The organism is Paraburkholderia sp. NMBU_R16, assembly GCF_013282575.1.
Lineage (GTDB): Bacteria > Pseudomonadota > Gammaproteobacteria > Burkholderiales > Burkholderiaceae > Trinickia.
Window position 1 is genome coordinate 1 of record NZ_JAAAYE010000010.1, and the last position, 57,671, is coordinate 57,671.

Consider the following 57,671-nt stretch of genomic DNA (forward strand, 5'->3'; position numbering starts at 1 on the left):
GAGACAGCTCTCATCCTGATTGACGCGCTGCTCTCATCTTGTTTGACGCGCGGCAACCATCGCTTTATCCCGTTCGAAAGCTCTCACTGGCATAGCCATTGCAGAGCTAACGCCCGCTGCACTTCAAATCGACAACAAACGCGGGTGACATCATGCGTAATCCAAAAAGCGACGGGGCATTCAGGACCATATTGGCCGCGAGTGTGGCAAGCGCGCTACTTTCTCTTACCGCTTGCGGGGGATCGGGGACCCTGAGTCAGGGACTCGGATCGAAAGGCGGCAGCAACTCGCTCGCCGGCGCGGACAGCGGGGCTTCGGGCGGCGGCAGCGACTCGTCTGCGGGCGGGACCACCGGCACGGGCGGGACGACCGGAACCAGCGGTTCGGGCTCCGACTCGGGAAGTACCGCCAGCGCCAACGCGATCGGCAAAGTTGCGGCCGACGGCGGCGGTACCGTCAGCGCGATCGGCTCGACGCTCTCGTCGATCGGCTCCTCGGCCGGCTCGCAGAGCATCCCGGGCGTCAGCTCGCAGACCGTACAAGACGCCGGTGCCGTCGTGCAGAACCTGGGAGGGGCGGTGTCCACCTTCGGCAACGGCATTTCGCAAGGTCTCGGCCAACTCGGCAGCACTGCAAATCCTGTCGGCACGACGCTCGCCAGTGCGGGCCCTGCACTCGGCCAAGTCGACTTCGCGATCACGAATGCGGGAAATCTCGTGACCAGTCTCGGCAGCGGGCCGCTGGCACCGCTGTCACCGCTCACCTCGGCGGTCGGCGGCGGCGTCGCCACGCTTGGCACCTCGATCGGCAATGCGGGTTCGACGCTTGGCGGCGCGCTGTCGAGCGGCCCTGTCGAGCAGGTGACGCAACAGCTCAGCACTGCGATCACACCGATCACGGCATCGCTCGCTTCGACGACGCAAAGCGTCGGCACGATAACCGGTGTCGGGCAGCCGCTTGCCACTCTCTTGACGACAGCGGGGGGTGCGCTCGGCAAGACAGGCGCAATCGTCGCATCTACGGGCGGCAATCCCGTGACCGGCGGTCTTGGCAACGTGCTCGCTTCGACGGGCGCTACGGTTGCGGGTGCCGGCGGCCTCATCACGGGGGGCAGTGGCGCAAGTTCGCTGGGCGGCTCGCCATTGGCTCCCCTCGTTGGGGCGGTCTCGGGCCTGACAGGCGCACTCGGCGGAGCGGGAGCAGCAGGCGCGAACCCCTTGGGCGGTACTCCGTTGGGCAGTACCGCCCTCGCACCGGTTGCGGGAACCGTCTCGGCTATCGCTGGCACGGCAGCCACCGGTACTGGCACGACCGGCGGCCCGCTGGCGCCTCTCACCAGCTTGCTGAACTCGGCCACTGGGGCTTTGACGAGCGCGGCCGGCTCATCGAGCGCTGGCCAGTCGAGCCCGCTCTCGGGACTGGGCGCATTGACCGGCGCGCTCACGGGCGGGCTCTCCAGGAAATGAAATCCACGATAACCCGCTGCCCCAGCCCGGCTTGCGCGTCGCGCGGTGGGGCAGCGCAAGCGGCCATCGGCGAGCGCTGCCGCGCTTGCCATTCACGAGCGTGCGAACCGCAAGACGCAATGCACGCGACAGCAGACCACGAGGAGCAGACCATGTCCGATCGACGTCGAGTTTCGATTCATTTCATTCCCGCGCCTTCGGTGCGACTGCGTGCGCCAATCGCCGCCATCGTTGCGGCGTGCGCCCTTGCCGCCTGCGGCAGCGACGGCGTCTCGGTCCCCACCGGCCTGAGCGGCAACAACAACGGCGGCAATGTCACCCCGACCGATCCGCCCTCGCCGCCCACGGCCAACACGACGGGCGCGATCACGACCGTCGGCAAGGTGGCCACCGATCTCGGCGGCACGATCTCGTCGCTGCCGGTGCCGGGCGTCAGCCCCGGTGTCACCGGCGGCGTAGGCAGCACCGTCGGCGCGCTGGGCCCTGTGATCGACGGCACAGCGGATGCGCTGAGCGACGGACTCGGCCAGATAGGCACCACGGCCAATCCCGTCGGCACGACGGTGGCCAAGCTCGGCACGCCGGTCAGCGCGACGAGCGGCGTCGTCGCAGGGGTCGCGAAGACGGTCGACGCGCTCGGCACCGGCCCGCTCTCGCCGCTGGCGCCCGTCACGACGCCTGTGGCCGGCGCGCTCTATACGGCAGCGAATGGTGTGCAGGCGGGCGGGATGATACTGGGCAATACGCTCGCATCGTCGCCCGTTCAGCAAGTCACGCAACCCGTCAGCAACGCGATCACGCCGCTCGTCATCGCGCTCGGGCAGACGACGCAAACCGTTGGCACCACGAGTGGCCTCGGTCAACCGGTATCCGGCGTACTCGCCCAGGTCGGCAACGCGCTCCAAGGCGCGGGCACGACTATCGGCTCGAGCGCGAAGGAACCGCTCGTGGGCGACGTCGGGCAACTGGTATCCGCCCTCGGCAACACGGTCACGAATGCGGGCGGCCTCGTCGATCCGAACGGACCGAACGGGGCGGCACCGATCCCCGGGCTGATCACGAGCCTTGCCGGAAGTACGAACACGTCCGTCGCTGCGGGCAGTGCCGGCAGCGGCGGAGCCGGCAGCCCGCTCGCGAGCCTCACCGGACCGTTGAGTGGGGTGACATCCGGCGCGAGCGGCGGCACGAATCCGCTCTCGGCCCTGACGGGGGCGCTGACGAGCGTCACCGGCGCACTATCGAGTACCCCTGCCGCCGGTGCCGGTTCGGGTGCCGCGGGCGTAGGTTCGCTGCTCGGCAACGGCCTGCCCGTTCTCGGGAAACTGCAGTAGCGTCATCGCGCGCGATCGAGCGGCGCCCCGCTTGTCGGGTGCCGCCATCGGTCCGCGCACGCAAACGGCCCGAAAACGAAAACGGGCGAAGGTACCGAGTCGGCGCCGGCCTCAGAGCCGGCCCGGCGGTACCCATAAAAAGGCCAGACGAGGAACGAATGATGAGGACTACTGAATTCCTGGTAGGGGTCGGACTCGCGCTCGGCGCAGCGGGCGTGGCAACAGTGACGCAAGCGCAAACACGCGCCGCCGCCAGCGGGAACCCGCTTCAGGCGCTGCCGCAAACCCATGCCCCAAGCAACGCACCTAGCATCACGGTCCAGGTCGAACGGCCGAGGCCACAGTTGCAGCAACTGCTGGCATCGCATCTCACCCCAACGAAGATCCAGGTGGAAGGCGTCAAGGCCATCCCCTTTGCGGAGGTTGCAGGGCACTTCACGCCGCTCGTCGGCAAAGACATCACGATCGGGCAGTTGATCGAGACCGCGAACGAGATCACCCGGCTTTATCAGTCGCTCGGATACGCGCTATCGTTCGCGTTCGTTCCCGCTCAGACATTCGAAAACGGCGTAGTGCGCGTAACCGTTGTGGAGGGATACGTCGCGCAGATCGACATCAAGGGCAATCCGGGCTCGACCGAACGCAAGATTCGCCAGATTGCCGAGCACATCCGCAAGGAACGGCCGCTGCGCCGCGCGACCTTCGAGCGCAGTGTGAATGCGCTTGGATTGCTGCCTGGCCTGACCGTGACGGCCACGGTACCGGCACCGAAAACGACAGACGGCGCGACGCCTCTAGAGCTCGACGTCACGCGCAAGCCATTGAACTTCAGCGCGGGCATCGACCTGCATCACCCGGGTGTGCAAGGCCTTTTCACTGTGACGGAAAACGGACTGGCGTCGCTCGGAGAGCAGCTCAGCGTGTCGGCTCTCGCTCCCAAGGGCCGCGACGACACCACCTATTACTCGGCCAACGGCGCAATGCCTGTCGGTAGCGATGGGCTCGTCGCTCACATCGATGCATCGCACTATCGGGGGCACCCGACCGACAACCCCGGCTTGCCTTCGTACGTCGAACGAACAGTGGTCAACGACAAGCTCGCGCTTTCGGCCGCCTACCCGTTCCTTCTGCGCGATGCGCACAAGCTGATCGGCACCGTGACCGCTACGCGTCGCATGACGAAAACCGTTACCGCAATACGATCAACGGCGCGCAAATCGGATTGCGCTCGCAAGCGCGCGTGCTGCAGGCGCAACTCGATTACACGGGTGTCGAGCCGGGCCAGGTGCGCCGCGCGAGCCTCAACGTGGCGCATGCTTTCAATGTTCTGGGCGCATCGAAGACAGCCGATTCGAACGTGCCGGGTGCAGTTCCGACGAATCCGGTATCGCTCACGTTCGTGCGAACGGGCGCGAGTTTTTCTCAATCGAACGAATGGCCTTTCAAAATCGGTACGACAGTTGCGGCTACGGCGCAGTTCAGTCCCGACAACCTGCCGACTTCGGAGCAGATCGCATTCGGCGCTCAACGATTCGCTTCAGGTTATCAGCCGGGAGAGGCATCGGGCGATTCGGGATGGGCCGTATCGTTCGAAGTCAACCGTGCTTTCGCGGTGGGGATGCACTACCTGCAGACCATCACTCCGTATGTATCGTTCGATATGGCACGCGTGTATCTCCACTCCGGACCGACATCGCCCAATAAGCTGTCTTCGGTCGCGCTAGGCTTGCGGATCACCGACACGAAGCATTACAGCCTCGATCTCTCGATCGCCAAGGCCGTTGCCGACGCGCCGATCGAAAGCCCATCGCGCAGCCCGCGAATCAACGCCACGTTTTCGTATCAAATGTTTTGATGTCGAATGAAATGCTGCGGGAATGAACTGGAACAAGGTGTATGCCCGCTCTATCCTGATTAGAGGTTCCACTATCAAACCTCAGTCATTTTTTCGTGGGTATGCTGACCTGATTCCAACAAGCGCGGCGCGACAGACCTATCCGCCACCGCGCGAAAGAAACGACGGCCGATTCACCCCATCAGGAGGACGACATCATGCACTTCCCGCACGACACCCGCTCGATCGCCTTGCATGCCGTTAAGCGCATGGCAGCAGCCGGCTTGTTACTGGCCAGCGCCACGATAACCTTCGCGCAAGGCACCGATTCCCCGGTCGGCGTATGGCAAACAATCGACGACCATACGCATCAACCGAAAGCGCTCGTACAGATTTCGCAGAACGCGGATGGAACACTAAGTGGGAAAGTCATCAAAGGGCTGAACCCCGCGGACTCGCCCGATCGCCGTTGCACCGAATGTACGGACGAACGCAAGGATCAGAAAATTCTCGGTATGACGATCATCCGCGATATGAAGCAGAACGGCGATCATTGGGATGGCGGCAACATCCTCGATCCCGAAAACGGCAAGGTCTATCGATGCAAAATGACGCTCGCCGAGGGAGGTCATCAGCTCGTCGTACGCGGCTATATCGGCGTCTCACTGCTAGGCCGGTCGCAAACGTGGAATCGGCAAGCCGATTCGGCTTCGGACCAGGCAAAGAACTGAACGGGCTCAGGACAAGCCGTTGCGCGAGCGGTCCTGACCATACGGCAGGCTCGCTCGCAGAAGAGCCGAGTGGCTCAGGCGGCGCGACGCAGTGAGGCCAGATAGGACAACATGGGCGCATCGATCGTCGAGAAAGCCGGCGCCACCTTTGCCGGATTCAACTTCGCGCGCATACGCGCCCTGACCGACTCGCACAGCCCTTCGGCCGCATCGCCATACAGTTCGCCCAGCACGTGCCTGAACACGCCCGCGTCGTACCACGTCTTGAAACGACGGTGGCAGGTTTGATAGGAGGGGTACCGGCGCGGCATCGAAGACCACGCTGCGCCGCTATAAATCACCCACAACACGCCATTGAGCACCGCGCGTGTATCGGTGAGGGGGCGGCCACGCGCAGGCGCGCGCGCCCGCAATTCAGGAAACAGCGTGACCACACGGTGCCATTGCTCGTCGGTTATCTCGCGGTAAGGGGTCATCTGTGCCTCCTTCGTTTGAATAGAGAGCACAATAGGCCTCGTCCCGGCCGGCGAATATCAGAATAATCCGAATCTGTCCTGCGCCCTGCTCTCGCGCAGCCAAAACGTTCAGCCAGCGACCGTCAAGTCAACGAGGTATCGACGAGCCTGCGCGGCGCTTCCAGATATTCCTTCGACTGCATTTCGACGAGACGCGAGACCGTCCGGCCAAACTCATTGGCCATCGGCCCTTCGGGATAGAGCGCTTCGGGCGCCACCGCGGCCGACATCAGCAGCTTCACCTTGTGATCGTAGAAAACGTCGACGAGCCAGGTGAAACGGCGTGCTTCCGACGCCATGCGAGGCGTCATTTGCGGCACGCCGGAAAGCACCACCGTATGAAATCGCGAGGCCAGCTCGAGATAGTCGTTTTGCGAGCGCGGTCCGCCGCACAGCGTCGCGAAATCGAACCAGACAACGCCGTCGGCGCGCCGCAACGCTTTCAATTCGCGCTTCTCGATATGGAGCAGCGGGCTTTCGTCGGGCACGGCCGCGAGCTGCGAAAACGCAGCTCTCAGCGCACGGTCGGCTTCGGCGCCCAGCGGCGTGTGATAGACGCTGACCTGTGCGAGCGTGCGCCGACGATAGTCGGTACCGCCATCCACATTCATCACATCGAGCCGCTCCTTCACGAGCTCGATGGCGGGCAGCACGCGGTCACGGTGCAAGCCGTCGGGATAAAGCGTATCGGGATCGTAGTTCGACGTCATCACGAACTGCACGCCGTTATCGAAGAGCCCGGTGAGGAGTCGATGAAGAATCATTGCGTCGGCAATGTCGGAGACATGGAACTCGTCGAAGCAAATGAGCCGATAGCGCTTGGCGACACGGCGCGCCAGCTCGTCGAGCGGATCGGCCTGCCCTTTGAGCTCCTCGAGTTGCCGATGGACTTCGCGCATGAATTCGTGGAAATGCAGCCGCGTCTTGCGCTGCACTGGAACCACCGCGTAAAAGCTATCCATCAGGAAGCTTTTGCCGCGCCCGACGCCGCCCCACATATAGACGCCGCGCGGCAGCTCGGGATGCACGAGCAGCTTGCGCAGCGCATTCGAGCGCCGGCTCTTGTAGGCGACCCACTCCGCATAGCATTGCTGCAAGCGATTCACCGCCGCGAGCTGCGCGTCGTCGGCGAGATAGCCACGCGCTTGCAGCTCGTGTTCGTAATATTCGAGGACATTCATCGTGAAGGAACCGCTCGGCAAGCGTCCGGAGCGGGCGCTGTGCGGGGGACCGGGCGCGCCCGCGCACCGGTCCGAACCGGCCGAAGAGGCGCCAGGGACTTCGCCCCGGCCGCTCCTTGGGCCGTTACTGCTTCAGAGGACTGACTACCGGAACTTGCTGCCAGCAGTGACTACCGCGACTTACTTGTTGAGCGAACGCTTGTCGACGGCCAGCGCGGCTTCGCGCATCACTTCGGAAAGCGACGGGTGCGGATGGCAGATGCGTCCGATGTCCTCCGATGCTGCCTTGAACTCCATCGCGACGACCGCTTCGGCGATGAGATCCGATGCGTTCGCCGAAATGATATGCACGCCGAGCAGCTCGTCGGTCTTCGCGTCCGCGATCATCTTCACGAATCCCTCGGGCTTCGCGATACCCAGCGCACGACCGTTGATCGAGAACGGAAACTGCCCCGTCTTGATCTCGCGGCCCTCGGCCTTCAACTGCTGCTCGGTCTTGCCGACCCAGGCGATCTCCGGCTCCGTATAGATGACCCACGGAATGCAGTTGTAGTCGATATGCGGCTTCTGACCGTCGATGATCTCCGCCACGAGCACGCCCTCGTCTTCCGCCTTGTGCGCGAGCATCGGCCCACGGACGACGTCGCCGATCGCATAGACGTTCGGCACCGCCGTACGACAGTGATCGTCGACATCGATGAACCCGCGCTCGTTCGCCTTCAGGCCGATCGACTCGAGACCGAGGTTATCGGTATTCGGCACGCGGCCCACCGATACGATCAGACGATCGGCCTCGAGCGTTTGCGCGTTGCCGTCCTTGTCGGTGTAGGCGATCGTGACGCCCTTGGCGTTCGCCTTCACCTCGCCGATGCTGACGCCGAGGTGAATATCGAGGCCCTGCTTCTTGAAAAGCTTCGCGGCTTCCTTCGCGAGCGCCTCGTCGGCCGCGCCGAGAAACTGCGGCAGCGCCTCGAGCACGGTGACCTGGGAGCCCAAACGGCGCCAGACCGAACCGAGCTCGAGCCCGATCACACCGGCGCCGATGACGGCGAGCTTCGCTGGGACCGCATCGAACGCGAGCGCGCCTTCGTTATCGGCAACGATCTTGTTGTCGACGGGCACGTTCGGCAGATGACGTGCCTTCGAACCCGTCGCGATGATGACGTTCTTCGCCGTAACGACCTCGGCCTCGCCTTCGCCGCTCACCTCGATTTCCACGCCCGCATCGCTTTTGCGGACGAACTTGCCATGGCCCTTGAGCCACGTGATCTTGTTCTTCTTGAACAGAAACTCGATACCGCTCGTCATTTTTTCGACGATGCCGTCCTTGCGTGCCTGCATCTTTGCGACGTCCATCTTGACGTCGGACACGGCGATGCCGTGTTCGGCCAGATGATGCGAGGCATTCTCGAACTCCTCCGACGACGCAAGCAGCGCCTTCGACGGGATGCAGCCGACATTCAGGCAGGTGCCGCCGAGCTTCAGCGCGCCGGCCGGATTCTTCCATTTTTCGATACAGGCGACGCTCTTGCCGAGCTGCGCGGCCCGGATCGCGGCGATATACCCGCCGGGACCCGCGCCGATCACGACGACGTCAAATTGTTGGGACATGACGATCCTTTCGATGACGCGACGGCGCGGCGTGAGCCGCGCTTCGTCGCGATTTTCAACCAAGCTTTGCTGCGCCCGGACAGCGGGCGCGGGGAATTACAGATCGAGGAGCAAACGCGCCGGGTCTTCGAGTGCGTCTTTCATCGCGACGAGCGAGAGCACGGCTTCGCGCCCGTCGATGATGCGGTGGTCGTACGACAGCGCGAGATAGTTCATCGGGCGGATGACGATCTGGCCGTTTTCGACGACCGCCCGCTCCTTCGTCGCGTGTACACCGAGAATCGCCGACTGCGGCGGGTTGATGATCGGCGTCGACAGCATCGAGCCAAACACGCCGCCGTTCGAAATCGAGAACGTGCCGCCCGTCATTTCCTCGATCGACAGTTTGCCGTCCTTGGCCTTCTGACCGAATTCGGCGATCTTCTTCTCGATCTCGGCAAGGCTCATTTGATCGGCGTTGCGCAAAATGGGGACGACCAGACCGCGCGGCGAGCCCACGGCGATACCGATATCGAAGTAACCGTGATAGACGATGTCCGTGCCGTCGATCGACGCATTCACGAGCGGGAATTTTTTCAGCGCGTGCACGGCTGCCTTCACGAAGAACGACATGAAGCCAAGCTTCACGCCATGCTCCTTCTCGAACTTGTCCTTGTACTTGTTGCGCAGATCCATCACGGGCGCCATGTTCACTTCGTTGAACGTCGTGAGGATGGCATTCGTTTGCTGCGACTCGAGCAAACGCTCGGCGATACGCTGGCGCAGGCGCGACATCGGCACGCGCTGTTCCGGGCGGCTGCTGAGCCACGTGTCGGCCGAGGCCGGCGCCTTGACGTCCGGCAGCGCGGGCTTCGACGCACGCGCAGCCGGCGCGGCAGGCGCCGCGGCCGGTGCCTTCGCGCTCGTGCCGAGCACGTCGCCCTTCGTGATGCGGCCGTCGCGGCCGGTTCCCGCGACCTGGTCGGCCGACAGGTTCTTCTCTGCCATCAGTTTGTTGGCGGCCGGCGATGCAGCGGCACCGGCCGTCGCCGTGGCGGTGGCCGCTGCGGGAGCGGCAACCGGTGCGGCAGCGGCGGGAGCGGCGGCAGCAGCGGCAGCGGGTGCCGCGGCACTGGCCTTGCCTTCCGTATCGATCTTCGCGATCAGTTGCTCGGAGCTCACGACTTCACCGTCGCCGACCACGATGTCCGCGAGCACGCCCGATGCGGGCGCCGGCACTTCGAGGACGACCTTGTCGGTCTCGATCTCGATGAGCGTTTCGTCTTGCGTGACGGCCTCGCCGGGCTTTTTCTTCCACGCAATCATGGTGCCTTCCGAAACCGACTCGGAAAACTGAGGAACCTTGACTTCTACAATAGCCATTTGATTTTCCTGAACTCGTATCTGGTGTGGAGCGCGAACGCTCGCCCGTCCTGCCCGCGCGCTTCGATTGTCTGGGCGGCATACGGCGCGGGAAAGCGCGCGGCGCTTTCCCGGTTCGCTGTCGTTTAGTTATTTGGCAATCGATGCGCTCTTCAAGCGGCCGAAAGCACCTTCGATCAACGCTTTTTGCTGCTCGTAGTGCTTCGCGTAATAGCCGACCGCGGGCGATGCCGATGCCGGACGGCCGCTATAGGCGAGCTTCTGCCCATCGCGCATGCCTTCCTTCAGGTGATGCTCGATGTAGAACCACGGACCTTGGTTTTGCGGCTCGTCCTGGACCCATACGACCTCGGTGGCATGGTCGTATTTCTTCATCTCCGTTTCGAATTGCTTGTGAGCGAACGGATAGAGCTGCTCCACACGCATGATCGCCACGTCGTTCGCCTTCGCTTCGCGACGATGCGCGATCAGGTCGTAGTAGACCCGGCCCGAGCACATCACCACGCGCTTGACCTTCTTCGCTTCGATAGCGGGGTCGACTTCGCCGATCACAGGCTGGAATACGCCGCTTGCGAGTTCCGACAGGTCCGAAATCGCTTCCTTGTGGCGCAGCAGCGACTTCGGCGTGAAGACGATCAGCGGTTTGCGGAACAAACGGATCATCTGACGGCGCAGCAAATGGAAGATCTGCGCGGGGGTGGTCGGTTGCACGACCTGCATGTTGTGCTCGGCGCACAGCTGCAAATAGCGCTCGATACGCGCCGACGAGTGCTCGGGACCCTGCCCTTCGTAGCCGTGCGGCAGCAACATCGTGAGACCCGAAACACGCCCCCACTTGACTTCACCCGACGAGATGAACTGGTCGATCACGACCTGCGCGCCGTTGGCGAAATCGCCGAACTGCGCCTCCCACGCGACGAGCGTATTCGGCTCGGCCGTCGAATAGCCGTATTCGAAGCCGAGCACCGCTTCCTCGGAGAGCACCGAATCGATGACCGTGAACTTCGCCTGACCGTCCGCCACGTTTTGCAGCGGAATGTAGGTACCGTCGTTCCAGCGCTCGCGGTTCTGATCGTGCAGCACCGCGTGACGGTGCGTGAACGTGCCGCGGCCCGAGTCCTGGCCCGTGAGGCGTACCGCGTAGCCCGATGCGACGAGCGACGCGTAGGCGAGATGCTCGCCCATGCCCCAATCGAGCGGTGCATCGCCGCGCGCCATGGCGCGGCGGTCGTTGATGACACGCTCGACGAGCGGGTGCAGTTTGAAGCTTTCGGGAATCGTCGTGATGCGTTCGCCGAGGCGCTTGAGCTCGGCGAGCGGCACGGCCGTATCGGCCGCATCCGTCCACTTGCGGTTCAGGAACGGCACCCAGTCGACAGCGTACTTGCTCTTGTAGTTCGAGAGGACCGGATCGACGGTGTGCTGGCCCGCATCCATCGCCTGGCGATAGGCCTTGACGAAGGCATCGGCGTCTTCGGGGCCGATCACGCCCTGCTGCACGAGCTTTTCCGCATAGAGCGCGCGCGTACCCGGGTGCTGGGCGATCTTCTTGTACATCAGCGGCTGCGTGACCGCCGGCGTGTCCTGCTCGTTGTGGCCGAGCTTGCGGAAGCAGACGATGTCGATCACGACATCCTTGTGGAACTGCATCCGGAAGTCGATCGCAAGCTGCGTGGCAAGTACGACCGCTTCGGGATCGTCGCCGTTCACGTGCAACACCGGCGCCTCGATCATCTTCACCACGTCCGAGCAGTAAAGCGTCGAGCGCGCGTCGCGCGGATCCGACGTCGTGAAACCGATCTGATTGTTGATGACGATATGCAGCGTGCCGTGCGTGCCGTAGCCGCGCGTTTGCGCGAGATTCAGCGTTTCCATGACGACGCCCTGGCCTGCGAAGGCCGCGTCACCGTGGATCTGCACCGGCAGGACTTGCACGCCGCTGTCGTCGCCGCGACGATCCATACGCGCCTTCGCCGAACCTTCCACCACGGGGTTGACGATTTCGAGGTGCGACGGGTTGAACGCGAGTGACAAGTGCACCGGACCGCCTTCGGTGGAAACGTCCGACGAGAAACCCTTGTGATACTTCACGTCGCCTGCAGGCAGATCGTCGACGTGCTTGCCCTCGAATTCGGCGAACAGATCCGACGGCATCTTGCCGAGCGTGTTCACGAGCACGTTCAGACGGCCGCGGTGAGCCATACCGATGACGATTTCCTGCACACCCTTCGCACCGCCGTGGCGCACGACCTCGTCCATCGCGGCGATGAAGCTCTCCCCGCCTTCGAGCGAGAAGCGCTTCTGGCCGACATAGCGCGTATGCAGATAGCGTTCGAGACCTTCGGCGGCCGTCAGCCGGTTCAGGATGTGCTTCTTCTTTTCAGGCGAGAAATTCGGCGTGGCCCGGATCGATTCGAGGCGCTCCTGCCACCAGCGCTTCTGCTCGGGATCGCTGACGTACTGGAATTCGGCGCCGATCGTACCGCAGTACGTATCGCGCAGCGCTTTGACGATATCGCGCAGCGATGCCTGCTCGAAGCCGAAATACAGGTTGCCCGCGCTGAACGTCTGGTCCATGTCGGCTTCAGTGAAGTCGTAGAACGCAGGCTCGAGCTCGGGAATGGAGGGACGTTCGCGGCGCTTCAGCGGGTCGAGGTTGGCCCATTGCGAACCGAGAAAGCGGTAGGCGCTGATGAGAGACTGAACGTGGACTTGCTTGCGCGCCGTGCCCAGATTCTCGCCGGCTTCGCGCGGAATGAAAGCATTGGCTTTCGCGCGCTGCGCAAACGACTCGACGATCGGACCATGCGCGACGTCGTTCGCGTTCGAGCCATCCGACGCGGGCACGTTTTGCAGGGCGTCGAAATACTCGCGCCAATTGTCGGGGACCGACGCCGGATTATCGAGATATTGCTCGTACAGCTCTTCGACGTACGGAGCGTTGCCGCCGAACAGGTACGAGTTCAGCTGGAATTGCTTCATCATGTTTACGCTCACCTTTTCTTCGAGTTTCTCGAGAAATAGCGGGTTACTCAACCTTCCGCGACACGGCCTGACCGTTTAGCGGATTGCGCGAATCAAGTCTTGCTTGGAAGGACCTAAAACTAGCACCGGGAGGATATCACACAACCGACATTCGAGATGGACATACGCGCCATTCGATACCGGCATGCGTTCCCTGCTTCAATGAAAAAGCCGCTCGTTTTTTGCGAGCGGCTTTTTCCGAACGGATGCCATCGATACCTGGATCTCGATCAATCGATCGAGGCTTCGCGGCTCGCACGGCGGCGCTCGTGTTCCTTCAAATGGCGCTTGCGCAGGCGGATGGACTGCGGCGTCACCTCCACGAGCTCGTCGTCGTCGATGAATTCGACCGCATACTCGAGCGAGAGCTGAATCGGCGGAACGAGCCGAACCGCTTCATCGGTACCGGATGCCCGCACGTTCGTGAGCTGCTTGCCCTTGATCGGATTGACCACGAGATCGTTGTCGCGGCTGTGAATACCGATGATCATGCCCTCGTACAGTGCATCGCCGGGCTTCACGAACATACGGCCCCGGTCCTGCAGCTTCCACAGCGCGTAAGCCACGGCGGCACCATCGTCTTGCGAGATCAGCACACCGTTGCGGCGCTCGCCGAGCGAGCCTTCCTTGACGGGTGCATATTCGTCGAACACATGGCTCATGAGGCCCGTGCCGCGCGTGAGCGTCATGAACTCGCCCTGGAAGCCGATCAATCCTCGCGCCGGAATCCGGTATTCGAGACGCGTGCGGCCGCGCGCGTCGGATGCCATATCGAGCAGCTCGCCCTTGCGCCGGCCAAGCTCTTCCATCACCCCGCCCTGGTGCGAATCCTCCACGTCGACCGTCAACAGCTCGTACGGCTCGTGCTTCACGCCATCCACCTCATGCAGGACGACGCGCGGACGCGATACGGCGAGCTCGTAGCCCTCGCGGCGCATGTTCTCGACGAGGATCGTCAAATGCAGCTCTCCCCGGCCCGACACTTCGAAGACCGTTTCGTCGCCCGTGTCGCGCACGCGCAACGCTACGTTATGGTTGAGCTCGCGCATCAGTCGATCGCGAATCTGCCGGCTCGTGACGAATTTGCCTTCCTTGCCCGCCAGCGGCGACGAATTCACGAGGAAGTTCATCGTGAGCGTCGGCTCGTCGACGGTGATCATCGGCAGCGCTTCGGGCGCCTCGGGCGAGCAGATCGTCGCGCCGATGCCGATGTCCTCGATGCCGTTGATGAGCACGATGTCGCCGGCCTCGGCCTCTTCCACCTGAACGCGTTCGAGCCCATGGAACGACAGGACCTGGTTGATCTTGCGGTTCAGGACCTCCCCTTCGGGGCCGAATCGCACGACGACCGGCTGCCCAGGCTTCACACGCCCGCGCGCGACCCGCCCCACACCGATCCGGCCCACGTAGGTGGAATAGTCGAGCGAGGTGATCTGCAACTGCAGCGGCGCGTCCGGATCAGCCGGCCGCACGGGCACGTGCGCAAGAATCGCCTCGAAAAGCGGCCGCATGTCGCCTTCGCGCGCCGCCGGATCGAGCGAAGCGTATCCGTTCAGACCCGACGCATAGACGATCGGGAAGTCGAGCTGCTCTTCGGTCGCGCCCAGCTTGTCGAACAGATCGAACGTTTGATTGATGACCCAATCGATACGCGCACCGGGCCGGTCGATCTTGTTGACGACGACGATGGGCTTCAACCCGAGCGCCAGCGCCTTTTTCGTCACAAAACGCGTTTGCGGCATCGGGCCTTCCACCGCATCCACGAGCAACAGCACGGAATCGACCATCGACAACACGCGTTCGACCTCGCCGCCGAAGTCGGCGTGCCCGGGGGTATCGACGATGTTGATGTGCGTCCCTTCGTATTCGACGGCGCAGTTCTTTGCCAGGATCGTGATGCCGCGTTCGCGCTCGATATCGTTCGAGTCCATGACGCGCTCCGCGATCTGCTGATTTTCACGGAAGGTGCCCGACTGACGAAGCAGTTGATCGACGAGCGTGGTCTTGCCGTGGTCGACGTGGGCAATGATGGCGATGTTGCGTAGGGCGCGAGTCATAAGGAATCTGAACGGTTTGGGGCGTCGGCTTCATGCCCGAGGTAATCAAAAATTATAGCACGTCGGTGTGACGCAAGCCTCACCGACGGCCGGGGCCAGAGAGCGCCCGTCCGTCGGCCGCAAAAAAGGTTGCATAGGCAGCTTTTGGCAACTAGAATCATGCCTAGTCAACTATTGCATGCTCACAAGATCATGGCCCAGCCACCCGACCAGCTTCTTGCAGAACTGCGCGAATTCGAACTCGACGATATGGTCGGGTATTTGCTCGCCCGGGCGAAGTCGAGCATTTCGAACCTGGTCTCGCAGCGCACGATGAAAGAACTGGGCATCACGAGCACGCAAGGCAGCATCCTTTTCATGATCGGCTCGGGGCGCTGCCAGCTCGCGGCGGAGCTCGCGCGGCACTATGGGATCGACGCAAGCGCCGTCACGCGGCTCGTCGACCGCCTCGAAAAGCGCAAGCTGCTCCAGCGGGTGCGCAGCAGCGAGGACAGGCGGGCCGTGCGACTCGAGCTGACGGCTGAGGGCTACGAAATGGCCGCCCGCATTCCGGGCATGTTCTGCGACGTAGTCGACCGGGCGCTCAACGGTTTTACGCCCGAAGAAGTCGGCTTCCTCAAAAGTATGTTGAGGCGCATTCTGGCGAATACCTGCGAATCGGTGGACGAGACGTCGCGTTAGCCGAGCCGCGCGAAGTTCGGATTTCACAGGAATCGTTCGCATCCGCGAGCACTGCTTTACCGGTGTGATGGCAAGTAGTCTCCATCCGGAACCCATAACAACAAGTTGCGATGCCCATCATTTCATTCGAGTCGAAAGGCGATGCAATGAACTCTCCAAACGTGCCGTCCCATGTTTTCGCGCCCGCGAGCGCCATTGCCGCGGCATTGACCGCGCTCGTCCTCGCCGGTTGCGCCAACTATGCCGGCATCAAGAGCGACAAGACACCTGCCAGCGCCGCCAGCTTCGAGACCGCGCAAAGTCTGCCGGCTCAAAGCGGCCAGTGGCCCTCGCTCGATTGGGCCAATCGATTCGGCGATGCTCAATTGCCGAAGCTCATCGACGAAGCGCTCGACGGCAATCCGACGATCGCACAGGCGCAGGCGCGCCTCGCCAAGGCCCAGTCCTACATCGAGACCTCGCGCGCGGGTCTGATGCCGAAAGTCGAAGGCAGCTATTCGATCACGCGCGAGCGATTCACCGAAAACGGTCTCTATCCCCCGCCGTTGGCGGGCAACTGGGTGACCGAGCACAATGCGCTCGCGAGCGCCTCATGGGACCTCGATCTCTGGGGCAAGAACCGCGCGCGTCTCGCATCGGCGCTTTCGCAGCAAAAGGCCGCGCAGGCCGACATCCAGCTCGCGCGCATCACGCTCGCCTCTTCGGTTGCACGTACCTACAACCAGCTCGCGCAGCTTTACGCGATACGTGACATCACGGCACGCGAAATCGCCAATCGCCAGGAAGTGAGCGCGATCACGAACGGGCGCGTGGTGGCCGGCCTCGATACGAGTGTCGAAAAGCAGACCGCACTCGGCAACATTGCCGCCACGCAGACGACGCTGTCCGATCTCGACGGGCAAATCACCGCTGTCCGGTACCAGCTCGCCGCGCTGCTCGGCAAGGGGCCCGACCGCGGGCTGCAGATCGATCAACCGGTGCTGTCGGCCGGTGGCGCCGTGACACTGCCCGATAACCTGCCGGCCGATCTCGTTTCGCGCCGCCCGGATCTCGTCGCGGCACGCTGGCAGATCGACGCGGCCCTGCACGATGTGAAGGAGGCCAAGGCCGAATTCTTTCCGGACATCAATCTGGTAGCGGCAGCCGGTCTGGACTCTTTCGGCTGGAGCCGCTTCCTGACGGCAGGCAGCCGCCAACTGCAGGCCGGGCCCGCGATTCACCTGCCGATCTTCGATGCCGGCGCACTGCGCGCCCAATTGAAGGGGCGGTACGCCGATTTCGACCTCGACGTCGCGAACTACAACCAGACGCTGATCAACGCGCTGTCCGACGTGGCCACGCAGGTGTCGTCGATTCGCGCGATCGATCGTCAGATGAATGACGCGCAACGGGCGCTGGACGCATCGAGCGAAGCTTATCGGCTGGCGGTGATCCGCTACAAGGCGGGACTCTCGCCGCAATTGCAGGTGCTCACGGCCGACATCAACCGGCTCAATGCCGAGCAAACGGTGACCAATCTCAAGATGCGCCGGCGGGATTTGCAATTTGCGCTCATCAAGGCGCTGGGCGGCGGCTTCGACGCGAACACCGTCGGGCTCGGCGAGCCGGCGGCGCAAGGGCCGGGACAGGCACGAGGCACGGCAGCGCCGTCGAGCTGATGAAGGCATGATTCCATCACGGCACCGCTCGATGCGCCCAGAGCCGACCAACATTCGAAGACAGAAAATCGAGAACCGGAGAGCATTTCCATGAGCGAGACTCAACAATCCGCCGCGAACGTTCAGACGCCGGCGAACGGAAAGCGCAAGCGGCTGATGGCGCTGCTTGCCGGCGTGATCCTCATCGCGGCCATCGCGTACGGCGTCTACTATTTCCTCGTCGCACGTTTTCACGAGGAAACGGACGATGCCTATGTCAACGGCAACGTCGTGCAGATCACCCCGCAGGTGACGGGCACCGTCATTGCGGTGAACGCTGACGACACGCAAACGGTCAAAGCGGGCGACCCGCTGGTCGTACTCGACGGTGCCGACGCCCGCGTCACGCTCGCGCAGGCCGAGGCGAATCTCGCGCAAACGGTGCGTCAGGTTCGCGGTCTTTTCGTGAACAACGATCAGTACCAGGCGCAAATCGCACAACGCCAGTCCGATCTGTCGCGTGCGCAAGACGATCTGCGGCGACGCATGGCCGTCGCGCAAACAGGTGCGGTCTCACAGGAGGAAATCTCGCATGCGCGTGACGCCGTGAAAAGCGCGCAAGCAAGCCTCGATGCCGCAGAACAGCAACTCGCGTCGAACCGCGCGCTGACCTCTAATACCACCATTGCAACGCATCCGAACGTGCTCGCCGCAGCCGCGCGAGTGCGCGATGCCTATCTGAACAATGCACGCAACACCCTGCCGGCACCTGTCACCGGCTACGTGGCGAAGCGTTCGGTGCAAGTCGGGCAGCGCGTCTCGCCCGGCACGCCGCTCATGGCGATCGTGCCGCTCGAAGCCGTCTGGGTCGACGCAAACTTCAAGGAAGTGCAACTCAAGCATATGCGCATCGGCCAGCCGGTCGAACTGACCGCGGACGTCTACGGTTCGTCGGTCGTCTACCACGGCAAGGTCGTGGGCTTCTCCGCGGGTACCGGTTCCGCCTTTTCGCTGCTGCCCGCACAGAATGCCACGGGCAACTGGATCAAGGTCGTACAGCGGCTGCCCGTTCGGATCGAACTCGATCCGAAGGAACTGCACGCGCATCCGCTTCGCATCGGCCTGTCCATGCAAGTCGACGTCGACATCAAGAACGACAACGGCGGCCAGTTGGGCAACGCCCAAAACACCGTCTATCAGACGAACGTATTCGACAAGTACGGCGCCGATGCGGACGCGGAAATCGCTCGCATCATCGCGCAGAACGCGGGCTCGGAGGCAACGGCGGGCGTCGCCCGGCAAAAGCCGCCGGCATCCCGCGGGACGCGCGGTGCCCAAGTCGCGAGTGGCGCGGCAAAGCTGATGTAAACAAGCAGCCTAACGTTTCCCGATTCGAGACATTTACGCAATGGCCCAATCCGCAGCCGCTCCGCATCCGCCGCTCACCGGCGCGAAGCTCGTCATCGGCACGATCGCCGTGTCGCTCGCGGTGTTCATGAACGTGCTCGACAGCTCGATCGCGAACGTGTCGATCCCGACGATCTCGGGCGATCTTGGCGTCTCATCCGACCAGGGGACCTGGGTCATCACCTCGTTCGCCGTCGCCAATGCCATCTCGGTACCGCTGACGGGCTGGCTGACCGACCGCATCGGCCAGGTTCGCCTCTTTCTCGCATCGATCGTGCTGTTCGTGCTGTCTTCCTGGATGTGCGGCCTGTCTCCGACGCTGCCGTTGCTGCTCGTCTCGCGGGTCATCCAGGGCGCGGTCGCCGGGCCGATGATTCCGCTCTCGCAGACGCTGCTGCTGGCGAGCTATCCTCGTTCCAAAGCTCCGCTCGCGCTTGCCATGTGGGCGATGACCACCTTGATTGCGCCTGTGGCGGGTCCGATTCTCGGCGGGTGGATTTCGGACAATATCTCGTGGCCGTGGATCTTTTACGTCAACATCCCGGTCGGCATCGTCGCGGCAGTGGCAACGTGGGCGATCTTCCGCACGCGCGACTCGGCGATCCGAAAGGCACCGATCGACACCGTCGGCCTCAGCCTGCTCGTGATCTGGGTCGGCTCGCTGCAAGTCATGCTCGACCAGGGCAAGGATCTGGACTGGTTCTCGTCGACGACGATCGTGATACTCGCGCTCATCGCCTTGATCGGCTTCGCGTTCTTCGTGGTCTGGGAGTTGACCGCCGAGCATCCGGTCGTCGATCTATCGCTGTTCAAGAAGCGCAACTTCACGGGCGGTACCGTCGCACTGTCGGTCGGCTATGGGCTTTATTTCGGGAACCTGGTCCTTCTGCCGCTCTGGCTGCAAACGGATATCGGCTACACCGCGACCGATGCGGGTCTCGTCATGGCGCCCGTCGGGGTCTTCGCGATTCTGCTCTCGCCGTTGACCGGCAAGTTCTTGCCACGAACCGATCCCCGCATGATCGCCACGGCCTCGTTTCTCGTGTTCGCGCTCTGTTTTTGGATGCGCTCGCGCTATACGACCGGTGTCGACACCTGGTCGCTCATGCTGCCGACACTCGTGCAAGGCATCGGTATGGCGGGCTTCTTCATCCCGCTCGTGTCGATCACGCTGTCCGGCCTGCCCGGCAATCGCATCGCGGCCGCATCGGGCCTGTCCAATTTCGTGCGGATCATGTGCGGCGGTATCGGCACCTCGATCTTCACGACGGCCTGGGATCATCGCACGACGTTCCACCATGCGCAGTTGACCGAGCGCGCGAGCGCGTTCGATCCCACGTTCACGCAGGCGATGTCACAGATGGGCTCGGCGACCGGCCTCGACGCGACGCAACGTTATGGGCTCTTCGATCGCATGGTGACGCAGCAGGCCGCCCAGCTCGGCGTCAACGACCTGTTCTATATCTCGGCGGTGATCTTCGTGGTATTGATCGGGCTCATCTGGATCACGCGCCCCGAACGATCGGGTGGCGGCGACTCGAGCGCAGCGGCATCGGCCGCGCATTGACGAAGCGCGCCGCCAGTGTAGTGCCCGGTGCCATAAGTGCCGATTAGCGCCGAATACTGCACTAGGTCCGGGCGCCGCGTGCGAGTGCGTTACGCAGGACCGCCGCGGTGCGCCGACGAATCCACTCCGCATAGGCTTCGTCCTCGATGCGATATTCGCCCACGCGCAGACGGGTTACCACGTTGGCGTCCTGCAGGCGACGAAGCGCGTGCCCCGCTGTATTGCGCGTCGCGGGCCGGCCGGTGAGCGCCGTGAGGCGCTCCATTCCCAACACCGAATGAAGATCCGAGTCGCCGCTGGCGAGCAGCGTCAGCACCGCCTGGTCCGCGGGATTGGCCGCGCTCCACTGCTTCAGGAAGTGCGCATCGGAAAACACCGATTCCTTCGTGCGCTCGATGGCGGCGTCGACGCCCTCTGTCTGAAATAGCATGAACCGCTCGACGAAGCGCTTGAAAAACTCGGGTGTGCAGTGCAGTTCCTCGAATGCGCGCATACCCTGGGCGAGCGTCAGCGTATGCCGCGCCATGCTGTTCAACCGGTCGATGGTGAACGCCACGAACTCCTCGCCGAGCAGCGGAAACGGCTCCAGCGGTGCCCAGTTGTAAAACGGCTCGGACGACCGGGCGAACATGTCGCGCAACGTCGTCTCGGAGCTGCCCGCGAACACGACCTTGATGCGCTCCTTGCGGATGTCGAGCGCAGCGCGCAGTGCATGGGCAAATGTACTGTGCTCGTGCTTGGCAAGTACCTGCGCTTCGTCGATGACGAGCAGCAGCGGCTTTTTCTGCCGATCGAGCTGCCGCAGCACTTCCCGCATCGTCGCGGAACTGTCGGGGCGGAGCTGCGCCAGCTCGGCCTCGATGGACCCTTCGACACCGCCAGGCATCGTTGCGCTCGCCTTGATTTTTCGGACCGGCTTTCCAAGCGCGGTGAACACAGCGCCCAGCCCGCGCGGCTCCAGCGCTTCGGCCAGTGCGGAAACCAACGCGATATCCGGGGTCGAGGTATCCCAGAGATTCGTATAAGCCACCAGAATCCCCTGCTCGACGGCCGCCGGCATCAAATCCTTGCACAGGAACTCGGTCTTACCCATGCGCCGGCGCGCGAAAAGGCCTCGCGCGGACGTCAGACCCAGACCGAATGCGTCGAGATAGGCGTTGGCCAACTCCGGACGCGGGTAGTGCCAAGGATCGACCGAGCCTTTCTCATCCTTTCTCATAGAGATTGAGAATTCTCAAAGTACGTGAGAAAGCATGATACAAAAGCATGGAGCGCCTTGTAAATGGAGAAAGGATCTTCCTGGCACCCCCGCTCCAACGCTGAAGCAAACCATTGACGCGGTCGCGCCCTAACCGCCGACGACGAGCCGTTCCGGCGCAAGTACGCCGTCCCCAACACGTGCAACGCCAAGCAAAGCTCCATCGCTTTCACGGTATACCCGCACGCGCACGCCGCCCTCGCTACTTTCCTGCGCCGTCGGCGCGCTCAGTTCCGCGAGGCGGATTCGCTGCCCTTGCTGAAACCTGCGCGCGAGGTCTTGCGTAAGCTGCACGCGTGCAAACGTCGAGAGCAATGCGTCGACGGGCTGCAGCATCGCATCGCGCGCCGGCATGTCCATTTCGGAAAGTGCGTCGAGCGTAACCGCATGCTCGAGCGTCAAAGCGCCCACGCCCGTACGCCGCAACGCCACGAGGTGCGCGCCGCAACCCAGCGCGGTGCCGATGTCCTCGGCCACCGTCCGGACGTAAGTACCCTTGCTGCAGGCGATGCGAAATGTCACGTCGGGCAGTGCGCAGCCGATCACGTCGAGACTGCGGATCGTTACCGCGCGGCCCTCGCGCTCCACCGTCTGCCCAGCTCGCGCGTAGGCATAAAGCGGTTTTCCATCGCGCTTGAGTGCCGAGTACATCGGCGGTATCTGGACGATTTCGCCGACGAAGCGCCGGCATGCTGTCTCCACCTCCGCGCGCCCGACCTGCACTGCCGCCGTCTCCAATACTTCGCCCTCGGCATCGCCGGTGGATGTGCGAATGCCGAGCCGCATCGTCGCCTCGTAGGTCTTGTCGGCATCGAGCAGGTCCTGCGAAAACTTCGTTGCCTCACCGAAGCACAGCGGTAAAAGCCCTGAAGCGAGCGGATCGAGCGTCCCCGTGTGACCTGCCTTCTTCGCGAGATAGAGGCGCTTGGCGCTCATCAGTGCGTCGTTACTCGACAGGCCGAGCGGCTTGTCGAGCAGCAAGACGCCATCGAGCGCGCGGCGCGGCACCCGGGGCCTTTGATTCTGATTCATCGGACAGTTGCAAAAAGAGAGCAGGCGCTGCGCCGGGACTCAATCGTCCTTGGCGCGGCTGGCGTTGGCCTCGTCGATCAGGCGCGACATCTCGACGGCGCGCTCAATGGTCTTGTCATAGTGAAAGTGCAGCGTGGGCACCGTATGGATGTGCAGCCGCTTGAACAGCAGATTGTGCAGATGCCCCGCCGCGTGGTTCAGTGCGCGTTGCGTTACCTCCGCGTCGCCCGTCAGTGTCGTGAAATAGACCTTCGCATGCGCGTAGTCGGGCGTGAGCTCGACGCTTTGAATCGTCACGAGCCCGATGCGCGGATCCTTCACCTCGCGCATGATGAGTTCCGACAGATCTCGTTGGATCTGATCGGCAATCTGCACGTTGCGGTTAGGAGAACTACGTTTCTTCGACATGGCGAAAATTCCTGATGCAAACTTTGCGGGCCGAAAGGCCACGCAACCGTTCTTGCGGCCATCGTTCGAACAAAGGGCCGCCCAAAAAGCAACGGGCGGGACAGGCTCGTCGCCCGCCCCGCCCCGAGCCGCGCACGTGGCGCTTACAGCGTACGCGCGACTTCGGTGACCTCGAACACTTCGAACTGATCGCCTTCGACGATATCGTTGAAGTTCTTGATCGACATACCGCACTCGAAGCCCTGCTTCACTTCCTTGACGTCGTCCTTGAAGCGCTTCAGGGAATCGAGTTCGCCGGTGTGGATGACCACGTTGTTGCGCAGTACGCGCACCGACGACGACCGCTTCACGACACCGTCCGTCACCATACAGCCGGCCACCGCGCCGACCTTCGGCACGCGGAACACCTGCCGTACTTCGACCATGCCGGTGATGACCTCGCGCTTCTCCGGCGACAACATGCCCGACATCGCAGCCTTCACCTCATCCACAGCGTCGTAGATGATGTTGTAGTAGCGAATATCGATGCCGTTGGTCTCCGCCAGCTTGCGGGCCTGGGCATCGGCCCGCGTGTTGAAGCCGATGATGACCGCTTTCGACGCCGTGGCCAGATTGACATCCGACTCGCTGATGCCGCCCACCGCGCCGTGCACGATCTGCACGCGCACTTCGTCGGTGGAGAGCTTTTGCAGCGCTTGCACGAGCGCTTCTTGCGAACCCTGCACGTCGGCCTTGACGATGAGCGGCAGGTTCTTGACCTCGCCCTCGCCCATTTGCTCGAGCATGCTTTCGAGCTTCGCTGCCTGCTGCTTGGCCAGCTTCACATCGCGGAACTTGCCCTGACGGAACAGCGCGATTTCACGTGCCTTGCGTTCGTCCTGAAGCACCATGACTTCTTCGCCAGCGGCAGGCACTTCCGACAAGCCCTGGATCTCGACCGGGATCGACGGGCCGGCCGATTTCGTCGCCTTGCTCGTTTCGTCGAGCATCGCGCGAACGCGGCCATAGGCGCTGCCCGCAAGCACGACATCGCCGCGCGAGAGCGTACCCGATTGCACGAGCACGGTCGCAACCGGGCCCTTGCCTTTGTCGAGCTTCGCTTCGATCACGAGCCCCTTCGCAGGCGCATCCACCGGTGCGGTCAATTCGAGCACCTCGGCCTGTAGCAGCACGTTCTCGAGCAGATCGTCGATACCCGCGCCCGTCTTGGCCGACACCGGCACGAACGGCGAATCGCCACCGTATTCTTCCGGTACGACGCCTTCAGCCACGAGTTCTTGCTTCACGCGCTCGGGGTTGGCTTCCGGCTTGTCGATCTTGTTGATCGCGACGACGATCGGCACACCGCCCGCCTTCGCGTGCGCAATGGCTTCCTTCGTCTGCGGCATCACGCCGTCGTCGGCAGCCACGACGAGAATCACGATATCCGTGGCTTTCGCGCCACGTGCCCGCATGGCCGTGAACGCTTCGTGACCCGGCGTATCGAGGAACGTGATGACGCCGCGCGGCGTTTCGACGTGATAAGCGCCGATGTGCTGCGTGATGCCGCCCGCCTCGCCCGCCGCCACCTTGGCGCGCCGGATATAGTCGAGCAACGACGTCTTGCCGTGGTCGACGTGGCCCATGACCGTGACGACCGGCGGACGCGGCAGTTGCTCCGCGTCGTTCGCTTCTCCTTCGACGAGCAATGCCTCGGGATCGTCGAGCTTCGCTGCCACGGCGCGATGCCCGAGCTCTTCGACGACGATCATCGCCGTTTCCTGATCGAGCATCTGGTTGATCGTGACCATCTGGCCCAGCTTCATCATGACCTTGATGACTTCCGATGCCTTGACGGACATCTTGTGCGCGAGGTCGGCAACGGTGATCGTCTCCGGCACGTGCACTTCGCGCACGATCGGCTCCGTCGGTGCCTGGAAGCTGGCGGCCGCATCCTGATGCTTGCCCCGGCCCTTCGGACCGCCGCGCCAGCCGCGATCGACACCGCCGCTCGAATCGCCGCGCGTCTTGATGCCGCGACGCTTCGCGGCGTCGTCCTGCCAGCCCGCTTTGCCGCCAGGCTTTTTCTTGTCGGCGGAGGGCGCCGCCGGGGTCGTGCTCGGCGCAGCCGTGGGTGCAGCCTTGCGCGCGGCCGGACGGGCCGCCTCGCCCGCCGGGCGCGCGGGCTTGTGCAACGTACCCTTCGCTTCGGCGGTCTTGACGGCAGGCTCGGCCGGCTTCGCGGGCGCGGGCTCCGGGGCCTTCACCTGCGCCTTGCGCGGCGTATTCATCATCTCGCGAATCGCGCGCGCTTCGGCCTCGGCCGCCTCGCGGCGCTTGCGAATTTCCTCCTGCTCGGCGCGGGCCTTCTCGGCGGCCTCGCGCGCAGCGTCTTCGGCCTTCTTGGCCGCTTCACGCTGTGCGGCACGCTCGGCGGCGGCGCGCTCATCCTCGCTCGCACCGCGCTCGGCCTGCTCGCGCGCAGCGACTTCGGCACGCTTGGCCGCAGCCTCTTCCTCGGCGCGGCGACGCTCCGCCTCGGCGGCTTGCTCGCGCGCCTGGCGTTCCGCTTCCTCGCGCTCGAGACGTTCTTGCCGCTCCTTGAGCTCCTGCGCCTGCTTCTCGAGCAGCTCGGCCTCACGGCGTGCCTCTTCCTCGCGCCGCTGCAGCTCGGCGCTTTCGGCGTCGGCCACCTGACCCGCCGCTTCGCCAGCTGCTTCGCCGGCTTCGTCGCGCTTCACGAACACGCGCTTTTTGCGCACTTCGACCTGAATGGTGCGAGCCTTGCCCGTCGCATCGGACTGTTTGATTTCCGACGTATGCCGGCGCGTCAGCGTGATCTTGCGCTTGTCCGCGTCCGCCGAGCCGTGCGCCTTGCGCAAGTGATCGAGCAAACGTGCTTTGTCCGATTCGGACAGCGCATCGTCCTCACTCGCTTTTTGGACGCCCGCCGCCTGGAGCTGCTCGAGCAGCACCCCGGCAGGCATTTTCAGTTCCGCGGCAAATTGGGCTACGTTGTTACTCGCCATTCATTCCTCTTAATGCAAGGACCGATTCCTTGCGGTTAGCATCGGGTCGTGCGACCGGCGCGTGCTAAATCTATCGCCGTCGCGATCGTTTCAGTGCGTCATGGTATTCACTCACTGGAACCAGTGTTCACGTGCTTTCATGATCAACGCTTTCGCGGCTTCCTCTTCCATTCCAGTCAATTCGACCAATTCGTCCACGGCCAGCTCGGCAAGCTCGTCGCGCGTCTGTATTTGATGCGCGGCCAGTTTCGCGAGCAAGTCGGAATCGACTCCGTCGAGGCTCTTCAGATCGAGCGAGGCGTTTTCGACTTTCTCTTCGTTCGCGATCGCCATCGTCAACAGCGCATCGCGTGCGCGGTTGCGCAACTCGTGAACGGTGTCTTCGTCGAACGCCTCGATCTCGAGCATTTCGTTGAGTGGCACATAGGCGATCTCTTCGAGGCTCGTAAAGCCCTCGTCGATCAGGATGTCGGCCACTTCCTCGTCGACGTCCAGCCGCGCCATGAACAGGTCGCGCAATACGCCCCGCTCCTGGTTCTGCTTCTGCGCGGATTCGTCCGGCGTCATGATGTTGATCTGCCAGCCGGTCAGCTCGCTCGCGAGCCGCACGTTCTGGCCGCTGCGGCCGATCGCGACCGCGAGCTCGTTTTCGTCCACGACGACGTCCATCGAATGTTTTTCTTCATCGACGACGATCGACTGGACCGCTGCCGGCGCGAGCGCACCGATCACGAACTGGGCGGGATCCTCCGACCATAGCACGATGTCGACGTTCTCGCCACCGAGCTCGTTGCGCACCGCCTGCACGCGCGAGCCGCGGATGCCGACGCAGGTGCCGATCGGATCGATCCGCTTGTCATAGGCGATGACGCCGATTTTCGCCCGCACGCCGGGATCGCGCGCGGCGGCCTTGATTTCGAGCAGGCCCTGCTCGATTTCCGGCACTTCCATTTCGAACAGCTTCATCAGGAACTCGGGCGCGGTGCGCGAGAGCTCGATCTGCGGCCCGCGAGCCGTCCGATCGACCTTCGCGATATAGGCGCGCACGCGGTCGCCCACGCGCAAGTTCTCTTTCGGAATCAGTTGATCGCGGCGCAGCAGCGCTTCCACGCGCCCCGATTCGACGATGAAGTTTCCCTTGTCGAGCCGCTTCACCGTACCCGTCATGATCTTTTCCCCACGCTCGAGGAAATCGTTCAGGATCTGCTCGCGCTCGGCATCGCGCACCTTTTGCAGAATGACCTGCTTAGCGGCCTGTGCGCCGATGCGGCCGAACTCGATCGACGGGATCGGCTCCTCGATGTATTCGTCGATTTCGATGTCGGGCTGCTGTTCGCGCGCCTCGAAAAGCAGGATTTCCTGATCCGGCTCTTGCAGACCGGCCTCGTCCGGCACGACGCGCCACCGGCGATACGTTTCGTGCTCACCCGATTCACGATCGATGTGCACGCGAATATCGACGTCTTCTTCGAAGAGCTTCTTGGTTGCCGAAGCAAGGGCGGCTTCGAGCGCAGCGAACACGACATCCTTGTTGACGTTCTTCTCGCGCGCCAGCGCATCCACCAGCATCAATACTTCGCGACTCATTGTTTCCGGCTCCTAAAATCAACGTGCGGGACGAGGCGCGCGCGGTCCATATCCGCAAGCGTAAAGTCGAGCATCGCGGCGCCTTCTTTCCCAACAAATTCCAAACCGATCGTTTCCCCGTTCGGCGCATGGAGAATGCCCCGGTACGTCTTGCGCCCGTCCAACGGTTTTTTCAGCGTAACGACCGCCTCGCTCCCCGCGAATCGCACGAAATCGGCCAATTTCTTCAGCGGACGGTCGAGCCCCGGCGACGACACTTCGAGCCGCTCGTAATCGATATTTTCAACCGTCAAAACGTGCTGGAGCTGACGAGTGACCTTTTCACAGTCCTCGATCGCGATGCCGGAGGGCTGATCGATATAGACGCAGAGCATGCCGCGCCCGGTACGCTCGAGATCGACCAACTCGTAGCCCATGCCCGAGACCGTGGTTTCTATCAGTTCCGTCAGTTGCACAAGTGCCCTCTAAGATGTTCGCGCGCGACGCGAACATCTTGCGGGCCGCGCGCCTGGCCGGCGCACGGAAGGTCAGTGCAACCCGAGATGCTGAACCGCAACGGCAAAAAAAAATGGGCTGAACGCCCATCTTCTTCTTACCGGTGGTCGCACCTGAGCCGCACGAAAAAGCCGCACGCCCAGCGACTTCGAGATTCTAGCATTTTTCGAGAGCGCGTGCAAAGCGCGCGCGCTCTCGAACGACACCTTCGTCGAATGCGGACCGCTGGCCGCTACCGGCCCCGCGCGCGATTGCGCGGCAATCCGCGCGGCCCGTTGGCGCCACCGCCCGGGCGATTGCCGCCCGCGGGCCGGTTGCCGCCGGGGCCGCCACCGCCACCACCCGGGCCGCGCTTCGCGCCACCGGCAGGCAACGCGCGGTTGCCATCCACGTCGCCACGTGCGCGTTGCGGCCCGCTCTTGCCCCGGTTTGCGCCCGGACGCCCGCCGAAACCGCCAGGCGCATCACCGAATCCGCCGCCCGGACCGCGCCGGCCCGGACCGCGGCCTGGCTGCTCGAAGCGGCCGTGCGCCGTCAGCACCGGCTCGCGGCTGATGAAGCCCATCGACGTTTGCATCGGATCCGGTTGGCGGCGTTCCTGCGTCGCGCGGCGCGCACCCTTGTCTTCGACCGGCGCCTTCAGCCCGACCGCGCTCATGAGGCTGCGCACCTGGTTTTCTTCGAGCTCCTCCCACCGGCCGCGGCGCAACCCGCGCGGCAGGGAGATCGGGCCATGCCGCGTCCGAATCAGACGGCTCACCATGAGGCCGACCGCTTCGAACATCCGACGCACTTCCCGATTGCGCCCTTCCGCGAGCGCAACGTGATACCAGTGGTTCGTCCCTTCGCCGCCACCGTCCCGAATCCGCAGGAAGTTGGCTGGACCGTCTTCGAGTTCGACGCCGTGGAGGAGCTTTTGCCGCGCTCCTTCGCTGAGCTCTCCGACTACCCGAACGGCGTACTCGCGTTCGACGCTATAGCGCGGGTGCATGAACCGGTTGGCCAGATCGCCCGACGTCGTGAGCAGCAACAGCCCTTCGGTGTTGAAGTCGAGCCGGCCGACAGCCAGCCATTTCGCCGTTTTCATCGGCGGCAGCTTGTCGAAGACCGACGCCCGGCCCTCGGGATCGGCATGACTCACGATCTCCCCGGCGGGCTTGTGGTAGACGAGCACGCGCGGCGGCTTCGTCTGCAAGCGCCGCTTGACCGGCTTTCCATTGATCCTGACCTGGTCCGTCGGCATGATGCGCTGACCGATATGGGCCGGCTCGCCGTTCACCGATACACGCCCGGCGACGATCAGTTCTTCCATCTCGCGGCGCGAACCCATGCCCGCTTCGGCCAGCACCTTGTGCAGCTTCGGCGCATCGTCATCGGGCGACAGCACCCGCTTTTGCGGCGCCTGGCGGCCGCGGCGCAGCATCGGTGCGCGCACGCCGGCCGTCGAGCCGTTGTCCGCATCGAACGCCGGCGACGTCACGTACGAGAACAGGTCGTCGGGCCCTCCTGCCGCCGCGCCGGGCGCATCGCCACGCGGCTCCTCGGCACGCTTGCCCTCGCCTGCGGGACGGCCAGGGCCGGGGCCGCGCTCGCGGCGCGCGCCAGCGGGTTTGCGCGGCGGTTTCCCCCCAGCGCTTCGCTTTTGATCCCGTTGCGGCGGCGCGGCGTCGAGCGCGTCGCCTCCTGGCGCAGCGAGCTCGGCCGGCGCGTCGGGCTCCGATTGCGCCGCTGGATCGCCTTTGGTCTTGGCCGCCGCACGACGCCGCGCGATGAGACTGCGCGGCCCGCGGCGCAGACCGCGCCTCGGGCGCTCCTCGCCGCCGGCATCCGTCGCCTGGGGCTCTCGCTCGTTGGGGCCGTCGGGTGCCTCTTGCGCGCCCAATGTTCGTTCGCGGCCCGCAGCGTCAATAGCGTGCCCGGACGCGGACAAATCGGTGTCGTGGGTATCTGTCAAAACAACCTCGAATGTCAGAGGGCTCGCACTCGTCGCGAGTGCGGCAAAAATTCGGTTAGTTCAGGCACGGCGCGAGGCCGCTTCGTGGTTGGCGAATGAGTCGTCGTCGACGCCATTCACCGAATCGTTTTCGTCACGTTCCGAAGTCGCAGCGGGCGACTCGATCGCACGCAGCACAGGCGCGGGCGACGGGCCCACCGGCGCTTCGCCGTCGCCTTCATCCGCTTGCTGGGGCGCGTCGCCGATATCCTCCGCGCATAAATCGTGCTCCGCGGCGTCGCCCCCGCGCGCCGGCTCGTCGGCCGCCGCGGCATCGGCCGCGCCGGCGACCTGCAGTTCGTCAGTCTTGCCGGGTTCGTCGAATTCCTGGCTCGCCGACTCGGGAAACTCGATCGCGTGCTGAGCGAGCGGCGTTCCGTCGAGCTGGGCGGCCGGATCTTCGAGCGGCGGCAGCTCGTCGAGCGCCTTCAAACCGAGATCATCGAGAAATTGCTTGGTCGTCGCATAGAGCGCGGGCCGCCCCGGAACGTCGCGATGACCGATGACCTCGATCCAATTGCGGTCCTCGAGCTGTTTGACCACCTGCGTATTGACTGTGACGCCGCGGATCTCCTCGATGTCGCCACGCGTGACGGGCTGTCGATACGCGATGATCGCCAGCGTCTCGAGCACCGCTCGCGAATACTTCGGCGGCTTTTCAGGGTGCAGACGGTCCAGAAAATTGCGCATCGCCGGCTTGCTTTGGAAGCGCCACCCCGACGCCAGCGCGACGAGTTCGACGCCGCGACCGGACCACTCGCTTCTCAAATCCTCGAGCAACGCACGGACTGTGTCCGCCGACAGGCCGTCGGCGAATAGCTTGCGCAACTCGCCGAGCTTCAGCGGTTCTTGCGCGCAAATCAAAGCAGTCTCGAGGACGATCTTCGCCTCTTGGGTATTCATGCAGCTAGGCCAGACCCTGTGTGGTCAAACGAACCGGATCAATCAGACGATGTTGGAACAGAAGACGCGCTCGCCCGATTTTGATCGGTCATATTGATGGGAGCACGGACCGGGGGGCGGCGAATCGGACAGCTATCGAGCCAAGCCCAGCCGGACAAAGCGGCGGCCTTCCGAAGATGACGCCGCGCGATTGAACGTCATCTTACGCAAAAAGGTTCGGTGCGTAAACGGGCAACCGAGCAACGGGCCCACAACTGCCCTGCACGCCTTTGCAGGCAACCCGAAAACGAGCCGGGACGAAAAGCCGCTCCGCGCCGCCGAATCGACTTGCTCCCTCGATGCGTTCGATTCGAGCCGAAAGTCGCGGCGCGCTGCCGGGTTCTCAACCCGGGCGCCCGGCCCCGCCACGGATGCTGCAGTTGCAAAAGCGCCTCTTTGACGCCTCGATGCAAGTAGCCTGTCGGGCGGCGGCCCACTTTTGTGCATCGCAATATTCGGGCGCCCGCGCACCCCCGGAGCGCCGCACTGCACTGGATTGGTGATTGTCCCGATTTTCCCCGGCGGGCTTTTGGCGTCTTATACGCCCCTAGCTGATCCCCCGACAGGCCCGCCGCCACGCGCCTCGCGGCGCCCGTCGACCCGCGTGGCACGCTTGTTGCATTGCTCGAGCCGCCGAAGCCGGTACGGCGCGCTCGATAGCTTGATTGGCAAGCGCGGCCACAGCCGGCGCACTCGGCACTCGTTTTATCGGGTGTTTCGAGCGTGCGCAGCACGGGGCGGCGCACCGGGTCAGTTTCGCTGAGGTGAGGACATGATGCTGTTCGACGATTTGAGAGATAACGAATGGGCGCTGGTGGAAGCGTTGTTCTGCGCGGAACCCGCGCGCAGTGAACGGCGCGGACGCCCCCGCGTGGAAGCACGCGCAGTCGTCAACGCGGTGCTGTGGGTGCTCTCCACGGGCGAAGGCTGGTCGAAGCTTCCGGGCCGCTATCCTTCCCCGCCGACTTGCCGGCGCCGCTTCGACGAATGGCAAGCGGACGGCACACTCGCTGAAATCGTCAAGCGGCTGTCGACCTGCGGACGGCAGATTTCGCTGCGCGGACGTATCGGCGCCTCCACCGTCAAACCGCCCGCGCCGCCCAGCCGCGACCGCCTGCGCGGCGCATTCTGGACCAATCCCGAATCCTGGCGCGCGCCCGTGAAGATGGCTTGATCCGCGCCTACGGGAGCGGGTGCGCCTGCGGCCAAACGCAGGCGAAACATCCATTTACCAATATTTACAGCGCGCTTTCGTGGCCCCGCGTACCTTGCCGGTATGCAGACAAGCCTTTTGCGCGGCCTACCCGCGAACGTCCTGCTGAAGTGCATACCGTTGCTACTGGGCAGCATGATCGTCCCGCTCGTCATCGCGGCGATCATACCGGTGGCAGACGGCGGTGTACGCAGTACGGGCGCCCGCGCTCAGCCGCATCCGCCACCGAGCGCGTCGACGCCCGTTCCCATGCCGGTGGACGTGCCGCGTGGGGATTTGCGCAGCGACATCGTCCGCAATGCGCGGTCGCATCCCGAGGTACCGAGCCCACCGCCTCCGCCCCGCCCGCGTAACGTTCGAGATCACCATTGATTCGGCGCGAGAGGGCGTGACAACGATAAAGAAGGGAACCGTGCGCATTCGCCGCGGTCCGAGTGAATGCCATGAGCACATCGTGGCAGCAGAAATACACCGGTAGCCCGTATCCTTGCGATACGGGCTTTTTTTGCCGGCTTTCGCCCGCGTTGCGGTGCTAACGTGCGACGTCGACTGCGACGGCCATCTTGAATACGTAGTCGTCGGCGCGGCGCGCATCCCAATCGAGGGCGCGCTCCTCGCGGGCGAGGCGCGTGAATTCGGCGCGCCCCTTGTCGGTGAGAACGGCAATATCAACCGGCGCATGAAAACCCGCGCCAGGGGCGACGGTACGCTGACGCACCGTCTCCATCAAGCCGAGTCCTCGCAGATATTCGAAAACACCCGGGCGCCTGGCCCATGGAACCTGACGGTATTGGACCCGCCTTAGCGCTTCGAGCACCGCTTCATTGGAAAACGTGGCCATCTCGACTCTTTTTCAAATCCGGCCATCGCACAGTTCATGCCTGAGCATGCGCCGCACGGCAAGGCCGCACTGAGTGCGGTTTGCCGATTCGGGAGCGATGGTCCGGAACATCCGGCGTCGCCGTATCATCGATACTGTCCGTGATTTACGAGCCCCATTCCGGGGGGCGGCGCCCCGTTACATCGGCGTCGCCGATGCGCCGCGGCTGGATCGACCGCCTGCTCACTCGTGGATCCCGAACCCATACGTTACCGCATTCGAATTGATCATATTCACTTTATTCGCGCTTTTTTTTGCGGTTTTCGTGCTGTGGCGCCGCGCACGCCTCGCAGTCGGTCCGTCCGCCGTCCTTCTGTTGTGGCTGCTCGCCGCCGGGTGGCTCGCGGCGCCTTTGCTCAATGCCGTTCAGGCACGCGCGCCCGACTCATCGCCTGTCCGATTCGGTTCGCGCACGGTCATCGTGCTGCTCGGAAGCGGCACGGAGTACGACGCGCGCGGCCGGCTCATACCCAAGAAAGATGCCTCGGCTCGCATCGTGAAAGCCGCGTCGGTGTACGCCGAATGCAAAGCGGCCGTACCGCACGGCGAATGCCGTGTCCTCGTGAGCGGGGGCAATCCCCAGCGACACGAGGCGAGTGAAGCCGACACCTACGCGCCGTATTTGCTGCGCTCGAACGTCGCGCGCGCAGACCTCGTACTCGAAGACGCGAGCCGCAACACTTACGAAAACGCCAAATACGTGGCACGTATGCTGCGCGATCGACATTACGATTCGTTGATACTGGTCACGTCGGCTTACCAGATGCCCCGCGCGCTGCTCGATTTCGACCGCTTTGGGCTCTCGGTACAACCGGTCATCTCCAATGCGCGCAAGGTGCGATGCGGCGCGCTGCCGCGCTTGTCGAACCTGATCAATGCGAATATCGCGCTGCACGAGCTGATTGGCATCGCCCAATTCCACGTTTACCGGGCCTTGGGGTGGTTTTGATAAAGGCAACTACGATGGAAGCATGCGGCAATTGAATGTAACGACATGTAACGGAGCGTCTCTTTTGCCTTACAAAGGAGTCTGGCTCCGAATATGCTCGCTAGAATGCAGTGTCCCGAGAACGGGCAGTATCTCGACCATCACCTATCTACCTTTTTCGCAACGGAGGCAAATAATGAAGAAAGCGTCCCTGACTGTCCTGGCTTCTCTTTCGATGCTCGCCGGTGCCGCCTATGCGCAGACCGAAGGCGTCCAAATGAGCACTGACCCGGCCAAGGCCGCGGATGTCGAGCAGCGCGCGCAGGCACTTCAGTCGCAGCAGGAAATGCAGTCGCACGAGACGATGCCGATGGACCATAATGCGAAGCCGACGCGGCATCACAAGAAGGCAATGAAGCACAAGAAGGCCGAATCCGGCGAGTGACGGCGTTGCGGGGCGAGCCCCGCGCAACAGCAACGAAAGCCGAACCGGCCGCGCCGGCTTCGGCTTTTTTTATAGCCGGAACGGTCCGCCCCGCTGTGCTAAAGTCGCGCTCCGATATTTCTTTGCCAATACTCTCGACGCACCCCGGTGCGGAGGAAAAGCATGAGCAACATCCAACTGGACATCGAATGGACCGAGGCCGCGTCGCGCAAGATCGAGAAATTGATGCCGCGCGGCTCGCAAGAGGCGTTTCTCGCATTGCCGCCTATCGAGTGCCTGCCCATGGAAGGCGATGTACTCTTTCTCGGGCCCGCGGGCAAACAGCAGCCATTCATCGTCGTCGAGCGTCAATACCATCACGACGGCGAAGCCGATTGGACCATCGTTCTGATTCTCGACGTCCCCAATACCTCGCATTGACCTGACGTTGGTTGGCTAAGCCGGCCGCACGACAATCCTCGGACCACGGAAAAAGACCCGCGTTCCGAGGAACGCGGGTGAAACCGTCGCCCTACGAGGATGGGCGACGGGGCCATCGTGTCCGGCATGCTTTCTCGCGCCGGCCATGCCTTTTCCGTTCGATATCGCACCGCTTGATACGGCTAGTCCGCGGCTGCCGGCTCAAGAGAGCAGCTAACATGCCAGTCGCGCAGCAACCGCCAAGTCGCTGATTCACATCGACAAATTACCGCGACCAAGCGCACAGCCGACGCAAGGGCGCGATGTTACGGGGTAACGTCACGTGACAAAGGCCGTGACGCGCGCCGCCCATAGCCGATTCATCCCGTAGCGACGACGGTCCCCACAAGAAAAAACCCGCCTTGCGGCGGGTCTGTGCGGGATGCTTGCTTCGGGGCGATGCAGGATCAGTGCAATTGGTCCTCGAGCAGTCCCATGATTTGCCGGGCTTGCGGAGTCGACTCGACATTGCCTTTATCGTCGACGACAGCAACGCGGGTTTGATTGGGCGTCAGCGCACGCACGTTGATGCGGTATTGCTTGGCGATCTTTTCCTTCTTGCCGTGGAACACCTGGTTCCAGAAGCCCTGCTTATCCGCGCTCAAGTCTTTGGGGTCGACGTAGCGGATGTAATAGAGGCCGCGCGTGCGGTCTTTGTCATCCACCGTAAAGTTGCTTCGGTCGAGCGCGATCCCTACGCGAATCCATGCGTTGTCGTAGCCCTCGCCAAGTTCGACCTCGGACGTTGCCGCCTCGCTGCTCGCCGCTTGCTCTCGCTTACTGGACTGTGCGGTAAACGCGGCATTTTGCGCAGCAATCGCCGCAGCGTCGGACTTCGCCTTGCCCGCCTTGGCAACGTCCGCATCGTCAGCGGGTTCCGCGCCGAGCTGGCTGGCGCCGCGCGAATCCGCCCGCGCGAGGGTTGCCATGAGACGTTTCAGATACTCGGTCTCGAGCGCGGGATCGTTCGGCTTCGGCTGCCATGTGCTCGTATCGTTGTGGACGCCTTCGAGCGCTTCGCGCATGCCCTTCTGACTCACGAACACATAGGTGCCGCCATTGGGCGCGGTATCGAGGCGCGTCCGATACTTGTTGCGCTCCGCGGCGACGTACGAGTTACCCATCGCCTTCGACAGCGTGTTGCGAACGAGACCCTGGTTCACTTCCGGGCGCGTCTCGTTCCAATCCGTTTCCATGACGTGCTTGTCGCGCTGATCGACGACGAGCAGGAAGCCCTGTTCTTGCCAGAAGCGCCGCACTTGCGGCCAGACCTGATCCGGTGTTTTGCCGTCGATCACGAGCCAGCTCGCCGTGCCGTCGCGCTGAATGTGCATGCCGGCGACGGGGGGAACCACCGCGGTTTCGGATGGCGCGGCCTTCTGCACCTGACGCAGCGAGGAAAGCGAAGTCTGTCCGCCGAGAGGCGGCAGCGAACGCTGATCGGAAGTCTCCTCGAGCAGGTTGGGGGGAACGGCAAGGGATGCCTGCTTCGATTTCGAATCGCTCCGGTAGTCGACCTGGGTCGGCGACGGGGAACTACAACCGGCAACGAGGCCGCCGGCCAAAACGAGAGCTGCGAACCGCGAGGTAAAACGAAGATCAGTCATGTTCGGGAAATCCTTGCGCTTTCGCCACGGGTATTTCCGTGGATCAGCCGCGCATTTTACCGGTCCCGGACCGTCGTGTGTAAAACCGGCGCCACGCGCCCTCTCGTTCGCGCGCGGAACGCCGGTTCCGACGGTCAATGTCGCGGCTCGCCGTGCGAAAGAATCCAGCCCAGCGCGGCCGATTTTGCCGCTTCTTCAGCCTCGGCTTCGGTCGCGAACGGGCCTTGCGTCACATGCACCACATGGCGTTCGGCTTCATCGGTGCCGTTACCGCCTACCCGAAAGCGCGCCGCAAATCCCTGCGCCGCGGCGGGCACCACTTCGATGTCGACATCGACGCCCTCGATCCGATGGGTCACGAATCCGTCCATCTCTATCTCCTTCATCGCGCTGGCGTTCAACGATCGTAGCATTTGCCACGCCGCGCTCGTACGGGGTTCTTCAACCGCTGGTGGATTCGTCGTCGGCATCAGCGTCTGCAGGTTTGGCCATCTCTGTCGGAGCGAGCCAATGCGTCGAGACGAGAGCGTCGCCGTTGAACGTGCATTCGAGTGCGGCGGCCCGGCCGCGCATTTTGGGGCGTGCAGCGCTTGCCGTTGCGACCGCGCCCGATGCCGCCACCGATACCTCGCTTGCCGCGGCGGGCCGCTGTAATGCGCCTTCGACGACGACTCGCGAGCCACCGATACCCACGCCTACGTTCGAAATCTTGAGGTGATCCTGAGGGGAAGCTTGAGCGAGCTCGCTGCGCATCCGCGTTTCGCAAGCGCTCGGGTTCTTATAAAGCGCACAGCCGCCTGCCAGAAATGGCATGACGAGAAGCAGCCCGGCGAGCGGTGCAATTCGGATCTTGTTCATCGGCGGATGGATTTTTGCGGGCGATCATTTTAACGCTGTGTGCGCTGGCGTGCGTCGGGCCGCGCCGATGGTAGAATCGCGTCCACCCTGCCCGGGTGATGAAATTGGTAAACATAGCGGACTTGAAGCAATTGAGTGCCCGGCTGGAAACGGTCGGTGCAGAACCCTTCAAATTCGGCGAACCCCCTGGTGCATGACATCTGTTCGGTATGGGTGTCAGGCGGCCGAGGCAACGCCGAGCCAAGCCCGGTGTGCGTCGTGACCGATGCGCGCCGCGGAAGGTGTAGAGACTAGACGGGGGGCGCCTAATGCTGCGCGGCACATCTCGGAGATGTGGCCGGCGATGGCGAAGGCATAGTCCAGCGCACGAACGGCAATGCAGTACCTGAGCGCATCGCCGGCATCGAAAGATGCAGTGTGAAGAAAATCCGCCGCCTAACGGCTTGCCGGTTCGAGTCCGGTCCCGGGCACCAGATTTACGCCATAACGCATTGACTTATCGAGAGTTTTGTCGGCGCGTGCGTAAATTTGGCGTAGTTCGACGCTACGATGATCGCAAGCGGAGCTCGCCTGGGATAATGCCCACATCTGCTGATCAACGCTGCGCGCACGGATCGCTGCATGACCAATTCTCCAAGCCCATGGGGCGATGACGATTACCGTCAATGGCTGACCGAGCTCAAGCAACGGGTCGAATTCGCACGTCAACGCGCAGCGGCCAGCGCAAACCGTGAACTCGTCACTCTTTACTGGCAGATCGGCCGCGATATCTTGGACCGCCAAAAAGGTCAGGGCTGGGGTGCGAAGGTCATCGACCGGCTTGCTCGCGATCTAAAAGCAGCTTTTCCCGACATGCAAGGGTTTTCACCGCGCAACCTCAAGTACTGTGAGCATTGGCCCAAGCATGGCCGATGCCCGCAATTGTGCAACAGGCCGTTGCACAATTGCCTTGGTCCCATATCGGTCGAATTGAAGGCGACGCCCTTCCGTCCCGAATACGCTGGCCAACTCAACTTTTATCTGTCTGCGGTGGACGCGGAGCTAAAGGGGCCCGAGGATCAGCCGACGATCGGCTTGCTCTTATGTCGAGAGAAGAACCGGCTGGTCGCAGAATACGCATTGCGCGGGATGACCAATCCGATGGGCGTCGCGGAATACCAGCTTCTCCGCCAGGTGCCGACGCCGCTCGAAGCAGGCTTGCCGTCGATCGACCAGATCGAGGCGGAACTCGGCCCCGACCTTCCCGGCGTGGACTGACGATCGCCTAAAGAGAGCGTACGCTACTAAGACAGATGGGCACACGCTGCATTTCTGCCAAAGCGTCGACTGCTTCCGGCCAATTCCTCGGATTCTGTGACGCGAATCGGCGAGACTATCGGCCCGAAGGATTGGAGAACCTGATTGGTTATCAGTCCAGGCTTTTGCGGCGCATCGATGGGCCGAGTCCGCGCCCGCGGTACGGAGAGGGCAAGACGGTCGACTACCATCGAGCAAGCTTTGTCCGGGATTGTTTTGGGGGTTTTCCTGATAAAGAAAGGCAATTTGGAGACCTTTTCGCATGACACTCACCGCTGGCGACCTCGAACGAATCAGCACCGTTACGCTGCAGCACTATAACGCGCATGCGGAGGATTTCCGCGAAGGCACGAGCGACCACGACGTCTCGCAGAACATCAACGCTCTTTTACGTCATATCGCCAGCGAGCCGCCTTTTGCGATCCTCGATTTTGGCTGCGGGCCGGGGCGGGATCTCAAGGCGTTCACCTCGCGGGGACATCGCGCAGTCGGCCTCGATGGTGCCGAACGCTTCGTCGCAATGGCACGCGCCGAGACCGGCTGCGAAGTGTGGCATCAGGATTTTCTGCACCTCGATTTGCCAGTTGCACGCTTTGACGGCGTTTTCGCCAACGCCAGCCTGTTCCATGTTCCGAGTCAGGCTTTGGCACGCGTGCTGCGGCAATTGCACTCGACGCTAAAGCATGGCGGCGTGCTATTCAGCTCCAATCCGCGCGGCGCGAACCAAGAAGGCTGGAGCTACGGCCGCTATGGCGCGTTCCATGATCTCGAAGCATGGCGCCGACACATGGCGGATGCGGGATTCCTCGAACTCGAGCACTATTACCGGCCCCCTGGCTTGCCGTGCGAGCAACAGCCTTGGCTCGCCAGCGTGTGGCGAAAGCCGTCCGCTTGAAGTGCCACGTACGTTGGCGAACTTCGATGATGAAACACTTATGTTTGTCAGATCGAGGGGCGCCTATACTCTTATCGTCTGAGGAGATTAAATTCAACGAAGATTTGTTGCAGCAGCAACCCATCGCCGGATCGGGATTGCGGGGGAGAGCCTGGCGTGCGTTTTCAATCAAGGATCCATTACGAACAGGGTCGGTCTGGCCCTTGCATGGAACCGCACTGGCCGCCAAGGCGGACACGACCCGGCAGGCGCGCAGCCACTGCCTCGGCCGGCGCGTGGCATTTGTCCAGGAACCACCACTGGGCCGGAGAAAGGCACCGCGCGACTGAGCAACTCGGTGCGGTTAATCGCCGTGTGCTGATGATCAATCACAATGACGCGACTCACCAGATTTTCCGCCAGATCCTCCTGGGCTGTGAAATTGCGCCGACCACAACCCAGACGTCCTTCTTCGGCGAGGTTCCAGCCTCGAGCGAAGTGTTTCAGATCGATTCCGCGTATCCGGGCGAGGATGCGCTGGAGCGGGTCGCGCGTGCGCTGGCCGAGAACAAGCCCTATGCAATGGCCTTCTTCGACATGCCTATGCAGCCCGGCCCCGACAGCCTTCGAGCCCTCGACCGACTCTGGCAAGTGGATCCACAGTTGCAATTGGTGCTGTGCAGCTCGCATTCCGATTACCCCTGGGGGACGTTGACGGGGCGCCTGGGCGCAGACCATCGCGTGCTCATTCTCAAGAAGCCGTTGGACAACGTTGAGATCCGCCAGGCGGCCTGCGTGCTGACCACGAAGTGGCAGATGACCAAAGCGGCGGCATTCAAGACGAGCAGCCTGGAAGAGGCTGTCGAGGGAAGAACCAAAGCGCTTGCGAACGCCAATGTCAACATCCAGGACAGTCCAGTCATCCTTTACCGTCTGCGTGGCGAGCCTTCGTTTCCGCTCATCTACATTTCGCATGGCATCACCCACTTCGGCCACGATTGCACTGCCTTACTGGTCTCGCAGTCCTGGGCCAACGAGCTTGTCGATCCGGACGACCACGCCAAGGTCGATGCGGCCCTCGCGCGCGTCCTGGAAAACGACGCCGGCGACATCTCGATCGAGTTGCGCTTACGCACTGGTGGCGGCGCTTGCCGTTTCGTCGAGAATCGCTACGTCCCAGTCCGCGACAAGCGTGGGCGGCTAATCGAAGTTGAAGGGATCATCGTCGACATCACCGAGCGCAAGGCAGCGGAGGAAAAGATGGCGCGCTTGGCCCCCACCGATACGCTCACGGGTTTGGCGAATCGGGCCAGCTTCCTCGCGCGTTTGCGCCGGGCCTTTGCTGCCGCCCAACATTGCGGCATGCCCTTTGCGATCCTCCTTGTCGATCTCGACCATTTCAAGCGGGTCGATGACAGACTGGGTCACCCGATCGGCGACCTCCTGCTTCGAGAGGCGGCAAAGCGCCTCAGGAACTGCACGTGCGAAAACGATTTTATTGCCCGCCTGGGCCGCGACGTATTTGTCGTGCTGCAGAGCGAGATGGGCGAGCCGACGAACGCCGGGGAACTGGCTGCGAAACTCCAAACGGCGCTGGCGTATCCCTATGTGCTCAATGGAAACGATGTGCGTATGTCGGCGAGCATTGGCATCTGTCCGTATGTCCAGGACGACAGTGATGCGGACGCCATGCTGGCGCTGGCCGAGTTAGCGCTCCTGCGTGCAAAGCGCAACGGTGGCAGCCGGTGGCACTTTCATTCCAACGAACTCGACCGAGAGGTGCTCGAACGTGTCGCACTCGCCGCGGACTTGAGGGGAGCGATCGATCGCGGCGAGTTGGAACTCCGGTACCAGCCCGAGGTCGAGTTGTCCTCCGGCAATATCTTAGGGATGGAAGGGTTGATTCGCTGGCATCATCCCACGCGGGGCGTCATTTCCCCCGGTGTTTTCATTCCGATCGCCGAGAGGGACGGCACGATGGCAGCGCTCGGACATTGGGTTTTCGACCAGGCGTGCCGGCAAATGAGAGCATGGCGCGTTGAGGGGGTGGCCCCGCTGATGATCGCGATCAATCTGTCTCTATTCGAACTCAAGAGCGCTCAAGCGTTCTTGCGCGATGTCACTGAAACCGCCGCGAAGTGGCATCTCGCGCCCTCGGATCTGGAGTTCGACGTGACCGAGGCTACGCTGGCTAGGCTGTCGTGGGCACATAACGACGTACTCGCCCGGCTACATGAACTCGGCGCGAAGATCGCCATCGACGATTTTGGTAGCGAATTCGCGTCGTTTGACTATATCAAGGCTTATCGCGTGAACCATCTCAAGATTGCGCAATCTCTCGTCCAACGGTCCACCAGCGATCCTGAGAGTGCGGCGACGATCTGTGCCATCGTTACCTTGGCGCATGATCTCGGGATTGGAGTCATTGCACAAGGCGTGGAGACCGAGCAACAGCGTGCGTTGTTGGCTGCGACGAATCGGGCGACGAATGCGCAAGGCTTTCATTTTAGCGAAGCGGTGGGGGCAGCTCGAGCCAGTGAGCTCCTGCGTCAAGGCCACATCGCGCCATGCTCGGGGTCTTGTTTGGAGGAGTAGCCGTTCGATCGCGGTGGCGGCTCAGCTGCTCAGATTCAGCCTGCCACGTGGAAGGTATCGCGCAGCCACTGCGCGAATGCCCTGACCCGCGATGCCTGAACCACGCGCCCAACTCAATGCCCTTCGCATAGCACAGCTGTAATCAAGAGGGGAACCACTTCATGAATAATGGCGTCGCTGCCCGCTTGGCGAACGCGCGCCTCGACCGACTCGGCAGGGCCCGTTACTACCACGCCGTACGATGACGCCGTAGCCGGATGGCCACTTCCCTGTTTGAACATCGCATCGTTCGGTTCATACCCGAAGACCGCATAGACGCGAAAGCCGAATGCCGTCAAATCACTGCCGTGCGCTGGCCGAAACGCGTTGACCGAGTTCGGCTCAATGCGCATAGGCTTCGCCTCGATGGCCTTGTCGCCCACAAGCGCGGCGATGAACTCGTGCGCATTCGATTTACAGTCGAGTTGCGGATCGAGCGCATGGGCATCGCAGAGCACCGGAGGCAGTCCAGCGCCCAACGCCGTAACGAGGGTTAGCGTGTTGAAGGTGACCTTTCCCATCGTAGCCACGCGCGTCGTTCTATCAGATTGCATACTCGCACGCCCAGCATTTGGCGTCGGTACGGTAGCGCTCCATGTTGCGCGCCACACGATGCATGGGCGAAGGTCACAGCCGGCCACTTGCTAGTCCGCCATCGGCCACGGGGAGACATTCGCCGGTGTCTCAACCGGGACATCTGGGCGTCTGGTCCCGTCAAAGAACTGGCCCGCCACATTCCGCCGCTGCCATTGCCCTGCGCGTGACCAACTCGCCGAGCGCAACATCGGCAAGCGCAATCCCAAGGGATTTGAAGACTGTTATTTCGCCACGCGCTCGCTCCTGGTCATAGCCATTGGCGATGACGTCGCCGAGCTCCACAATGGTGCTCCAGTCAACCATCCCCGGCGCCGCCATCAGTAGATCCCCCGCCTCTTCCTCTGCCTGCGCGAGCGATTCGACGACGATCATGCCGGCTCGAGAAAGCGTCGTGTCGTCGATTTCGCGCGCGCTCGGCTTGCTGGAGCCGATCGCAGCGACGAAGGTTCCCGGCTTGAGGTTGGCACCGTCGAAGAGCGGTATGGTGCTGCGCGTAGCGGTGACAACGACGTCGGCTGCCTGCACCGCCATGTCGGACGTGGACGCCTCGAAGCATACGCCAGCGTAGCGTGCCTGCATTTGCGCAACCGCTTCCTGCACGCCCTCGCTGCCGACAATCAGCACGCGCTCGATGCCCGATTTGTCGGCGAGAGCCCGGATGTGCGCTCTTGCCTGCACGCCGGTTCCGAATATCGCGAGCACCTTCGCGTCGGCGCAGCCGAATGCGTCAAACGCAATGCGGGTCACCGCCGCTGTGCGATATTCCGTGAGCGCTCCGCCATGGATGATGGACAGCAATCTTCCATCATGTGTGGAGAACAAGGGAATCACGAAGTCGAAAACCCCCTTGTGCGTCGAATATACCTTCGCGCCGCACACACCAGCGCCGGGCAAGATTGCTCCCATGGTACTCAACGACACGTCTTCGCCGAGCGTCCGTACGCGCGGCTGGATCTTCGCTCTTCGGCTGCCTTGTTCAGCAAGCGCGAAGCGCAGCGCTTCAATGGCGTCGCTCATCGTGATCAGGCGGCGGACCTGATCGTCGGTAACTATGTACATTGTGTTTTCTGGCAGGGGTCAAAAGCGATAGAAGGCTGCCTGCAGTGCGCGGCGCTCGTCCGGATTGCTCAGCATCGCCAGCATCAAGAGAATGCGAGCCTTTTGAGGCGGCTGATCGTCGACGACGATCCAGTCATAATCGTCGTCAGGCTGTGCGCCGTTGCGGATCACTACGCCGCTCCCTGTCCGTGAGGCCCTCACTACGTGCAGCCCCTCACGCGCTGCCTCCCGCAGCGGCTCGACCATATGTTCAGCGATGTTGCCATTGCCAGTGCCAGCGAATACAAGGCCGCCCGCATCCGCCGCAATGGCGCGGACCAGTTCACTCTCAAGCGCGCCATAGGCATATACGACGACGACTTTCGGCAACACCTCGATGTCGTCGATGGACCACGGCGTGGAAACAGTGTGATCTCGCGATGGCGTACGGTAGTAGCGAGGCTTGCCTTGGATCACGTAACCGAGCGCGCCGTAGGGCGAGCCGAATGCCTCGAGCTTGAAGCTGTTTGTCTTCGTGACGTCTCGAGCAGTATGGATCTCCTGGTTTGCGACGACGAGCGTTCCTTTTCCATGCGAAGACGGGTGAGTGGCTACCGCAATCGCATCGTAGAGATTCAGCGACGCGTCGGAGCTCATCGCCGATGGCGGCCGCATGGAGCCGACCACGACGACGGGCTTCACGCTCTTCAACGTCAGATGCAGAAAGTACGCGGTCTCCTCAATGGTGTCGGTGCCATGCGTGAGAATGACGCCGTCTACCGTATCGTTCTTGAGTATCTCGGATATCCGCTTCCCGATCATGAGCAGGTGCTGTTCGTTGAAGTTCTCCGAGCCTCTCTGCAGTAGCTGTTCCGCGCTCAGGTTCGCAAGCGACGACGCTTCCGGAATGGCTGACAGGATTTCATCGATCGTCAGCACGGAGCATGCGTAGGAGGAGGTGTCGACGGCGCTTGCGCCACGGCCGGCAATCGTACCGCCCGTGCCGATGACCACAATGTTGGGCTTGTCTTTCATTCGGTATCGATTCGAGGAATTTGTGAGGGAGGACAGCCGCGCGTCACACCTTGTACGGCCCATTAAACGAGCGAGAAAAGGTTGGACAACGACTGATCGGGCTTTCCGTCGATCCAACCCGTGAGCAACGCGGCCGACCCGGCGGCCAACGTGAAACCGAGCGCGCCATGTCCAATGTTGAGCCAGAGATTCGGATAACGCGTGGGCCCGATAATCGGCGTGCCGCGTGGCGTGGCGGGACGCAGCCCGGTCCACTCCGTCCCCTCGGCGTGATCGGCTACGACCTGAGGGAACAGCGCGGCGACCTCCGCACGTAGCGCGGCAACGCGCGACGGATCCAGCTTGAGGGAGTAGCCGTCGAAGTCAGCCATGCCCGCCACGCGCAACCGGTCACCAAGACGCGCATAGACCACTTTGCGTGAGAAATCGGTGACACTCAACGTCGGCGCGATCGACTGCGGTCCCAGCGGGTAGGTCAAGCTGTAGCCCTTCAGCGGATAAACAGGCACGTGAAGGCCCAAAGGCTGAAGCAGATGCGTTGCGCCGGCCCCGGCAGCCACGACGACATGGTCCGCTTCGAGCGCCCTGCCACAGCTGCGCGCCACGATGTGTCCGCCTTTGGCGACATCCAGTGCGTCGATGCGCGTATTCATCGAAAACCGCACGCCGCGCGCCCTCAAAATGGCTTCGAGACCTTTGCTGAAGCGATGGCAATCGGCTGTATCTTCGCTGCGCGTATAGATGCCGCCGACGATCCGTTCGCGCACATGAGCCAGCGCGGGTTCGAGCGCGACGCATTCGTCGGCGGATAGCGCCTCCTGCTCGCAGCCGAGCGAGCGCTGAAAATCGAGCAGATCGATGGCGCCTTGCATCGCAGCAGCGTCGCGGTGCAGGACGAGCTTTCCAGAGTGCTGAAAGTCGAAGTCGAGCGTGGGTTCGTCGCGCACGAGTTGGTGCATGAGCGCACGGCTCGCGAACGAGAGCGAGAGCAATTCGCTCGTGGTGAGCTTGCAACGCCGTTGCGTGCAAGCGAACAAGAATTTCAGGCACCAGAGCCACTGCTCCGCGCTCACGAACGGTCGAAAGCGCACCGGCGAGTCCCGCCGAGTGAGCCACGCGGGCAGCTTCGACAATACGCCCGGCCCCGCCAGTGGCGCGACGTAGCTGTACGATAACTGGCCACCGTTGCCGAAGCTGGTTTCGGTGGCCACCTCACCATGCCGGTCGATGACGATGACCTGATGTCCGGCCCGGTTCAAATAATAGGCGCTCGACAGACCGATGACACCTGCACCCAATACGGCAATCTGCATGTCGCTTGTTTCCCCTGTTTCACGGCCCACTCACATGAGACAGGATGTTGAGCCAGGCGACACCAGCGGGATTGCACCGATGAGCAAAAAAATAGAAGAAACGCGACAACGAACCGCCGCCGGACAGGGGCGCGCTGATGGCATCGCCGCCGTCGCCGAGCTTCAGTCTTCGGTTGGACCTGTGCGCGAGCCGCGCAGCTTGCCCGGCGTCACGCCGTAGGTCTCGCGGAAGACCCTGATGAAATGCGCGGAATCAGCGAAACCGCACTCGTATGCGATGTCCGTGACCTTGCGCCCGGTGTTCAGCAGCATCCAGCGTGCGTATCGTAGCCGCATACCGCGATAGAACTCATTCGGCGATACCTTCATTTCGGCCACGAACGCCCGCTCGAGCTGACGGACGCTAGTGCCGATCATCTTCGCGATCACCGCGATATTGAGCGGCGCTTCGAGGTTTTCCTCCATGAGCAGCGCAGCATGGCGGACGGTTGCGTCGTCCACCGACAGGTAGCCAAGTGCGCGGCGGCGCTCGATGAACGATGCGCCGGCCTGCCGGCTGACGGTCATCTGGTGAATCACCTTTGATGCGCGGTCAGGTCCGCAATGCAGATTGACGAGCCGCGCAGCGAGCTCGATGACCGAGATGCCGCCCGCACACGTGATGCGATCCCCGTCGATGAGGTAGTCGGCATGCGTGACGACGCGTAGTCCAGGAAACCTGTCGCGATAGTCGTCGAAGTGAAAGCTGTGCACGCACGCGACGTGATCCTGCATGAGTCCGGCATGGGCGAGGACGAAGCTGCCGGTGCAGATGCCGACCAGCGGAACGCCCGCTTGCGCAGCGGCGCTCAGATAGTCCCAGTAGCGCCTGTCCACCTTATCGAGATGCGGCAGCAGGCCGCCGATGACGACGATGTAGTCGAACTGCCCGACTTCCGGAAAGGCCGCCTGCACCGGTACAGCGATTCCGCAGCTCGATTCGACGGTGGTGTCGTGCACGCCAATCGTCGTCCAGAGACAGCGCAACTGGCGACTTTGATCGCTGCGATCGGCAGCGTGACGTAACGCGTCGCAGAGCCCGCCGAGCGACAGGAGCGGAAAGCGCGGCCATAGCAGGATTCCGACGTTGAGCTCCGCGCCGGCGCGCCCCTGGGGCGAGTCGGTTGCCGTAGAAAGTGAGTCAAGCCGCTCCACCAGTTTGTGGGCCGGCGGCGCTTTGGCCGGGGGAACGTCGGAGGAAACCATGGGCGGCGCGAATGATCGGTGTGACGCCATTATAGGACCGCACGACACGCATCGCCGCTGTCGCATTTCTTCTGTTTTCTGGCAAATCGGTGCAATGCCGCTAGTTTGTGTCCGCATAAATTTGTCTCGCCAGCGCAGACCACATGCCGCGCGGTACCAGGACGGAGGCGACGGGGACAATCCAGCGGATTGACCTCGATGCAGATAACTATCGATGAGGTAATGCAATGACCAAGAGCAAAATATTGGGTCGCCGTGCGACGACCTTTGGCATTCTGGGGGCCCTGGCCGCCGTTTCTGCCGGGGTGGCGCATGCCGACGAAACCGTGAAGATCGGTGAAGTCGCACCTCTGACCGGTCCGGCTTCATATCTGGGCAAGGACACTGAGAACGGCGCGAGGCTCGCGGTCGAGGAAATCAACGAAAAGGGGCTTGTCGTCGGCGGAAAGAAAGTCATACTGGTTCTCGACGCCGAGGACGATGCTGGCGATCCGCGCCAAGCCACGCAGGTCGCACAAAAGCTTGTCGACGACAAGGTAGTGGCGATAGTCGGTCACATGAATTCGGGAACGACGATTCCGGCGTCCAAGATCTACCGTGATGCCGGTATCGTGCAGGTCTCGCCGTCCGCTACGAATCCGGCGTACACGCAACAGGGCTTCAAGACCGCATACCGCGTGGTTGCAACCGATGCCCAGCAAGGGCCGGCCCTCGCCGATTACGCGACGCGGACGCTAAAAGTCAGGACGGTCGCTATCGTCGACGACGCCACCGCATACGGCCAGGGTCTGGCCAATGAATTCGAGAAACGTGCGAAGGCAGACGGCCTTTCAGTGGTTTCGCACGACGCGACCAACGATAAGGCCACCGACTTCCGCGCGATCCTTACAAAAATCAAGGGTGAGCATCCCGACGTAATCATGTATGGCGGCCTCGACGCGACCGGTGGCCCGTTTGCGAAGCAGGCTAAGCAGCTCGGCATGACGCAGAAGATTCTTGCAGGCGACGGCCTGTGCGCCGACGACCTTTCAAAACTCGCCGGCGCCGCAGCCGATGACGTGATCTGCTCCATCGCAGGCTCGCCGCTCGAGAAGATGCCGAAGGGTCCGGCCTTCATGCAGCGCTACGAAAAACGCTTCGGTACACACCCTGTCCTGAACTCGCCATTCGCTTATGACGCTGTATACGTCATTGCCGAAGCGATGAAGCGTGCGGGCTCGACGGCCCCAGACAAGATTCTTGCCGCAATGCCAGCGACGAACTATGAGGGCGTTCTCGGCCAGACGCAGTTCGACTCGAAGGGCGACCTGGTCCACGGGACGATTTCTCTCTACAAGTACGTCGGTGGAAAGCAAACCCTCCTCGACTACCTGAAGAATTAACCCGCGAGGATCTGCTGGCCAATCAGGCACAACTGCAGCGATGCGGCTGTGTCTGTCCTACTTCTTCTTTTTCCTCACTCCCGCCGCATTGATAGCGAAACGCGCTGGCTACCGAGGAGCGGTCCCGTCGCGCAGGGCGTAATTCCCGCAAACGCACAACGGCCGGACGTTCTGAACCGGATATGGACATCTTTCTTCAGCAGTTGATCAACGGACTGGTGCTTGGCAGCATCTACGCCATCATTGCACTCGGTTACACCATGGTGTACGGGATTCTGGGCATCATCAACTTCGCGCACGGCGACGTGCTCATGGTAGGCGCCATGGTCGCGCTCTCCGCGATCGACGTGCTCCACAATCACTTCCCGGGCCTCGGGAACATCCCCACGCTGTGTATTGCGCTCGCGATTGCCGCGATCGTGTGTGCCGTTGTCGGGTACACGATCGAAAAGGTCGCGTATCGGCCGCTGCGTCGCGCGCCGCGCCTTGCACCGCTGATCACCGCGATCGGTGTATCGATCCTGCTGCAGACGTTCGCCATGATCATCTGGGGCCGCAATCCGCAGGCGTTCCCCCAACTCGTCTCGACCGACCCGATCAACGTCATCGAGCCGACTGGAACCGGCGTGGGCGCCGTGATCTCGATGACGGAAATCGTCATCATCGTCGTCGCGTTCATCGTAATGGCGGGTCTGCTGCTCCTCGTGCACAAGACCAAGCTCGGCCGCGCCATGCGCTCGATTGCCGAGAACCCGAACAATGCTTCGCTGATGGGCGTGAACCCGAACTTCGTGATCTCGGCCACGTTCATGATCGGCTCCGCGCTCGCCGCGCTGGCCGGCGTGATGATCGCCTCGGAATACGGCAACGCGCACTTCTACATGGGTTTCATCCCCGGCATGAAGGCCTTCACGGCCGCGGTGCTGGGCGGTATCGGCAACCTCGGCGGCGCGATGGTCGGCGGTGTGGTGCTCGGCCTGATCGAACAGCTCGGCGCAGGCTACATCGGCAACCTGACCGGCGGTGTGTTCGGTAGTAACTATCAGGACGTCTTCGCATTCATCGTGCTGATCGCCGTGCTCGTGTTCCGTCCGTCGGGGCTCATGGGCGAACGTGTCGCGGACCGCGCATAAGAGGGAGTAGCAGAACATGACTTCAATTCAATCGATCGAGCCGTCGACGACGCTCATCCCCGAAAAGAACACGACGAAGATCCTCGCAGTGGGCGTCGTGACCGCCATCGCCGTTGCCGCGGTGCCCTTCGTGGTCGGCGCCGCGGGCGGCAACTACTGGGTGCGCGTGCTCGACTTCGCGATGCTCTATGTGATGCTCGCGCTGGGCCTGAACGTGGTGGTGGGCTTCGCCGGCCTGCTGGACCTGGGCTATATCGCGTTCTACGCGGTGGGCGCCTACGTCGCCGCGCTGCTCACTTCGCCGCACCTCACCACGCAGTTCGCGTGGATCGCCAACATGTTCCCGGACGGGCTGCATACGCCGTACTGGATCGTGGTGCCGTGCGCCATGGCGCTCGCGGCGATCGCGGGTCTCCTGCTCGGCACACCCACCTTGCGGCTGCGCGGCGACTACCTCGCGATCGTGACCTTGGGATTCGGGGAAATCGTCCGGATCTTCATGAACAACCTCGACCGTCCGGTGAACATCACCAACGGGCCGCAGGGCATTACCGGCATCGCGCCGCTGCGGGTGTTCGGCTTCGATCTCGCGCAGCCGCATGAGATCCTTGGCTTCATGTTCACGTCGGTCTACATGTACTACTACGTGTTCGTGATCTGCGCGCTGCTCGTGATCTGGGTCTGTACGCGGTTGCAGCACTCGCGTATCGGTCGCGCCTGGGCCGCCATTCGCGAAGATGAAATCGCCGCCAAGGCAATGGGCATCAACACGCGTAACGTGAAACTGCTCGCATTCGCGATGGGCGCATCGTTCGGCGGTCTGTCGGGCGCGATGTTCGGCGCCTTCCAGGGCTTCGTGTCGCCGGAATCGTTCACCTTCTGGGAATCGGTTGTCGTGCTGGCGTGCGTGGTGCTCGGCGGCATGGGCCACATCCCGGGCGTGATCCTCGGCGCGGTGCTGCTCGCGATCTTCCCGGAATTTCTGCGTTCGACGATGGGGCCGCTGCAGAACGCGGTCTTCGGTCACCAGATTGTCGATACGGAAGTGATCCGTCAACTCCTCTACGGTCTTGCGATGGTGCTGATCATGCTGTACCGCTCCGAAGGCCTGTGGCCGTCGCCGAAGCATGAAGACAAGATCGCGAAGCTCGCGAAACGCAACGGCAACAAACCGGTGTGCGCCTAAGGACAGGGAGAACTGCACATGAGCGATAACATTCGGCTGTCCGTGACGGGCGTGAACAAGCGCTTCGGGGGGCTGCAGGCGCTGTCCGACGTCGGCCTGGAAATTACGGCGGGCAACATCTACGGCCTGATCGGCCCGAACGGCGCTGGCAAGACGACGTTCTTCAACGTAATCACCGGGCTCTACACGCCGGACTCCGGTGAGTTCAAGCTGGACGGCGAGGCGTACATGCCGACGGCCGTTTATCAAGTTGCGAAGGCGGGCATTGCCCGTACGTTCCAGAACATCCGTCTGTTCGGTGGCATGACCGCGCTGGAGAACGTGATGGTGGGCCGCCACGTGCGCACGAAGCATGGCCTGTTCGGTGCCGTGTTCCAAACGCCGGCGGAACGCCAGGAAGAGCGAGAGATCAAAGAACATGCAATCGAGCTGCTCGAATACGTCGGCATCGCACAATACGCGGACTACACCTCGCGCAACCTCTCATACGGTCACCAGCGCCGTCTGGAAATCGCGCGCGCGCTCGCGACCGATCCGAAGCTGCTCGCGCTCGACGAGCCGGCTGCAGGCATGAACGCGACCGAGAAGCTCGAGCTCACGAAGCTGCTCGACAAGATCCGCGGCGACGGCAAGACGATCCTCCTGATCGAACACGACGTGAAGCTGGTGATGGGCCTATGCAACCGCATGACCGTGCTCGACTACGGCAAGGTGATCGCCGAAGGTTTGCCGCAAGACGTGCAGAAGGACGCGAAAGTGATCGAGGCATATCTGGGCGCGGGGGTCCACTGATGGCTACGGCAATGTTGAAAATCAAGGGGCTGCAGGTCAACTACGGCGGCATCCAGGCGGTCAAGGGTGTCGATCTGGAAGTCGCGCAGGGCGAACTGGTGACGCTGATCGGCGCGAACGGCGCGGGCAAGACCACGACGATGAAGGCGATCACGGGTCTGAAGCCGTACTCGGCTGGCGACATCGAGTACATGGGCCAGTCGATCAGGGGCGTGCCGGCGCACGAGTTGCTCAAGCGCGGCCTCGCGATGGTGCCGGAAGGCCGGGGTATCTTCGCGCGCATGTCGATCCTCGAAAATATGCAGATGGGCGCGTACCTGCGCAGCGACAGCGACGGCATCCGGAAGGACGTCGACCGTATGTTCGGCTTCTTCCCGCGCCTGAAAGAACGTGCGACGCAGCTCGCAGGCACGCTCTCGGGCGGCGAGCAGCAGATGCTGGCCATGGCACGCGCGATCATCAGCAAGCCGAAGCTTCTGTTGCTCGACGAGCCATCGATGGGTCTCTCGCCGATCATGGTGGAGAAGATTTTCGAAGTGGTGCGCACGATCTCGTCGGAAGGCATTACGGTGCTGCTCGTGGAGCAGAACGCGCGTCTTGCGCTACAGGCGGCCAATCGAGGCTACGTGATCGACTCGGGTCTCGTGACGATGGAAGGCGAGGCCAAGCAGATGCTCGGTGATCCGAAGGTACGCGCAGCGTACCTGGGAGAGTAAATCGCCAACACCAGCGGCACATATTCCTACCACTTCCGATCATCATGTAGCGGATGCAGTATGCGAGCCACACGGGATATGCTAATTTTTTAGCGGGCTTTGCATCTTAGTACACCCCTGGCACCCCAGGCGGACGGTGTTTGAAGCGCCGGTGTACCCAGTAGTATTGATCGGGGAATCGCAGAATCTGCGTCTCGAGAAATGCGTTCATTCTCGAAGCATCGTCCATATCGTTCCCCGACGGAAAACCGTCGAGCGGCTCGAAGATCGTAAGCTTGTAGCCCTTGAAATCCGGGAGCACTTCGGTCACGAACGGCACGACCCGCGCGTGGCCCAACTTGGCAAGCCGCGAGACCGAAGTCAACGTACACGCAGGAACGCCGAAAAACGGCGCAAAAACAGAATTCTCGATACCGTGGTCCATATCGGCTGCCAGCATCACGGGCTTGCCTGAGCGCAGGATCGAGAGAACCCTTCTCGCGCTCGTGGAGCGCTCGATCATTTCCGCGCCGAACCTGCCACGCTGGCGCTTTGCCAGCTCGCACATGCGCGTATTCGACATGCGCGTGTACAACGCCGCGACAGGCAATTGCATCGAATACAGCATGCAGCCGACCTCGATCCCGACGAAGTGAAATCCCATGAAGATCGTCGGCGGCGCATCCGTGTCTTCGAGATCGAGTTTGCTGTCGATCTGGACGATCGCCCTAATAGCCCGGGCGCTACCGAACCACTGAATACCCCGCTCCAGATAGCTGCGGACAACCTGCCGAAAATGAGCCTTCGCGAGATCGTCGTGCTCGAGCGCGCTCTTCTCCGGAAAGCACAGGCGCAAGTTCACCAATACGATATGTTTTCGGCGGCTCGGAAACGCGTACAACATCGTGCCGAGCATACTGCCAAGCCTCGCGACCAGCGCATAAGGTAGAACCGAGAACGCGCGCAACACCGCGACGAGGAATGCGTGACCGAGTTGTTCCACGAAGTATCCCGATCAGCCAGGCCGGCGGAATTCGCTTTCCACCCAAGCCGCGGCGCTCGCCTTGCTCAATTTGAACGTTGCCCCCACACGCACCTGCGCAAGCCGTTCGCCGGCGGAATCGAGCGCACTCAATAGTGCGTAGGGCTCGTCCTCGTCGGGCACGATGTCCAATGTGATCTCGAGTTGATCGTCGCCCGTTGCCGCCGCTACTGTTACCCGCTTGTGCAGCTGCGCGCGCAGTTGCTGCTCGTGCCGGCGCAATACCTCGGAAGCCGTTTTTACGAGGGTATTGAATGCCGATGTGTCGAGTGGCTTCGGATCCTTCTTGTTGCGGCCCATTGTCCAAGGTCCGACAAGCGCGGGTTCCGGTTCCCCGTCCTTGATCATTTGAACGGCCCAGCCGTCGTCGTCTTCGTTCTTGACCACGCGCGCAGTCCAGCCCCCGTCTCGCCACAGACGATCCTCGTGCAGGGTTTCAGGTACTTCGTCGCAAAGCCCCTGTGCGGCGAGATCGGGCGATGAAAGCGGTGTATCGGTCATTTCGGGTTCATGGTCGTTCGTGGGCGGCATTCGGCACAAGGGTGGGATTCTACTCGCCCGGTGGACCGTTCTGTTCAAGTTTGCCGTGAATCTGCCGTTTACCCGGGTTGGCCCGCCACGGCACCCATCGAACTCCTGGAGCACGCGCGGGCGAACACCGAAGAGAGTTCGAGGTCGTCGCGTCCGAGGTGCGCGCGCTCGAGCAACGCAGCGCCGCGGCCGCCTAGGAGATCGCGGCAGCGATCGGCGAATCGGACAAGCGGGCCCACGACGCCCGCGGCGCTCGACCTCATTCGATCTCGGGCAACCGGTGACGCGGCACGCGCCTTGCGTGCCCCGCATGTCGTGCCGCTTCGGCGCCGCGCGAGCTGACGGACCGCAGGCCACCCGAACTCTTTTAGCACGCGATGACGATGCGCGGGTGCGGCCGACGCTTGCGCGGGCACGTGCGTTGCGAAAAACCTCATCGTGTCTAACCGCTCGAGGAGCCATTCATGGACGCGCGCAGCCAATCCGATATCGCCACGCTGCTCTCGCCGCGGCAGGGTCCGTGCCTGAGCCTCTGCCAACCGGTTCACGGTTCGTTTCCCGACACCAAGCAGGATGTGCTGCGCTATCGGAACCTGCTGGGGCGCCTGCGCGAAAACGCGTCGGAACGTTATCCGAGCAGCGTGCTCGAACCGATGCTCGCTCGTTTCGATGCACTCATCGGCGAGCGAGGCTTCTGGGACCACACGTTCAAAGGTCTCGCCGTCTATGGCGCGCCGGACTTTTTTCACGTGGTGCGAACCGCGCAGCCTTTGCCCGAGCGGGCAGTCGTCGCCGACACCTTTTACCTGAAGCCGCTCATCGAGCAGTTCCAATTCGCGGATAGGTTTCAACTGCTCGTTCTCTCGCGGCACAGTGCGGCGCTCTATCAAGGCAACGTCTACGGTCTCGAACCCGTAGCACTACACCCCTCCGTGCCGAAAAGCGCGCTCGACGTGCCCGCCACCGCCCCGCAAAGCGAGGACCGTGCCGTAGCAGCAAAGGGTGGGGAAAACCGCGGCGATCGCTATACCGCGCATCATGGCGGCGGGTCGAAACACGACGTCGTCAATGAAGACGAGGAACGCTTTTTCCGTGTGCTCGCCCGCGGCATATACGAGCATCATTCGCAGCCGACGGGCTTACCGCTGCTCCTCGCGGCGACGCCGGAGCACCAGGCGCTTTTCCGCCGCGTCTCGTCCAATCCCCATTTGCTCGACGAGCGTATCGACGCCTACCCGGGCGACGCAAAGCCGACGGAGCTCGCCGCGGCGGCGGCGCGCTCACTCGCCCGCCGCTGCGAATCGCACTTCGAAGCGCGCGTTGCCGAATATCGCGAGGCCTGGGCGAAACGGCTCGCGACCGACATGGCCAGCGAGGCGCTCGAAGCCGCGCACGAGGGCCGCGTCGATGCTTTACTGGTGGAAAGCGATGGCCGCGCGGACGGCCGCGCCGAGGCCGATGACCGACTGGGCGAGCCGAGCGGCCGCAATCATCGCGAGGTCGATACCCTGCTCGACGATGTCGCACAGGAGGTTTTGCGCGCGGGCGGCGAAGTCATCGTCCTGCCAGCCGAGCGCATGCCTTCGCGCACGGGCTTGGCAGCCATCTACCGGTTCCGTGCACCGACGCAAGAGGCTCGCGCACCGCGCTGAGTCGGCGACGCGTCACCGCCTACCGCCGCCGCGCGTCGCCTGCGCGGCTGTCAGGTACAAAGCGATACGCGTTCGGGCTCGTCGGCGTCGAACCAGTCGGGGTGGCGCGCAGCGACGGGACCGAGCGACACGAGGATCTCCCGCAGGTGCGCACGCATGGCCTGCTCGGCCGCGAGCGGGTCGTGTGCGCGCAGCGCCGAAACGATCTTGGCGTGCTGGCGAATCAACAGATCGAGCGGCGACACTTCGGGAAGACTCAGATATCGAACGCGATCCATTTGCGCCTTGATGTCCTGAATCGTCTCCCAAGCGGCGATGCAATCGATCGATTGGGCGATCGAATAGTGAAATGCCTCGTCGAGTGCGAGGAATCGCGCGGTGTCGTTGACCTTTGCGGCGAGTCTCTGATCGCGGAGGTTTTCGCCGAGCTCCAGCAGTTGATCGTCAGTAATCGACTCCGCCGCCTTGCGCGCCACCGCTGTCTCGATCGCCTCGCGAATGAAACGCCCCTCGCGGACTCTTCGCGGCGAGATCTTGCGCACGAACGTGCCGCGCTGCGGTAATACCTGCAACACGCCAGCCTCGGCCAGCTTGATGAACGCCTCGCGCACGGGTTGTCGCGACACATGGAACATCTCGGCGACTTCCTTTTCCGACAACGGCGTGCCAGGCACCATCTGTCCGATGAAGATCGCCTGGCGCAGCGCCCGGAAGATCTGGGCGCCGATCGGCTCGTGCGAATCGGGCGAAACCTGCCCGGCCAGATCGGGGAGCGCGGCGCGTGGCGCGGCGGCCAGCCCGCGCCTGGCGGTTGCACCCGGCACGGGCCGGCCGATCGGCGCGGCCGAACGCGCAATGGCAGCGGTGGAAAGCGAAGTTTTCATATCAGCGCAAAAGCGGCGGGAAGCGGTGCGACACGCCGCAGTGCGCCCAGCGGTGGTTCAGGGAACCCGGGGTATGCCACCGGGCGCATCGGCGTTTGGCGTTTCGTCCAGCGCAGACGAATTCGCACCATACTACCATGCGCGCCCCACGCGGACGCCCGCTGGGCGCGGCTCGCGAATGCCCACGATCGAGCAAACCGCACCGGCCACGGCAATGCCGCCCGCCAGCACGAACGCACTGGAGTACGAGCCATGCGCGGCTTGCACGATGAAACCGGTGACTGCCGGCCCGACCACGCCGGCGAGATTGGCGAGAAAGTGCACGAAGCCGCCGACGCCGCCCACGTGCCGGCGCGGCACCGTATCCTGGATCACGGCCCAGTACACGGATCCTGTTACATAGAGGAAGAAAATCGATACGGACATCAGCGCGACGGCGCCCGATGTGCTTTTGACCCCACCCGCGAGCGCGACGCACAGCGCCGACGCGCCAAGGCATACGCCGAGCACGATCCGGCGCGACAGCAGCGGTCGTCCCGTGACCTTGAGAATGGCGTCGGAAATGAAGCCGCCCGAGGCAAGCCCGACGCTTCCGAGCAGCCATGGAATGACCGTTGCGATACTCATGTCGCGCAGACTGAGGTGATGCGCTTCGGTCAGATAGGTTGGAAACCACGAGAGGAAGAAAAACAGCACGTAGTTATAGGCGAAAAACGCACATGCCGTGGCGAGCACGAGCGGCTGCCGCAGAAAATGCGTGAGCGGCGCGGACTCTTCGTCGATGGCGCCTGCGGTACCTGTGTCGCGCAGTTGTTGCCCGCTCTC

General features: G+C 62.9%; 43 protein-coding genes and 5 pseudogenes (1 of these 48 running past the window's edge). 21 read left to right on the forward strand and 27 right to left on the reverse strand.

Annotated elements, in window-relative coordinates; genetic code table 11:
• Positions 1-152 precede the first annotated feature (152 nt).
• The 4 genes and pseudogenes from GWC77_RS06960 to GWC77_RS06975 all read left to right on the forward strand — a co-directional run bounded on the left by GWC77_RS06960 (position 153) and on the right by GWC77_RS06975 (position 5,362).
• Positions 153-1,466: a collagen-like triple helix repeat-containing protein gene (locus GWC77_RS06960; RefSeq protein ID WP_173256169.1), complete on the forward strand. Its 1,314-nt coding sequence runs from the start codon at positions 153-155 to the stop codon at positions 1,464-1,466.
• Between the two features lie 152 nt (positions 1,467-1,618).
• A complete protein-coding gene (locus tag GWC77_RS06965) occupies positions 1,619-2,797 on the forward strand; it encodes a collagen-like triple helix repeat-containing protein (protein ID WP_173256170.1) in 1,179 nt (392 codons plus the stop codon).
• A 161-nt stretch (positions 2,798-2,958) separates the two neighbouring features.
• Positions 2,959-4,652: pseudogene (locus GWC77_RS06970) on the forward strand (ShlB/FhaC/HecB family hemolysin secretion/activation protein).
• Between the two features lie 197 nt (positions 4,653-4,849).
• Complete coding sequence (locus GWC77_RS06975) at positions 4,850-5,362, forward strand: DUF2147 domain-containing protein (protein WP_173256171.1); 513 nt, start codon at positions 4,850-4,852, stop codon at positions 5,360-5,362.
• A gap of 74 nt (positions 5,363-5,436) precedes the next feature.
• Here the strand turns inward: GWC77_RS06975 and GWC77_RS06980 are convergent, their stop codons facing one another.
• From GWC77_RS06980 to typA, 6 genes are all read right to left on the reverse strand, one after another.
• Positions 5,437-5,838 (reverse strand): transposase, encoded by a 402-nt coding sequence (locus GWC77_RS06980; protein ID WP_173256172.1) that lies wholly within the window; start codon positions 5,836-5,838, stop codon positions 5,437-5,439.
• A gap of 122 nt (positions 5,839-5,960) precedes the next feature.
• Positions 5,961-7,058 carry a cell division protein ZapE gene (zapE, locus tag GWC77_RS06985; protein ID WP_173256173.1) on the reverse strand — a complete coding sequence of 366 codons (1,098 nt, stop codon included), beginning with the start codon at positions 7,056-7,058 and terminating at the stop codon, positions 5,961-5,963.
• A gap of 180 nt (positions 7,059-7,238) precedes the next feature.
• Positions 7,239-8,669: a dihydrolipoyl dehydrogenase gene (lpdA, locus tag GWC77_RS06990; protein ID WP_173256174.1), complete on the reverse strand. Its 1,431-nt coding sequence runs from the start codon at positions 8,667-8,669 to the stop codon at positions 7,239-7,241.
• Positions 8,670-8,765: 96 nt separating this feature from the next.
• Positions 8,766-10,031, reverse strand: a complete 1,266-nt coding sequence (gene odhB, locus GWC77_RS06995; protein WP_173256175.1) for a 2-oxoglutarate dehydrogenase complex dihydrolipoyllysine-residue succinyltransferase — start codon at positions 10,029-10,031, stop codon at positions 8,766-8,768.
• Between the two features lie 129 nt (positions 10,032-10,160).
• On the reverse strand, positions 10,161-13,016 hold the full coding sequence (locus GWC77_RS07000) for a 2-oxoglutarate dehydrogenase E1 component (protein ID WP_173256176.1): 2,856 nt from the start codon (positions 13,014-13,016) through the stop codon (positions 10,161-10,163).
• Between the two features lie 269 nt (positions 13,017-13,285).
• Complete coding sequence (gene typA, locus GWC77_RS07005; RefSeq protein ID WP_173256177.1) at positions 13,286-15,112, reverse strand: translational GTPase TypA; 1,827 nt, start codon at positions 15,110-15,112, stop codon at positions 13,286-13,288.
• A 192-nt stretch (positions 15,113-15,304) separates the two neighbouring features.
• Between typA and GWC77_RS07010 the strand changes: the two genes are divergently transcribed.
• The 4 genes and pseudogenes from GWC77_RS07010 (at position 15,305) to GWC77_RS07025 (ending at position 20,404) form a co-directional block, all read left to right on the forward strand.
• Positions 15,305-15,793 carry a MarR family winged helix-turn-helix transcriptional regulator gene (locus GWC77_RS07010; protein ID WP_173256264.1) on the forward strand — a complete coding sequence of 163 codons (489 nt, stop codon included), beginning with the start codon at positions 15,305-15,307 and terminating at the stop codon, positions 15,791-15,793.
• A gap of 146 nt (positions 15,794-15,939) precedes the next feature.
• Entirely contained in the window at positions 15,940-17,451 is a 1,512-nt protein-coding gene (locus GWC77_RS07015; RefSeq protein WP_173256178.1) for an efflux transporter outer membrane subunit, read from the forward strand.
• 90 nt (positions 17,452-17,541) lie between these two features.
• A pseudogene (locus GWC77_RS07020) lies at positions 17,542-18,702 on the forward strand (EmrA/EmrK family multidrug efflux transporter periplasmic adaptor subunit); the annotation flags it as partial.
• Between the two features lie 136 nt (positions 18,703-18,838).
• Positions 18,839-20,404, forward strand: a complete 1,566-nt coding sequence (locus GWC77_RS07025) for a DHA2 family efflux MFS transporter permease subunit (protein WP_173256180.1) — start codon at positions 18,839-18,841, stop codon at positions 20,402-20,404.
• A gap of 61 nt (positions 20,405-20,465) precedes the next feature.
• Here the strand turns inward: GWC77_RS07025 and GWC77_RS07030 are convergent, their stop codons facing one another.
• From GWC77_RS07030 to scpB, 8 genes and pseudogenes are all read right to left on the reverse strand, one after another.
• Positions 20,466-21,623, reverse strand: a complete 1,158-nt coding sequence (locus GWC77_RS07030) for a hypothetical protein (RefSeq protein WP_173256181.1) — start codon at positions 21,621-21,623, stop codon at positions 20,466-20,468.
• Positions 21,624-21,752: 129 nt separating this feature from the next.
• A complete protein-coding gene (truB, locus tag GWC77_RS07035) occupies positions 21,753-22,694 on the reverse strand; it encodes a tRNA pseudouridine(55) synthase TruB (protein ID WP_173256182.1) in 942 nt (313 codons plus the stop codon).
• Positions 22,695-22,733: 39 nt separating this feature from the next.
• Positions 22,734-23,102, reverse strand: coding sequence for a 30S ribosome-binding factor RbfA (rbfA, locus tag GWC77_RS07040; RefSeq protein WP_173256183.1), 369 nt, complete (start codon positions 23,100-23,102; stop codon positions 22,734-22,736).
• Positions 23,103-23,245: 143 nt separating this feature from the next.
• Positions 23,246-26,110 (reverse strand): translation initiation factor IF-2, encoded by a 2,865-nt coding sequence (infB, locus tag GWC77_RS07045; protein WP_173256184.1) that lies wholly within the window; start codon positions 26,108-26,110, stop codon positions 23,246-23,248.
• Positions 26,111-26,221: 111 nt separating this feature from the next.
• Positions 26,222-27,697 (reverse strand): transcription termination factor NusA, encoded by a 1,476-nt coding sequence (nusA, locus tag GWC77_RS07050; protein WP_173256185.1) that lies wholly within the window; start codon positions 27,695-27,697, stop codon positions 26,222-26,224.
• The gene (gene rimP, locus GWC77_RS07055) at positions 27,694-28,152 is read right to left on the reverse strand and encodes a ribosome maturation factor RimP (RefSeq protein WP_173256186.1); all 459 of its coding nucleotides are present in this window, start codon (positions 28,150-28,152) and stop codon (positions 27,694-27,696) included. Before rimP ends, nusA begins: the two co-directional genes overlap by 4 nt.
• Positions 28,153-28,424: 272 nt before the next feature.
• Complete coding sequence (gene rluB / locus GWC77_RS07060; protein ID WP_173256187.1) at positions 28,425-30,146, reverse strand: 23S rRNA pseudouridine(2605) synthase RluB; 1,722 nt, start codon at positions 30,144-30,146, stop codon at positions 28,425-28,427.
• A gap of 378 nt (positions 30,147-30,524) precedes the next feature.
• Positions 30,525-31,088, reverse strand: a pseudogene (scpB, locus tag GWC77_RS30255) (SMC-Scp complex subunit ScpB); the annotation flags it as partial.
• Positions 31,089-31,902: 814 nt separating this feature from the next.
• Between scpB and GWC77_RS07070 the strand changes: the two are divergent.
• Positions 31,903-32,289: pseudogene (locus GWC77_RS07070) on the forward strand (transposase); the annotation flags it as partial.
• Between the two features lie 583 nt (positions 32,290-32,872).
• On the opposite strand, the gene GWC77_RS07075 reads toward GWC77_RS07070, so the two are convergent.
• On the reverse strand, positions 32,873-33,181 hold the full coding sequence (locus GWC77_RS07075; RefSeq protein ID WP_173256190.1) for a hypothetical protein: 309 nt from the start codon (positions 33,179-33,181) through the stop codon (positions 32,873-32,875).
• A gap of 262 nt (positions 33,182-33,443) precedes the next feature.
• Between GWC77_RS07075 and GWC77_RS07080 the strand changes: the two genes are divergently transcribed.
• The 3 genes from GWC77_RS07080 (at position 33,444) to GWC77_RS07090 (ending at position 35,013) form a co-directional block, all read left to right on the forward strand.
• Positions 33,444-34,169 (forward strand): YdcF family protein, encoded by a 726-nt coding sequence (locus GWC77_RS07080; protein ID WP_254366852.1) that lies wholly within the window; start codon positions 33,444-33,446, stop codon positions 34,167-34,169.
• A 175-nt stretch (positions 34,170-34,344) separates the two neighbouring features.
• Positions 34,345-34,593 carry a hypothetical protein gene (locus GWC77_RS07085; RefSeq protein WP_173256191.1) on the forward strand — a complete coding sequence of 83 codons (249 nt, stop codon included), beginning with the start codon at positions 34,345-34,347 and terminating at the stop codon, positions 34,591-34,593.
• A gap of 162 nt (positions 34,594-34,755) precedes the next feature.
• The gene (locus GWC77_RS07090) at positions 34,756-35,013 is read left to right on the forward strand and encodes a DNA-binding protein (RefSeq protein WP_173256192.1); all 258 of its coding nucleotides are present in this window, start codon (positions 34,756-34,758) and stop codon (positions 35,011-35,013) included.
• 446 nt (positions 35,014-35,459) lie between these two features.
• Here the strand turns inward: GWC77_RS07090 and bamC are convergent, their stop codons facing one another.
• From bamC to GWC77_RS07105, 3 genes are all read right to left on the reverse strand, one after another.
• Complete coding sequence (gene bamC, locus GWC77_RS07095) at positions 35,460-36,659, reverse strand: outer membrane protein assembly factor BamC (RefSeq protein WP_173256193.1); 1,200 nt, start codon at positions 36,657-36,659, stop codon at positions 35,460-35,462.
• Positions 36,660-36,793: 134 nt separating this feature from the next.
• Positions 36,794-37,030, reverse strand: a complete 237-nt coding sequence (locus GWC77_RS07100) for a hypothetical protein (RefSeq protein ID WP_173256194.1) — start codon at positions 37,028-37,030, stop codon at positions 36,794-36,796.
• A 70-nt stretch (positions 37,031-37,100) separates the two neighbouring features.
• The gene (locus GWC77_RS07105) at positions 37,101-37,517 is read right to left on the reverse strand and encodes a hypothetical protein (protein ID WP_173256195.1); all 417 of its coding nucleotides are present in this window, start codon (positions 37,515-37,517) and stop codon (positions 37,101-37,103) included.
• Positions 37,518-38,138: 621 nt separating this feature from the next.
• Here GWC77_RS07105 and GWC77_RS07110 point away from each other — a divergent pair.
• The 3 genes and pseudogenes from GWC77_RS07110 (at position 38,139) to GWC77_RS07120 (ending at position 42,282) form a co-directional block, all read left to right on the forward strand.
• Positions 38,139-38,774: pseudogene (locus tag GWC77_RS07110) on the forward strand (PDDEXK nuclease domain-containing protein).
• 301 nt (positions 38,775-39,075) lie between these two features.
• Positions 39,076-39,708: a bifunctional 2-polyprenyl-6-hydroxyphenol methylase/3-demethylubiquinol 3-O-methyltransferase UbiG gene (locus GWC77_RS07115; RefSeq protein WP_173256196.1), complete on the forward strand. Its 633-nt coding sequence runs from the start codon at positions 39,076-39,078 to the stop codon at positions 39,706-39,708.
• Between the two features lie 360 nt (positions 39,709-40,068).
• Positions 40,069-42,282: a bifunctional diguanylate cyclase/phosphodiesterase gene (locus tag GWC77_RS07120; protein WP_254366853.1), complete on the forward strand. Its 2,214-nt coding sequence runs from the start codon at positions 40,069-40,071 to the stop codon at positions 42,280-42,282.
• A gap of 113 nt (positions 42,283-42,395) precedes the next feature.
• Here the strand turns inward: GWC77_RS07120 and GWC77_RS07125 are convergent, their stop codons facing one another.
• From GWC77_RS07125 to GWC77_RS07145, 5 genes are all read right to left on the reverse strand, one after another.
• Positions 42,396-42,842 carry a hypothetical protein gene (locus GWC77_RS07125; RefSeq protein WP_173256198.1) on the reverse strand — a complete coding sequence of 149 codons (447 nt, stop codon included), beginning with the start codon at positions 42,840-42,842 and terminating at the stop codon, positions 42,396-42,398.
• Between the two features lie 193 nt (positions 42,843-43,035).
• Entirely contained in the window at positions 43,036-43,977 is a 942-nt protein-coding gene (locus tag GWC77_RS07130) for an ornithine cyclodeaminase family protein (RefSeq protein ID WP_173256199.1), read from the reverse strand.
• An 18-nt stretch (positions 43,978-43,995) separates the two neighbouring features.
• Positions 43,996-45,054 (reverse strand): asparaginase, encoded by a 1,059-nt coding sequence (locus GWC77_RS07135; protein WP_173256200.1) that lies wholly within the window; start codon positions 45,052-45,054, stop codon positions 43,996-43,998.
• A complete protein-coding gene (locus GWC77_RS07140) occupies positions 45,054-46,304 on the reverse strand; it encodes a D-amino acid dehydrogenase (protein ID WP_173256201.1) in 1,251 nt (416 codons plus the stop codon). Before GWC77_RS07140 ends, GWC77_RS07135 begins: the two co-directional genes overlap by 1 nt.
• A gap of 162 nt (positions 46,305-46,466) precedes the next feature.
• On the reverse strand, positions 46,467-47,549 hold the full coding sequence (locus GWC77_RS07145; protein ID WP_254366855.1) for a GlxA family transcriptional regulator: 1,083 nt from the start codon (positions 47,547-47,549) through the stop codon (positions 46,467-46,469).
• Positions 47,550-47,776: 227 nt separating this feature from the next.
• On the opposite strand from GWC77_RS07145, the gene GWC77_RS07150 reads away from it, so the two are divergent.
• The 5 genes from GWC77_RS07150 (at position 47,777) to GWC77_RS07170 (ending at position 52,758) form a co-directional block, all read left to right on the forward strand.
• A complete protein-coding gene (locus GWC77_RS07150; protein ID WP_173256203.1) occupies positions 47,777-48,931 on the forward strand; it encodes a branched-chain amino acid ABC transporter substrate-binding protein in 1,155 nt (384 codons plus the stop codon).
• 182 nt (positions 48,932-49,113) lie between these two features.
• Positions 49,114-50,064 carry a branched-chain amino acid ABC transporter permease gene (locus GWC77_RS07155; RefSeq protein ID WP_173256204.1) on the forward strand — a complete coding sequence of 317 codons (951 nt, stop codon included), beginning with the start codon at positions 49,114-49,116 and terminating at the stop codon, positions 50,062-50,064.
• 16 nt (positions 50,065-50,080) lie between these two features.
• On the forward strand, positions 50,081-51,250 hold the full coding sequence (locus tag GWC77_RS07160) for a branched-chain amino acid ABC transporter permease (RefSeq protein WP_173256205.1): 1,170 nt from the start codon (positions 50,081-50,083) through the stop codon (positions 51,248-51,250).
• A gap of 18 nt (positions 51,251-51,268) precedes the next feature.
• Positions 51,269-52,042 (forward strand): ABC transporter ATP-binding protein, encoded by a 774-nt coding sequence (locus GWC77_RS07165; protein ID WP_173256206.1) that lies wholly within the window; start codon positions 51,269-51,271, stop codon positions 52,040-52,042.
• The gene (locus GWC77_RS07170; protein ID WP_173256207.1) at positions 52,042-52,758 is read left to right on the forward strand and encodes an ABC transporter ATP-binding protein; all 717 of its coding nucleotides are present in this window, start codon (positions 52,042-52,044) and stop codon (positions 52,756-52,758) included. Before GWC77_RS07165 ends, GWC77_RS07170 begins: the two co-directional genes overlap by 1 nt.
• A 106-nt stretch (positions 52,759-52,864) precedes the next feature.
• Here GWC77_RS07170 and GWC77_RS07175 read toward each other — a convergent pair whose 3' ends face one another.
• Positions 52,865-53,740 (reverse strand): lipid A biosynthesis lauroyl acyltransferase, encoded by an 876-nt coding sequence (locus tag GWC77_RS07175; protein WP_173256208.1) that lies wholly within the window; start codon positions 53,738-53,740, stop codon positions 52,865-52,867.
• Positions 53,741-53,752: 12 nt separating this feature from the next.
• A complete protein-coding gene (locus tag GWC77_RS07180; protein WP_173256209.1) occupies positions 53,753-54,280 on the reverse strand; it encodes a hypothetical protein in 528 nt (175 codons plus the stop codon).
• A 494-nt stretch (positions 54,281-54,774) separates the two neighbouring features.
• On the opposite strand from GWC77_RS07180, the gene GWC77_RS07185 reads away from it, so the two are divergent.
• Positions 54,775-55,962 carry a hypothetical protein gene (locus GWC77_RS07185; RefSeq protein ID WP_173256210.1) on the forward strand — a complete coding sequence of 396 codons (1,188 nt, stop codon included), beginning with the start codon at positions 54,775-54,777 and terminating at the stop codon, positions 55,960-55,962.
• 50 nt (positions 55,963-56,012) lie between these two features.
• On the opposite strand, the gene GWC77_RS07190 is transcribed toward GWC77_RS07185, so the two are convergent.
• Positions 56,013-56,846, reverse strand: a complete 834-nt coding sequence (locus GWC77_RS07190; protein WP_173256211.1) for a GntR family transcriptional regulator — start codon at positions 56,844-56,846, stop codon at positions 56,013-56,015.
• Positions 56,847-56,978: 132 nt separating this feature from the next.
• A protein-coding gene (locus GWC77_RS07195) for an MFS transporter (protein WP_173256212.1) crosses the window boundary here: on the reverse strand, positions 56,979-57,671 show its 3' portion. Its footprint extends 603 nt past the window's final position; 693 of the gene's 1,296 nt are visible here — the last part of the coding sequence; its start codon lies beyond the right edge, outside the window; the stop codon is at positions 56,979-56,981.

What these genes read in the sequence shown, in the direction of transcription:
- GWC77_RS06960 (WP_173256169.1), top strand. Translation starts at nt 153, where the DNA reads ATGCGTAATCCAAAAAGCGACGGGGCATTCAGGACCATATTGGCCGCG.
- GWC77_RS06965 (WP_173256170.1), top strand. Translation starts at nt 1,619, where the DNA reads ATGTCCGATCGACGTCGAGTTTCGATTCATTTCATTCCCGCGCCTTCG.
- GWC77_RS06975 (WP_173256171.1), top strand. Translation starts at nt 4,850, where the DNA reads ATGCACTTCCCGCACGACACCCGCTCGATCGCCTTGCATGCCGTTAAG.
- GWC77_RS06980 (WP_173256172.1), bottom strand. Translation starts at nt 5,838, where the DNA reads ATGACCCCTTACCGCGAGATAACCGACGAGCAATGGCACCGTGTGGTC.
- zapE (WP_173256173.1), bottom strand. Translation starts at nt 7,058, where the DNA reads ATGAATGTCCTCGAATATTACGAACACGAGCTGCAAGCGCGTGGCTAT.
- lpdA (WP_173256174.1), bottom strand. Translation starts at nt 8,669, where the DNA reads ATGTCCCAACAATTTGACGTCGTCGTGATCGGCGCGGGTCCCGGCGGG.
- odhB (WP_173256175.1), bottom strand. Translation starts at nt 10,031, where the DNA reads ATGGCTATTGTAGAAGTCAAGGTTCCTCAGTTTTCCGAGTCGGTTTCG.
- GWC77_RS07000 (WP_173256176.1), bottom strand. Translation starts at nt 13,016, where the DNA reads ATGATGAAGCAATTCCAGCTGAACTCGTACCTGTTCGGCGGCAACGCT.
- typA (WP_173256177.1), bottom strand. Translation starts at nt 15,112, where the DNA reads ATGACTCGCGCCCTACGCAACATCGCCATCATTGCCCACGTCGACCAC.
- GWC77_RS07010 (WP_173256264.1), top strand. Translation starts at nt 15,305, where the DNA reads ATGGCCCAGCCACCCGACCAGCTTCTTGCAGAACTGCGCGAATTCGAA.
- GWC77_RS07015 (WP_173256178.1), top strand. Translation starts at nt 15,940, where the DNA reads ATGAACTCTCCAAACGTGCCGTCCCATGTTTTCGCGCCCGCGAGCGCC.
- GWC77_RS07025 (WP_173256180.1), top strand. Translation starts at nt 18,839, where the DNA reads ATGGCCCAATCCGCAGCCGCTCCGCATCCGCCGCTCACCGGCGCGAAG.
- GWC77_RS07030 (WP_173256181.1), bottom strand. Translation starts at nt 21,623, where the DNA reads ATGAGAAAGGATGAGAAAGGCTCGGTCGATCCTTGGCACTACCCGCGT.
- truB (WP_173256182.1), bottom strand. Translation starts at nt 22,694, where the DNA reads ATGAATCAGAATCAAAGGCCCCGGGTGCCGCGCCGCGCGCTCGATGGC.
- rbfA (WP_173256183.1), bottom strand. Translation starts at nt 23,102, where the DNA reads ATGTCGAAGAAACGTAGTTCTCCTAACCGCAACGTGCAGATTGCCGAT.
- infB (WP_173256184.1), bottom strand. Translation starts at nt 26,110, where the DNA reads ATGGCGAGTAACAACGTAGCCCAATTTGCCGCGGAACTGAAAATGCCT.
- nusA (WP_173256185.1), bottom strand. Translation starts at nt 27,697, where the DNA reads ATGAGTCGCGAAGTATTGATGCTGGTGGATGCGCTGGCGCGCGAGAAG.
- GWC77_RS07075 (WP_173256190.1), bottom strand. Translation starts at nt 33,181, where the DNA reads ATGGCCACGTTTTCCAATGAAGCGGTGCTCGAAGCGCTAAGGCGGGTC.
- GWC77_RS07085 (WP_173256191.1), top strand. Translation starts at nt 34,345, where the DNA reads ATGAAGAAAGCGTCCCTGACTGTCCTGGCTTCTCTTTCGATGCTCGCC.
- GWC77_RS07090 (WP_173256192.1), top strand. Translation starts at nt 34,756, where the DNA reads ATGAGCAACATCCAACTGGACATCGAATGGACCGAGGCCGCGTCGCGC.
- bamC (WP_173256193.1), bottom strand. Translation starts at nt 36,659, where the DNA reads ATGACTGATCTTCGTTTTACCTCGCGGTTCGCAGCTCTCGTTTTGGCC.
- GWC77_RS07100 (WP_173256194.1), bottom strand. Translation starts at nt 37,030, where the DNA reads ATGGACGGATTCGTGACCCATCGGATCGAGGGCGTCGATGTCGACATC.
- GWC77_RS07105 (WP_173256195.1), bottom strand. Translation starts at nt 37,517, where the DNA reads ATGAACAAGATCCGAATTGCACCGCTCGCCGGGCTGCTTCTCGTCATG.
- GWC77_RS07115 (WP_173256196.1), top strand. Translation starts at nt 39,076, where the DNA reads ATGACACTCACCGCTGGCGACCTCGAACGAATCAGCACCGTTACGCTG.
- GWC77_RS07120 (WP_254366853.1), top strand. Translation starts at nt 40,069, where the DNA reads ATGATCAATCACAATGACGCGACTCACCAGATTTTCCGCCAGATCCTC.
- GWC77_RS07125 (WP_173256198.1), bottom strand. Translation starts at nt 42,842, where the DNA reads ATGGGAAAGGTCACCTTCAACACGCTAACCCTCGTTACGGCGTTGGGC.
- GWC77_RS07130 (WP_173256199.1), bottom strand. Translation starts at nt 43,977, where the DNA reads ATGTACATAGTTACCGACGATCAGGTCCGCCGCCTGATCACGATGAGC.
- GWC77_RS07135 (WP_173256200.1), bottom strand. Translation starts at nt 45,054, where the DNA reads ATGGGCCGTACAAGGTGTGACGCGCGGCTGTCCTCCCTCACAAATTCC.
- GWC77_RS07140 (WP_173256201.1), bottom strand. Translation starts at nt 46,304, where the DNA reads ATGCAGATTGCCGTATTGGGTGCAGGTGTCATCGGTCTGTCGAGCGCC.
- GWC77_RS07145 (WP_254366855.1), bottom strand. Translation starts at nt 47,549, where the DNA reads ATGGTTTCCTCCGACGTTCCCCCGGCCAAAGCGCCGCCGGCCCACAAA.
- GWC77_RS07150 (WP_173256203.1), top strand. Translation starts at nt 47,777, where the DNA reads ATGACCAAGAGCAAAATATTGGGTCGCCGTGCGACGACCTTTGGCATT.
- GWC77_RS07155 (WP_173256204.1), top strand. Translation starts at nt 49,114, where the DNA reads ATGGACATCTTTCTTCAGCAGTTGATCAACGGACTGGTGCTTGGCAGC.
- GWC77_RS07160 (WP_173256205.1), top strand. Translation starts at nt 50,081, where the DNA reads ATGACTTCAATTCAATCGATCGAGCCGTCGACGACGCTCATCCCCGAA.
- GWC77_RS07165 (WP_173256206.1), top strand. Translation starts at nt 51,269, where the DNA reads ATGAGCGATAACATTCGGCTGTCCGTGACGGGCGTGAACAAGCGCTTC.
- GWC77_RS07170 (WP_173256207.1), top strand. Translation starts at nt 52,042, where the DNA reads ATGGCTACGGCAATGTTGAAAATCAAGGGGCTGCAGGTCAACTACGGC.
- GWC77_RS07180 (WP_173256209.1), bottom strand. Translation starts at nt 54,280, where the DNA reads ATGACCGATACACCGCTTTCATCGCCCGATCTCGCCGCACAGGGGCTT.
- GWC77_RS07185 (WP_173256210.1), top strand. Translation starts at nt 54,775, where the DNA reads ATGGACGCGCGCAGCCAATCCGATATCGCCACGCTGCTCTCGCCGCGG.
- GWC77_RS07190 (WP_173256211.1), bottom strand. Translation starts at nt 56,846, where the DNA reads ATGAAAACTTCGCTTTCCACCGCTGCCATTGCGCGTTCGGCCGCGCCG.